The sequence below is a fragment of the Nocardia sp. NPDC050630 genome, from assembly GCF_044457245.1.
GTDB lineage: Bacteria > Actinomycetota > Actinomycetes > Mycobacteriales > Mycobacteriaceae > Nocardia.
Window position 1 is genome coordinate 55,567 of record NZ_JBITGN010000006.1, and the last position, 40,734, is coordinate 96,300.

44 protein-coding genes (1 of these 44 only partly in view) are annotated in these 40,734 nt (G+C 65.6%); 19 read left to right on the forward strand and 25 right to left on the reverse strand.

The window, feature by feature from the left end:
• Both ACIBG0_RS17320 and ACIBG0_RS17325 read right to left on the reverse strand, forming a co-directional pair.
• Positions 1–579: the 5' end (the start) of a hypothetical protein gene (locus tag ACIBG0_RS17320; protein ID WP_397033515.1), read on the reverse strand. It extends 1,146 nt beyond the left edge of the window; the window shows 579 of its 1,725 coding nt (coding positions 1–579); it begins with the start codon at positions 577–579; its stop codon lies off the left edge, out of view.
• Positions 576–1,607, reverse strand: a complete 1,032-nt coding sequence (locus tag ACIBG0_RS17325; RefSeq protein WP_397033517.1) for a hypothetical protein — start codon at positions 1,605–1,607, stop codon at positions 576–578. The genes ACIBG0_RS17320 and ACIBG0_RS17325 overlap by 4 nt, the downstream gene beginning before the upstream one ends.
• 65 nt (positions 1,608–1,672) lie before the next feature.
• Between ACIBG0_RS17325 and ACIBG0_RS17330 the strand changes: the two genes are divergently transcribed.
• Together ACIBG0_RS17330 and ACIBG0_RS17335 are read left to right on the forward strand one after the other, a co-directional pair.
• Complete coding sequence (locus ACIBG0_RS17330; RefSeq protein ID WP_397033519.1) at positions 1,673–2,554, forward strand: hypothetical protein; 882 nt, start codon at positions 1,673–1,675, stop codon at positions 2,552–2,554.
• 91 nt (positions 2,555–2,645) lie between these two features.
• On the forward strand, positions 2,646–2,978 hold the full coding sequence (locus tag ACIBG0_RS17335) for a hypothetical protein (RefSeq protein WP_397033520.1): 333 nt from the start codon (positions 2,646–2,648) through the stop codon (positions 2,976–2,978).
• A gap of 70 nt (positions 2,979–3,048) precedes the next feature.
• Here the strand turns inward: ACIBG0_RS17335 and ACIBG0_RS17340 are convergent, their stop codons facing one another.
• The 3 genes from ACIBG0_RS17340 to ACIBG0_RS17350 all read right to left on the reverse strand — a co-directional run bounded on the left by ACIBG0_RS17340 (position 3,049) and on the right by ACIBG0_RS17350 (position 5,484).
• Entirely contained in the window at positions 3,049–3,738 is a 690-nt protein-coding gene (locus tag ACIBG0_RS17340; RefSeq protein WP_040696229.1) for a response regulator transcription factor, read from the reverse strand.
• Positions 3,735–4,970: a sensor histidine kinase gene (locus ACIBG0_RS17345; RefSeq protein WP_397033523.1), complete on the reverse strand. Its 1,236-nt coding sequence runs from the start codon at positions 4,968–4,970 to the stop codon at positions 3,735–3,737. Before ACIBG0_RS17345 ends, ACIBG0_RS17340 begins: the two co-directional genes overlap by 4 nt.
• Positions 4,971–5,100: 130 nt before the next feature.
• Positions 5,101–5,484: a winged helix-turn-helix transcriptional regulator gene (locus tag ACIBG0_RS17350; protein WP_397033525.1), complete on the reverse strand. Its 384-nt coding sequence runs from the start codon at positions 5,482–5,484 to the stop codon at positions 5,101–5,103.
• 91 nt (positions 5,485–5,575) lie between these two features.
• Between ACIBG0_RS17350 and ACIBG0_RS17355 the strand changes: the two genes are divergently transcribed.
• Positions 5,576–6,235: an NADPH-dependent F420 reductase gene (locus tag ACIBG0_RS17355; RefSeq protein ID WP_397033526.1), complete on the forward strand. Its 660-nt coding sequence runs from the start codon at positions 5,576–5,578 to the stop codon at positions 6,233–6,235.
• Between the two features lie 207 nt (positions 6,236–6,442).
• Here the strand turns inward: ACIBG0_RS17355 and ACIBG0_RS17360 are convergent, their stop codons facing one another.
• From ACIBG0_RS17360 to ACIBG0_RS17385, 6 genes are all read right to left on the reverse strand, one after another.
• On the reverse strand, positions 6,443–8,494 hold the full coding sequence (locus ACIBG0_RS17360; RefSeq protein ID WP_397033528.1) for a CocE/NonD family hydrolase: 2,052 nt from the start codon (positions 8,492–8,494) through the stop codon (positions 6,443–6,445).
• Between the two features lie 309 nt (positions 8,495–8,803).
• Positions 8,804–9,541, reverse strand: coding sequence for a phosphoglyceromutase (locus tag ACIBG0_RS17365; RefSeq protein WP_397033529.1), 738 nt, complete (start codon positions 9,539–9,541; stop codon positions 8,804–8,806).
• A 51-nt stretch (positions 9,542–9,592) separates the two neighbouring features.
• Positions 9,593–10,498 carry an ROK family protein gene (locus tag ACIBG0_RS17370; RefSeq protein WP_397033530.1) on the reverse strand — a complete coding sequence of 302 codons (906 nt, stop codon included), beginning with the start codon at positions 10,496–10,498 and terminating at the stop codon, positions 9,593–9,595.
• Positions 10,499–10,672: 174 nt separating this feature from the next.
• Positions 10,673–11,176 carry a YbjN domain-containing protein gene (locus ACIBG0_RS17375; RefSeq protein WP_397033532.1) on the reverse strand — a complete coding sequence of 168 codons (504 nt, stop codon included), beginning with the start codon at positions 11,174–11,176 and terminating at the stop codon, positions 10,673–10,675.
• Entirely contained in the window at positions 11,173–12,609 is a 1,437-nt protein-coding gene (gene mshA / locus ACIBG0_RS17380; protein ID WP_397034065.1) for a D-inositol-3-phosphate glycosyltransferase, read from the reverse strand. Before mshA ends, ACIBG0_RS17375 begins: the two co-directional genes overlap by 4 nt.
• 155 nt (positions 12,610–12,764) lie before the next feature.
• The gene (locus tag ACIBG0_RS17385; RefSeq protein ID WP_397033534.1) at positions 12,765–13,586 is read right to left on the reverse strand and encodes an alpha/beta fold hydrolase; all 822 of its coding nucleotides are present in this window, start codon (positions 13,584–13,586) and stop codon (positions 12,765–12,767) included.
• Between the two features lie 186 nt (positions 13,587–13,772).
• Here ACIBG0_RS17385 and ACIBG0_RS17390 point away from each other — a divergent pair, with 186 nt between their 5' ends.
• Together ACIBG0_RS17390 and mscL are read left to right on the forward strand one after the other, a co-directional pair.
• Positions 13,773–14,507, forward strand: a complete 735-nt coding sequence (locus tag ACIBG0_RS17390) for an SDR family NAD(P)-dependent oxidoreductase (protein WP_397033536.1) — start codon at positions 13,773–13,775, stop codon at positions 14,505–14,507.
• 184 nt (positions 14,508–14,691) lie between these two features.
• The gene (mscL, locus tag ACIBG0_RS17395; RefSeq protein ID WP_397033538.1) at positions 14,692–15,138 is read left to right on the forward strand and encodes a large conductance mechanosensitive channel protein MscL; all 447 of its coding nucleotides are present in this window, start codon (positions 14,692–14,694) and stop codon (positions 15,136–15,138) included.
• A 50-nt stretch (positions 15,139–15,188) separates the two neighbouring features.
• On the opposite strand, the gene ACIBG0_RS17400 is transcribed toward mscL, so the two are convergent.
• The 5 genes from ACIBG0_RS17400 to ACIBG0_RS17420 all read right to left on the reverse strand — a co-directional run bounded on the left by ACIBG0_RS17400 (position 15,189) and on the right by ACIBG0_RS17420 (position 21,059).
• Positions 15,189–17,564, reverse strand: a complete 2,376-nt coding sequence (locus ACIBG0_RS17400) for an ATP-binding cassette domain-containing protein (RefSeq protein ID WP_397034066.1) — start codon at positions 17,562–17,564, stop codon at positions 15,189–15,191.
• A gap of 190 nt (positions 17,565–17,754) precedes the next feature.
• Positions 17,755–18,165, reverse strand: a complete 411-nt coding sequence (locus ACIBG0_RS17405) for a VOC family protein (RefSeq protein WP_397033540.1) — start codon at positions 18,163–18,165, stop codon at positions 17,755–17,757.
• Between the two features lie 20 nt (positions 18,166–18,185).
• Positions 18,186–18,620 carry a helix-turn-helix transcriptional regulator gene (locus ACIBG0_RS17410; protein ID WP_397033542.1) on the reverse strand — a complete coding sequence of 145 codons (435 nt, stop codon included), beginning with the start codon at positions 18,618–18,620 and terminating at the stop codon, positions 18,186–18,188.
• A 38-nt stretch (positions 18,621–18,658) separates the two neighbouring features.
• Positions 18,659–19,900, reverse strand: coding sequence for an Ig-like domain-containing protein (locus tag ACIBG0_RS17415; protein ID WP_397033544.1), 1,242 nt, complete (start codon positions 19,898–19,900; stop codon positions 18,659–18,661).
• 67 nt (positions 19,901–19,967) lie between these two features.
• Positions 19,968–21,059 (reverse strand): UDP-N-acetylmuramate dehydrogenase, encoded by a 1,092-nt coding sequence (locus ACIBG0_RS17420; RefSeq protein ID WP_397034068.1) that lies wholly within the window; start codon positions 21,057–21,059, stop codon positions 19,968–19,970.
• A 40-nt stretch (positions 21,060–21,099) separates the two neighbouring features.
• Between ACIBG0_RS17420 and ACIBG0_RS17425 the strand changes: the two genes are divergently transcribed.
• The 3 genes from ACIBG0_RS17425 to ACIBG0_RS17435 all read left to right on the forward strand — a co-directional run bounded on the left by ACIBG0_RS17425 (position 21,100) and on the right by ACIBG0_RS17435 (position 23,031).
• Positions 21,100–21,585, forward strand: coding sequence for a DUF2505 domain-containing protein (locus ACIBG0_RS17425; protein WP_397033545.1), 486 nt, complete (start codon positions 21,100–21,102; stop codon positions 21,583–21,585).
• 151 nt (positions 21,586–21,736) lie between these two features.
• Complete coding sequence (locus ACIBG0_RS17430; protein WP_397033547.1) at positions 21,737–22,258, forward strand: DUF2505 domain-containing protein; 522 nt, start codon at positions 21,737–21,739, stop codon at positions 22,256–22,258.
• Positions 22,228–23,031, forward strand: coding sequence for a class I SAM-dependent methyltransferase (locus ACIBG0_RS17435; protein WP_397033548.1), 804 nt, complete (start codon positions 22,228–22,230; stop codon positions 23,029–23,031). Before ACIBG0_RS17430 ends, ACIBG0_RS17435 begins: the two co-directional genes overlap by 31 nt.
• A 166-nt stretch (positions 23,032–23,197) precedes the next feature.
• On the opposite strand, the gene ACIBG0_RS17440 is transcribed toward ACIBG0_RS17435, so the two are convergent.
• On the reverse strand, positions 23,198–24,673 hold the full coding sequence (locus ACIBG0_RS17440) for a hypothetical protein (RefSeq protein ID WP_397033550.1): 1,476 nt from the start codon (positions 24,671–24,673) through the stop codon (positions 23,198–23,200).
• Between the two features lie 94 nt (positions 24,674–24,767).
• Positions 24,768–25,376, reverse strand: coding sequence for a hypothetical protein (locus ACIBG0_RS17445; RefSeq protein ID WP_397033552.1), 609 nt, complete (start codon positions 25,374–25,376; stop codon positions 24,768–24,770).
• 99 nt (positions 25,377–25,475) lie between these two features.
• On the opposite strand from ACIBG0_RS17445, the gene ACIBG0_RS17450 reads away from it, so the two are divergent.
• A complete protein-coding gene (locus ACIBG0_RS17450) occupies positions 25,476–26,213 on the forward strand; it encodes a DUF2993 domain-containing protein (RefSeq protein WP_397033553.1) in 738 nt (245 codons plus the stop codon).
• A 98-nt stretch (positions 26,214–26,311) separates the two neighbouring features.
• Here ACIBG0_RS17450 and deoC read toward each other — a convergent pair whose 3' ends face one another.
• Entirely contained in the window at positions 26,312–26,938 is a 627-nt protein-coding gene (gene deoC, locus ACIBG0_RS17455; RefSeq protein WP_397034070.1) for a deoxyribose-phosphate aldolase, read from the reverse strand.
• A 201-nt stretch (positions 26,939–27,139) separates the two neighbouring features.
• Between deoC and ACIBG0_RS17460 the strand changes: the two genes are divergently transcribed.
• Complete coding sequence (locus ACIBG0_RS17460; protein WP_397033554.1) at positions 27,140–27,688, forward strand: GNAT family N-acetyltransferase; 549 nt, start codon at positions 27,140–27,142, stop codon at positions 27,686–27,688.
• 44 nt (positions 27,689–27,732) lie between these two features.
• Here the strand turns inward: ACIBG0_RS17460 and ACIBG0_RS17465 are convergent, their stop codons facing one another.
• Positions 27,733–28,008: a hypothetical protein gene (locus ACIBG0_RS17465; RefSeq protein WP_397033556.1), complete on the reverse strand. Its 276-nt coding sequence runs from the start codon at positions 28,006–28,008 to the stop codon at positions 27,733–27,735.
• 92 nt (positions 28,009–28,100) lie between these two features.
• Here ACIBG0_RS17465 and purU point away from each other — a divergent pair, with 92 nt between their 5' ends.
• Positions 28,101–28,991 (forward strand): formyltetrahydrofolate deformylase, encoded by an 891-nt coding sequence (purU, locus tag ACIBG0_RS17470; protein WP_397033558.1) that lies wholly within the window; start codon positions 28,101–28,103, stop codon positions 28,989–28,991.
• A gap of 4 nt (positions 28,992–28,995) precedes the next feature.
• On the opposite strand, the gene ACIBG0_RS17475 is transcribed toward purU, so the two are convergent.
• Positions 28,996–30,030, reverse strand: a complete 1,035-nt coding sequence (locus ACIBG0_RS17475) for an alpha/beta fold hydrolase (RefSeq protein WP_397033560.1) — start codon at positions 30,028–30,030, stop codon at positions 28,996–28,998.
• Between the two features lie 476 nt (positions 30,031–30,506).
• Between ACIBG0_RS17475 and ACIBG0_RS17480 the strand changes: the two genes are divergently transcribed.
• Positions 30,507–30,659 (forward strand): hypothetical protein, encoded by a 153-nt coding sequence (locus ACIBG0_RS17480; RefSeq protein WP_397033562.1) that lies wholly within the window; start codon positions 30,507–30,509, stop codon positions 30,657–30,659.
• Here the strand turns inward: ACIBG0_RS17480 and ACIBG0_RS17485 are convergent.
• The 4 genes from ACIBG0_RS17485 to ACIBG0_RS17500 all read right to left on the reverse strand — a co-directional run bounded on the left by ACIBG0_RS17485 (position 30,638) and on the right by ACIBG0_RS17500 (position 33,663).
• Complete coding sequence (locus tag ACIBG0_RS17485; RefSeq protein ID WP_396958282.1) at positions 30,638–30,934, reverse strand: DUF2516 family protein; 297 nt, start codon at positions 30,932–30,934, stop codon at positions 30,638–30,640. The genes ACIBG0_RS17480 and ACIBG0_RS17485 overlap by 22 nt on opposite strands.
• Before the next feature lie 73 nt (positions 30,935–31,007).
• Entirely contained in the window at positions 31,008–31,661 is a 654-nt protein-coding gene (locus ACIBG0_RS17490) for a heparin-binding hemagglutinin (protein WP_397033563.1), read from the reverse strand.
• Positions 31,658–32,158, reverse strand: a complete 501-nt coding sequence (locus tag ACIBG0_RS17495) for a helix-turn-helix domain-containing protein (RefSeq protein WP_397033565.1) — start codon at positions 32,156–32,158, stop codon at positions 31,658–31,660. The genes ACIBG0_RS17490 and ACIBG0_RS17495 overlap by 4 nt, the downstream gene beginning before the upstream one ends.
• 104 nt (positions 32,159–32,262) lie before the next feature.
• Positions 32,263–33,663, reverse strand: coding sequence for a DUF445 domain-containing protein (locus ACIBG0_RS17500; RefSeq protein ID WP_397033566.1), 1,401 nt, complete (start codon positions 33,661–33,663; stop codon positions 32,263–32,265).
• Between the two features lie 234 nt (positions 33,664–33,897).
• Here ACIBG0_RS17500 and ACIBG0_RS17505 point away from each other — a divergent pair, with 234 nt between their 5' ends.
• From ACIBG0_RS17505 to ACIBG0_RS17535, 7 genes are all read left to right on the forward strand, one after another.
• Positions 33,898–34,578 carry a TetR/AcrR family transcriptional regulator gene (locus ACIBG0_RS17505; RefSeq protein ID WP_397034071.1) on the forward strand — a complete coding sequence of 227 codons (681 nt, stop codon included), beginning with the start codon at positions 33,898–33,900 and terminating at the stop codon, positions 34,576–34,578.
• A 258-nt stretch (positions 34,579–34,836) separates the two neighbouring features.
• Positions 34,837–36,276 carry an ABC1 kinase family protein gene (locus ACIBG0_RS17510; protein ID WP_397033568.1) on the forward strand — a complete coding sequence of 480 codons (1,440 nt, stop codon included), beginning with the start codon at positions 34,837–34,839 and terminating at the stop codon, positions 36,274–36,276.
• A 30-nt stretch (positions 36,277–36,306) separates the two neighbouring features.
• Entirely contained in the window at positions 36,307–37,557 is a 1,251-nt protein-coding gene (locus tag ACIBG0_RS17515) for a saccharopine dehydrogenase family protein (protein ID WP_397033570.1), read from the forward strand.
• Positions 37,558–37,739: 182 nt separating this feature from the next.
• Positions 37,740–38,423, forward strand: a complete 684-nt coding sequence (locus ACIBG0_RS17520) for a class I SAM-dependent methyltransferase (RefSeq protein WP_397033572.1) — start codon at positions 37,740–37,742, stop codon at positions 38,421–38,423.
• A gap of 132 nt (positions 38,424–38,555) precedes the next feature.
• Positions 38,556–38,975, forward strand: coding sequence for a hypothetical protein (locus tag ACIBG0_RS17525; protein WP_397033573.1), 420 nt, complete (start codon positions 38,556–38,558; stop codon positions 38,973–38,975).
• A gap of 3 nt (positions 38,976–38,978) precedes the next feature.
• A complete protein-coding gene (locus tag ACIBG0_RS17530; protein ID WP_397033575.1) occupies positions 38,979–39,638 on the forward strand; it encodes a hypothetical protein in 660 nt (219 codons plus the stop codon).
• Positions 39,635–40,330: an ESX secretion-associated protein EspG gene (locus ACIBG0_RS17535; RefSeq protein WP_397033577.1), complete on the forward strand. Its 696-nt coding sequence runs from the start codon at positions 39,635–39,637 to the stop codon at positions 40,328–40,330. Before ACIBG0_RS17530 ends, ACIBG0_RS17535 begins: the two co-directional genes overlap by 4 nt.
• Positions 40,331–40,734 lie beyond the last annotated feature (404 nt).

Below are 40,734 nucleotides of genomic sequence, written 5' to 3' on the forward strand. Positions count from 1 at the left end.
GGGCGCCGGAGCGTACAGATCCGGAATCGGCGCGGACAGCGGAGCCGCGGGCGCGGCATGCCGCGACGAGTCCGCGCCCGGCATTTCCCGCCCCGGCATGATCCGGCTCGAATATCCCGGCGCGGGCAGCGGATCGGCCGGTGCTTCCGGAGCGGCGTAGGCCGAGAGCGGGTCGTATCGGGTGATCGGCCCCGACATCGGCGAGTAGTTGGGTAAGTCGGGTGCGGCATAAGGCGCCGGATCCGGCGCGGCATACGAACTGGGTTCCGGCGCAGGTGTTTCGAGACCGGACGCATACCCCCCCGACTGGAAACCGGAAGGTTGGTAACCCGATGCGTCGTACCCGTTGGCTTCGTATGCGGGTGGTTCGTACGCCGGTTCGTCGTCCTCGGGTGCGGCGTGCGCCGAATGGCCACCGCCGCCGCCGGCCGGAATGGCGGGCAGATCACCGGTCAGCTCGGCCACCGAGATGCCGCGACCGCCGCGCCGCCGCCGTCCGCCGCCACCGGCGGATGCGCCCTGCTGGCCATTGCGTGCCAGCAGCTCGGCAACCGATAGCTGCTTGGAATCCTCACTCATGACGACACCGTTTCGATCGGGCCCGATAGACCGCTGCCGGGCACCGGCTTACCGCTCGTTTCCACCACGACACCCGGCAATGCCGTAGCCCTCGGTCCACCGTTCATATCGGTATCCAGTTTGCGCAGGATGAGCCCCTCGCGCAGTGCCCACGGACAAATCTCGAGGGTATCCAGCGATAGTGCCCGCATACTCGCCTCCGCGACCAATGCGCCAGCCACCAATTGCTGTGACCGATCGGAACTTACGCCTTCCAATTCTGCACGGTCCGCTGCCGTCATTCTCGAGATGAAGGCAATCAGTTGGCGCAGACCTGAGCTGGTGAGTGTACGGCGCACCCGCAGCCCGGCCGAAGAGGGTGCCGCTCCGGTCAACCGGGCAAGCGATCGAAATGTCTTCGAGGTACCGACCGCCAGATCCGGTTTACCGACGTCCAGCAGCTGTTTCGCGGGTGCGACGAGTTCCGCGTCGAGCCAATCGCGCAGCACCGCGATGCGGCGTTTGCCCGGTGGATCCTCGCGCAGCCACTCTCTGGTCAACCGTCCGGCGCCGAGTTGCAGCGAGACGGCGAGATCGGGTTCCTCGTCGCCGCCGATGGTCATTTCCAGTGAGCCGCCGCCGATATCGAGATTGAGGATCCGGCCCGCGCTCCAGCCGTACCACCGGCGCACGGCGAGGAAGGTCAGCCGGGCCTCGTCGACACCGGAGAGCACCTGCAGTTCGACACCGGTTTCGGCGCGGACCCTGGCGAGTACCTCGTCGGAGTTGGCGGCCTCACGCAGCGCGGAGGTCGCGAATGGCATCAACTCGACGCAGCGGGAAGTCTCGGCGATGCTGGCGAATTCGGCGACCGTCGCGATCAGCCGCTCGGCCCCCTGAACGGTGATGCAACCATCGGAATCCATATTCTCCGATAGCCGGAGAGTGGCCTTCGTCGAGCTCATCGGCATCGGGTGACCACCGCGATGGGCGTCCACCACAAGCAGGTGGACGGTATTGCTTCCGACATCGAGTACCCCAAGCCGCACATGAATACGGTACTGGGTGCACCGGCCCTTTAGGCTAGGCGACTGAACTGTTAGCGTCCTGAAGTGTGACGGTAGGCGCAACGGACAGCGGCTCCACGAGGCCCCGACCAGCGGGGAAGATCGATCCGGCACCGGAGGTCGATCTCGACTTTCCGCGTGAATGGATCGAGTTCGTGGATCCAGCAAACGACGAGCATGTGATCGTCGCGGATTTGACCTGGCTGCTGTCGCGCTGGACGTGCGTTTTCGGCACGCCGGCCTGTCAGGGAATTCTGAGCGACCGCCCCGATGACGGCTGCTGCTCGCACGGCGCGTTCCTCTCCGACAAGGACGACCGCAAACGTCTGACCAATGCTGTGAAAATGCTCACACCGAGCGACTGGCAGCTGATGGACGAAGCGACCGACGCCGACGGCAAGATCACCAAGAAGGGCTATCTCGAGCTCGACGAGTTGGAGGACGAGCCCGCGCTGCGCACCCGTCGCTTCGACGGCGCCTGCATTTTCCTGAACCGTCCCGGCTTCGCGGGCGGCGTCGGCTGCGCGCTGCACACCATGGCGCTGCGCAAGGGCATCGAGCCGCTCGAGGTGAAGCCGGATGTGTGCTGGCAGCTGCCGATCCGGCGGACCCAGGACTGGGTGGAGCGCCCGGACGGCGCGCAGATCCTGAAGACCACCATCACCGAATACGACCGCCGCGGCTGGGGCCCCGGCGGCGAGGATCTGGATTGGTACTGCTCGGGCTCCCCCGACGCCCATGTCGGCGCTCGTCCGGTGTGGCAGTCCTACGCTCCCGAACTGCGGGAATTGCTCGGCGCGCCCGCCTACGAAGAACTGGCCAGACACTGCAAGCGTCGCGAAGGACTCGGCCTCATCGCGATCCATCCGGCGACCGTGCATGCGAATCGAATGAGATCCGACGACCACGTCGCAGACCAGTCGGCGTGACCTATCGGCGGACGAGCGGTGAGGTTTGCATAGCGGGTGATTCACCTGCTCGCCATGCGGGCTTTACTCGGATGCGGTTGGATGTGCGGTCATGTTGAAGAAAGCCCTGACTCTGACCGCCATCGCGCTCGGCGCCACCGCCGCGCTGACCGGCGCCGCGCACGCCGAGCCCAATGGTGACCCGGCAAAATACGCCGATTTCACTGCCGACTTCCTGCCCGCCAACACCCCCGAGGCAATCAACGCCCAGGCCAACGGCAAGAACCTGATCATGAGCCCGTACGGCGTCTCGCGCACCATCGCCTGCCGCGGCACCAGCGCGGCCGATGTCTACGAATGCATGCAGGAAGACGATCTCGGCTGGATCACCCTGCACAAGCAGGACGTCCCCGGCCTCGGCCCCACCTGGGTCTACCTGCCCTGATCCGGACGCACGCAGCAGACGCCGAGGTTGTCGGGGCCTCGGCGGCTGCGAATCCTATTCGGGCAGACGGTCAAGCCTCGAGCTTGTAGCCGAGGCCGCGGACGGTGACGAGGTGCTCCGGCTTGGCCGGATCGCCCTCGATCTTCGAGCGCAACCGCTTGACGTGCACGTCGAGGGTCTTGGTGTCGCCGACGTAGTCGGCGCCCCAGACCCGGTCGATCAGCTGGCCGCGGGTGAGCACTCGTCCGGAATTGCGCAGCAGATATTCGAGCAGATCGAATTCTTTCAGCGGCAGGGTGACCTGCCTGCCATTGACGTGCACGGTGTGGCGGTCGACATCCATCCGGACCGGTCCGGCCTCGAGCACACCGCTCTCATTGCCGCCGTCCAGTTCATCGCCGGCGCCGCGGCGCAGTACGGCCCGGATGCGGGCGATCAGTTCACGCGCCGAGTACGGCTTGGTGACGTAGTCGTCGGCGCCGAGCTCCAGGCCCACCACCTTGTCGATCTCGCTGTCGCGCGCGGTGACCATGATCACCGGGACGCCGCTGCGGGTGCGCAGCTGTTTGCACACATCGGTGCCGCTCATACCGGGCAGCATCAGATCGAGGAGCACGATATCGGCGCCGGAGCGGTCGAATTCGGCGAGCGCGGATGGTCCGTCACCGACGACGGTGACCTCGAAGCCCTCCTTGCGCAGCAGGAACGCGAGCGGATCGGCCAGCGACTCCTCATCTTCGACGATCAGAACACTCGTCATCTGCGTGCCTCCACACCGTTGGGTCTACCCGGCCCCGAGGGGCGCGGGTGTGTTTCTCTCATACTCACTGCGGAACCGTCGACCTCTTCCTCGCCGCCGGATTCGTGATGGGCAGGTATTCGCAGGGTGAACGTCGATCCGGTGCCGAGCTTGCTCCACAGCGTGATCTCACCGTTGTGGTTGGCCGCCACATGCTTGACGATAGCCAGGCCGAGTCCGGTACCTCCGGTGGCGCGCGAGCGCGCCTTATCGGATCGGAAGAATCGTTCGAAGACGCGCTCCTGGTCTTCTTTGGCGATGCCGATGCCGCGATCGGTCACGGCCATCGCGACGTGATCGCCGCGCAGTGAGCGGCTCACCGAAACGTGGGAACCGGCGGGTGAGTACGCGATGGCGTTCTCCACCAGGTTGGACAGTGCGGTGACGAGCAGGGTTTCATCGCCGAGCACCTCGAGTCCGCTCGGGCGGTCGGTACTGACGGTGATGCCCGCGGCCTCGGCAGCGGTGCGCGAGCGATCGACCGCCTGCATGACCACGGTGTCGACGTCGACCACCTCGAGCTCGGGTAGCTTTTCCGCGCCCTGTAGTCGCGACAGGGCGATCAACTCGGTGACCATCTTGCCCAGGCGCCGGGATTCACCGAGTACGCGCTGACCGAAGTGCCGAACGGCCTCGGGGTCCTCGGCGGATTCCAGCATGGCCTCGGCCAGCAAGCTCATCGCGCCTACGGGGGTCTTGAGTTCATGGCTGACGTTGGCCACGAAATCGCGGCGCGTGGCCTCCATACGGGCCTGCTCGGAGTCGTCGTCGGCGAATAGCACGGTGAAACTGGTCTCTTCGCGCGATAGCTGTCTGGCCACCCCGCGCACCGCTATCCGGCTGCGGCCGGGCATCGGGTTTTTCGCGGTGAGATCGAATTCGGTGGATTCGCCGGTGGCGAGCACCTTTTCCACCGCGGCCCAGGCGCGTTCATCGAGCAGCCGGTTGCGGACCAGGCCTAGTTCTTCGGCGCGCGGATTGACCAGCACCACATCGCGGTATTCGTCGACGACCGCGATTCCGCTCTCGGAGGCGAGCACGATCAGGTCGAGCACCTGCGACATGGTGAGACCGGAATCTGCCTGTCTGCGGGCGGCCTGCCTGGCGTTCATGAACGGGATCAGTAGCCCGCCGACGGCCAGGCCGACGACAGCCGCGAGGACTGCCAGCAGCACGGCCTGGGGAACACTCACACTTGAATCGTACGGTCGCCAACTGACAACCCAACTCGGGGTATGCGAAGTTTCGCGCAGGTCATGGGCACTTCCAGGCCCGTTAGCCACTTGTTTACGCGTTGTTCGCGCGCCAGCGTCTGGATCGCTTTCACTCCTGGGAATCCCACATTGCCGACCGCACCGAGTCGCCGTGGCGGTCGGCCCATTCGCCGAGGGCGTAGATCGGAATGAGCAGATCGCGCCCGGCTTCGGTCAGTTCGTATTCGACGCGGGGCGGGGCCTCGGCGTAGCGGTGGCGCTCGATGAGGGTCATCGTCTGCATCCGGCGCAGCGTTTGCGTGAGCATCTTCTGGCTGACGCCGCCGATTGCGGCGCGCAGGTCGCCGGGGCGCATCGGGCCGTCGCGCAGCATGTAGACGATGACCGCCAGCCAGCGGTTGCCGAACAGGTCGACGCCGAGGCGGGCCGGACAGTCGGCCTCGTAGTCGCCATAGGGCGCGAATTCCACCGGTTCGGCATGTTCGGCCGTCATGCCATTAGCCTGCCATCTTCATTGCGAACCTTCGGGTGCCTATCGAAATCCCTAGCGTCGGTGCCGAATACATCCGAGCTAGGAGTTTGATATGCGAATCGGAATCATCGGGGCGGGCGCGATGGCGAAGGCACTCGGCGGCGGCTGGGCCGCGGCCGGGCACGAGGTTCTTATCGGCGCACGGTCCCGCGCGGATGCGCTGGCGGCGACCATCGGATACGGAGCGCGAACCGGAAGCATCGGCGCGGCTGCCGAATTCGGTGCGGTCGTGCTCTTGGCGCTTCCAGTAAGCGCCCTTGACGAGGTACTGGATGAAATCGGCGGAAGACTCGCCGGGCGGACGGTCATCGACTGCACCAATGCTTTCCTGCCGGACGAGGCCGCGCCGGAAGCAGTTCCGGCATTCGTGCTATCCGAGGAGGCGGTCGCCGCTCGCATCGCGGCGACGGTTCCCGAGGCGCATGTGGTGAAAGCGTTCAATATCTGCGCGGCCGAGGTCTGGGAATCGGAGACTCGTGTCTTCGAGGACCGCAGGCTGGCGGTGCCGATCTGCGGTGACGACGCTGCCGCCGTCGAACAGGTCGCGGCGCTGGCGCAAGATCTGAAACTCCAACCGATTTCGGCGGGCGGCCTGCATCGTGCCAAGTACCTGGAGGCCACCTCGGTATTCACCGTCGGTCTCTGGTTCTCCGGCGCGGACGCCCGCGCGATCTTCCCGCCATTGGACGCGGCGTTCGCCGTGGCCGACTAGCCCGGTGAGAACGGTCCGAGTGTGCACCAATCGCCCATACCCCGCGGGTTCGAGCATGAATGCGCGAGAGGTGCACGCTCGGGCCGGATACGGCTTACCAGCCCGCCTTCGTCCGCACTCGTTATTCGCGAAACTCGGCGCGTTCGGATAAAGCCGAGGCGGCGCCGCTACCCGTGCGGGTAGCCCAACTCTGGTGTCAGGTCAGCTTCACCATCCAGGCCTGCCCCGCACCGGAATGTTGACGAAGCTCGGCCGATCCGGGTCCAACTGGATGTGCTGCGGATTCAGACCCGTATCGATCAGCATCGGCAGCACCGGCAGGCCCTTGGGGAAGTTGCCCGCGAAGACATCCACGCGCAGACGATGGCCCGGCCGCAGCATCGCCTCCGTGGCGGGCAGAGCGATATCCAGGGTCGTCTCCTCCCCGGGCACGGTCGGCTGACGCAGGTCCAGCGAGGTGCAGGCACGTGGGTCGGTGTAATCGCCACCGGCGGAACGGGTGCTGTTCGCCTCGTCGACCTGCCGCAGCGACGCCATCAATTGCCCCGAGGAGAGCACCGTGGACTGGCCGTCCGGCGCGACATCGTTCAGCGTGACCACCCAGTAGCCGTCGGTCGCATCCTGAATGGTATTGAGGTGCGCGGCGATTCGCCCGGAGATGGTGGTCGGCTCCACGACCGGGTCGCTGGTGAAGGTCAGCCCGTTGAGCTCCGCGACCCGTGAGTCCTTGGCACAGCCATCGATGATCGACAGGAAACCCGCGCTACCCTGCGCTGCGTCGTTGGAGCACAGGGTAGTCAGGCCTGGCGCGACCGTGAGCCGCGCCGAGTCCGGGCTCGCCGCGGCGAGCAACGATCCGTCGTACCGGCTGTTCGCGGTGCCACTTCGGTTGGCGGACAGATACATCCGGCGATATTCGGCATCCTGGGATCCGGTCCGCGGATCGGCGAACGAGTCGGTGGTGATCCAGCCGCCGCCCTGCTGACGCAGGGTGATCGGGCCGTACTGATCGATACCGTTGTCGATGCCCTTGAGCCACTTGTCGAACCACGCGCGCTGCAGCACGTCCAGACGCGGCGGCAGACCGGGCTTACCGTATTCGTTGCCGGAGCCGACGTGGTAGGTATTGCCCATCAACAGCTGCTTCTGGCCAGCGGGCAGTGGAATCTCGTTGTAGATCTTGGATTCCGAGTAGGTGAACAGATCGTGCCAGCCCCCGGTGACGAAGGTGGGGACCTGAATCTTGCCCGGATCACCGAGCCAGGCCGCGCGCGACGTCGACGAAGCGGTCAGCAATTCCTTGGCCCGCGGGTCCAAGTCCTCGATCCGGGTGGTGCTGTAGACATTGAGCAGCACATCCATGAAGGTGAACGGATCCTTTGCCCGATCCGCGAGCCACTTCATATCAAACTGTCCGTTGAGTATCGACGCGACATCCGGAACCAGCTTGAGGCCGTTGATGGCGGTCAACCACAGCGGAATGAAGTTGAACCCGAAGCCGCCGCCGGGTGCGAGCACATCATTGACCAGGTCACTACCGGGCACCACCGGGAAGATCGCCTGCAGCGCGGGCGGTCGCATCGCGGCCACCTGGAGTTGGTTGATGCCCGAATACGACAGTCCGTTCATACCGATGCGTCCGTTGGACCACGGCTGATTCGCGACCCAGTCGATCACCTCATAGGTGTCCTGCTGTTCGCGCTGGCGCAGCATGTCCCAGATGCCCTGAGAGAATCCGGTGCCGCGCACGTCGACCACGACCTGGGTGTAACCGCTCTTGATGAGCTGGCGGTCGACCGCGAAATTGCGTAGTTCGCCGCCGCCGAAGGATTTGGTCAGATCGGTGACGCCGGAGAGCGGGGTGCCGCTGAGGTCGATCTGTCGGAATAGTTCGATGAGCGCATCGGAAAAACCAGGAATGGACATCGCGCTGTCGGCGATGTTGGAGACCAGCTTGGTGTATGGGGTCAGGTTGACCACCGTGGGTGTCGGGGCGTCGATCGGGCGCCCCGCCGCATCCGCCGGACGGTACACATTGCCTTTGAGGACGGTGCCGTCGCTCATGGTGATCGGGACATCCCACTGGATGTTCACATTCGGAAACTGCTGGGGACCGTCCTCGGCCGCGACCCATGCGGCACCGGCCGCACCACCGTCGGGTCCGGAAGGCTCCGGCGCGGCGATCGCGCTCTGGGTGACGAATGGAATGAGCACCGCCGTGGCGACTGCCGCCACTGTGGCACGCAACATTGTCTGCATCAGGGGTGATCCGCCTCTCGGACTGGTCGAACGACCAGAGCTTACATACCGACGAGTAGGTTCGAACTCTGGGTTACACCAATTGCGGGTCGAATGTCGGTTCACATAAAGCAACCGGCACCACATAACGCCTGCGCAAGACGGAGAAATCCACGCCCACCTGCAGAATGAACACTAACCCAGGGTCAGGCAGCTAACCGATCGCGACTCGCACCCCAGTTCCGATTCCGGTCGAGGCAAACGGCGGGTCACCGCCGGAAACAGCAACGCGCCGCGACCGAAGCCGGTCGCGGCGCGTCGATCTATTGCTTACTTGCCGCCCTGGCTGGCGACGGCCGCGGCACCCGCGGCGGCGGCCTCGGGGTCCAGGTATTCACGCGGACGAACCGGGCGCAGGTTCTCGTCCAGCTCGTAGCGCAGCGGGATACCGGTGGGAATATTCAGCCCGGCGATATCGTCATCGGAGATCCCGTCCAGGTGCTTGACCAGCGCGCGCAGCGAATTGCCATGTGCCGCAACGAGAACGGTCTTCCCCGAGAGCAAGTCCTTGGAGATGGTCGACTCCCAGTACGGCACCATCCGGTTCACCACATCGAGCAGGCATTCGGTCTTGGGGACGTCGATGCCGTCGTAGCGCGGGTCGCTGTCCTGGCTGTACTCATTGGCCGGGTCGATGGGCGGCGGCGGGGTGTCGTAGCTACGCCGCCACAGCATGAACTGCTCGTCGCCGTACTGGTCGCGGACCTGCGCCTTGTTCTTGCCCTGCAGATCGCCGTAGTGGCGCTCGTTGAGGCGCCAGTCGCGCACGACCGGGATCCAGTGCCGGTCGGCGGCGTCCAGCGCGATATTCGCGGTGCTGATCGCCCGACGCAGCACCGAGGTGTAGACGATATCCGGCAGGATGCCGTGTTCGGCCAGCAGTTCCCCGGCGCGCTTGCCCTCGGCGATGCCCTTATCGGTCAGGTGCACATCCACCCAACCGGTGAAAAGGTTCATGGCATTCCATTCGCTCTCGCCGTGGCGCAGCAACACGAGGGTGTACGTCATGCAGGCCATTCTGGCATGTACCCGAATCGGGCTCGCAGCCGTTCCCACTGCTCAGGAGATGACATCGGCCGTATCGTGGCCCGCTGCGAGCACGCCGGCGCCAACCAGGGTGGCACCATTGGTGATTCGCGACGGGACCACCCGCAGCTCGCGCAGGAAGTCCAAACCAGCGTGCCGGATCACCGCCGCGCGCAGCGGTTCCCAAAGGGGTTCGCCCGATTGCGCGAAGCCGCCGCCGATCACCACTCGATCTATATCGAGCGCCGAGGCCGCGGAGGCGATGGCCGTGCCCAGTGCGGTTCCGGCCCGGTGCAGCGCGGCGAGTGCGATCTCATTGCCGGTGTGCGCGGCCTTCGCCAGTCCCGCGCCGGTCTCGCCACGCCAACCCTGTTCGCGTGCCCAACGCACCGATGACATGCCGCTCGCGATCGCCTCGACACACCCGACGCCGCCGCATTCACACGGCACATCCCAACCCGGCACCACGATGTGGCCGACATGTCCGGCATTGCCGGTGCGCCCGAGCACCACCCGACCGTCGGCGATTATGCCACCGCCGATGCCCGAGGAAACCGTCATGGCCAGGCCGTTCGGAATGCCGCGCAGCGCGCCGACGTGATGTTCGGCCAGTGCGAGGCAGGCTCCGTCGATAGCGAATCGCACTGCGGCGGTAGGGAACAGCCGCTGCACCTCGGCGACGATTGGGAAACCCGGCTTCCATTCCGGAATGTTCAGCGGCCTGGTGACACCGGTTCGCACATCGACCGGTCCGGCCGAACCGATCCCGATCGCCGAAACCATCGCGCCACCGGCCACTTCCAGCAACAGCTCGCGGCATGCGGCCCACACCGATTCCCGAGGCACATCGACGCGTCGCACATCGCGTACCTTTCGGCCCCCGTACACGACCCCGGCGGCGAATTTCGTCGCACCGATGTCCAGAGCAAGAACCATCATCGCCGGGGTCCCTCCTGTACCTTGCGGCCCCATTCCACAGCGCGATTGTCGCCTACGGCGGGCCCGCCGGCGTCGGATCGACCGCAGCTCGGATCCGGTCCAAGGCTTGTACCCCACTGCACCCACAATCACAGGCTCGCGACGGCAGGTGTGCACGCGAGCACGGGGACGAGGTCAAGGTTGGTCGGCGGTTTCCACCAGATGCTCGAAGGCTCGCAGGTTCTGTAGGGATTCCCCGCGCGAGACACGCCACTTCCATTCCCGGCGAATGGATTCGGCGAAGCCGAGTTCCAGCAGCGTATTGAAGTCGGCGTCGACGGCCTCGAGGATCTGGCCGAAGATCCGGTCCAGTTCGTCGGGGGTTACGGCGTGGGTGGCAATGCGGCCGACCAAGTAGATATCGCCCACGCGGTCCAGGGTGTAGGCCACGGCGTAGAGGCGGCGGTTGCGGCGCAGCAGGAATTTGTAGACGCCCTCGAAGTTCTCGTCGGGCTTGCGGCAGACGAACGATTCGATCCGCAGTCCGTGCTTACCGACGGTGAGCATCACGGTGGTCTTGAGTTTGCGCTCACCGGGCAGGATTACCACGAAGGTCTCCTGGCTGGGATGGGTGTACTCGATTTCGCGCTCGCGCAGCGTTTCATCGATCAGCTGTGCGGTCGCGGCTGCCGTGCTCATCGGCGCGCTCCCGTCCGGCGCCGCCACAGCGCCCGCGATCTGGCCTGGCTGATCTCGCCGAGGAGAACAGCACCGCGTTCCCCGGTGAGGCTAGCGCGTTCCCCGGGCAACTCGGCCCGTGCGGCCTCGAAGACCTTGCGCCGGCCCGCACCGAGATCGGCACGCAGCGCACGGAAATCGGCCAGTGCCGCCGAATAACTGGCGAGCAATCCGTCCGCGGTGTGCTCCCAGGAGAAATGTCCGGCGTGCTCGACGGCGCGCACACCCATCCGACGTAGTCGGTCACCGTCGTCGAATAGGTGGCCGAGGGCATCGGCCCAATCCGGAGTCCGATGTCCAGGGACGAGCAGGCCGGTCTCACCGTGCCGCACGGCGGTGCCGAGCCCGCCCACATCGGCCGCGAGCACCGGGGTGCCGCTGGCCTGCGCCTCGATGGCGACCAGACCGAACGATTCGTTGTAGCTGGGCACCGCGACCAGGTCGGCGGCCCGATACACCTGCACCAGGCGGTCCGGCGGCTGCGGCGGCAAAAAGGTGACGTGGTCGGCGATGCCGAGTGCGGCCGCGAGTTCGATCAGTGCGTCGGGGCGCTCCAGTCCGGTGCCGGACGGTCCGCCGACGATGAGCACCCGCAGCTTGCGCGACGGGTCGCGGTAGAGCAGCTCCGCGGCCGCGCGGACCAGCACATCCGGGGCCTTCAGCGGCTGGATACGGCCGATGAACGCGACGATCCGCTCGTCGGTCGCCAGACCCAATTCGGCTCGGGCCACGGCCTTTTCACCGGGACAGTAGCGAGTCAGATCCGCGCCGGGCGGCACCACATCGATACGCTCGGGATCGGCGCCGTACAGCTCGATGAGCTGGCGCGCCTCCTCCGCGGTATTGGCGACCATCCGATCGGCCTCGGCGATCACCTGCTTCTCGCCGATCTCGCGGGTCGCGGGTTCGGGACAGTCGCCCTCGGCCAGCGCCGCGTTCTTCACCGCCGCCAAGGTGTGCGCGGTGTGCACCAGCGGCACCCGCCAGCGGTCGCGCGCCAGCCAGCCGACCTGCCCGGAGAGCCAGTAGTGCGAATGGACCAGGTCGTAGTGACCGGGCAGATGTCTGGCCTCTTGGCGCAGCACCTCGGCGGTGAACGGGCACAGCTGGGTCGGCAGCTCGTGCTTGTCCAGACCCTCGAACGGGCCCGCCACCACATTGCGCACCAGGACTCCCGGGGCCGCCTCCTGGACCGGCGGTACGTTCGAGGAGGTGGCCCGGGTGAAAATCTCGACCTCGGTGCCGCGCCGGGCCAGCTGAATGGCGGTTTGCAGCACATAGACGTTCATGCCGCCCGCATCACCGGTGCCCGGTTGAGCAAGTGGTGAGGTGTGCACCGATAACACGGCGATCCGATTCGGCCGTAGGTCCGGGCGTTGACTCACACCATCCATAGTGCACGTTGAATTGCCCAACTCAGACACTGTAACCGGGCCAAGTGACAGTCGTCACAGCAGTTTCGTGAGGGTTCTCACGCGCGCTGCACTATCCGCCGAGATACGCCAAGTCTGCTCGAGCCGAGCGTACGGCGCCAGCGAATTTCGGACGTCTAATTCAGACCTTCGATGAATGCGCTGACCTCGGCGACGAAGCGGGCGCGATCCTCGATGAACAGCCCATGCTGCGCGTCCTCCCAGAACGAGCCGCGGCCGTCGGGCACCACGTCGAGGATGTAGCGACCGTTCTCGATCGGCACGACCGGGTCCTTGGTTCCGTGCAGGACAAGCACCGGAATGTCCAGGGTCCGCAGCGTTTCGGTGTTGTCGACGGTCCGGTAGAACAGCGCCTTGCGCACGCGAGGCGGCGTGCCGAGGCTCGCGCCGAAGATGCGCTGCGCGTCAACACCCTTATCCGGACCGGGCCCGGTATTGGCATTGCCGAAGGCGCCGAATGCGCGCAGGGCACGCCCCGCACTCTCCTCGAAGACACCGGGAATGGCCTCCTGCATGGCCGAACCGGTCTCCGCGCCGGGTGCGCGACCGATATTGGCCATCGATCCCGAGTAGATCACGCCCGCGACCGATCCCGTGCCATAGGCGGTCAGGTAGTCGCTGATCACGATGCCGCCGTAGGACCAGCCGAGCAGCACCGCACCGGATTCGATGCCCTCGGCGGCGAGCACGGCGGCGATATCCGCGGCCCAATTCTTCGGATCGTCGTAGCCGGTCTCCGGAGCGCCGGAGTAGCCGTGGCCGCGCAGGTCGACGGCGAGCACCCGGAAGCGCTCGGCCAGCTCGTCCGCGGCCGCGCCCCAGCACTGCAGATTGGCCGACCAACCGTGCACCAGCACCAGCGGCCTGCCATCGGCCGGGCCGCTGACCCGATAGACGATGTTCGTTCCGTCCGCACTGACCGTCTCCCGAATAGCCATGTCACCGAGGCTAGTCCGCCTCCCGTGCCGGTCGTAGGTGCCACTGACCTCCCGTCGCGGTCCGGCGGTGAGCGCCCGGCTGGGTTCTGGACGTACCCGGCGAGTTACCCATGTCCGCGTGCGATCAGCGCTTGCATCGCACACGGCCGCGGTCTTCGGCAAATTCTGTGCATTTACGATCGCACTATGAGCATTCGCACTGCCGTCGTCACCGGAGCCAGTTCGGGAATCGGGGAAGCCACCGCACGGGAACTCGCCAAGCAGGGCTATCACGTGGTCGTCGGCGCGCGCAGGCTCGATCGGCTGCGGCGCCTCGCCGACGAAATCGGCGGCACCGCACTCGAACTCGATGTGACCTCGGAAGATTCCGTGCGCGCGTGCACCGATGCGATCGAGAACGTCGATGTGCTCGTCAATAATGCGGGCGGCGCGAAGGGTCTGGCCCCGGTGACCGAGGCGGAGCTGGACGACTGGCGCTGGATGTGGGAAACCAATGTGCTCGGTACGCTGCGGGTAACCAAGGCGTTGCTGCCGAAGCTGATCGCCTCGGGTGATGGGCTCATCGTCACCATCACCTCGGTCGCCGCCTTCGAGGCCTATGACAATGGCTCCGGCTACACCTCGGCCAAGCACGCACAGGCCGTACTGCACCGCACATTGCGCGGCGAACTGCTCGGCCAGCCGGTGCGGCTCACCGAAATCGCGCCCGGCGCAGTGGAAACCGAGTTCTCACTGGTGCGGTTCGCCGGGGACGAGGAGCGCGCGGCCAAGGTGTACGAGGGTATCGATCCGCTGGTCGCGCAGGATATCGCGGAGATCATCGGGTTCGTAGCGTCGCGACCGTCACATGTGAATCTGGACCAGATCATCGTCAAGCCCCGTGATCAGGCCGGTCCGGGTCGCTTCGCTCGCCGTAGCTGACGGGATCGGCATCGGTAGTCTCCGACGAGGCGACAACCGATTTTCCGAGTACATGGGTTACTCACCGGGTACGCCCACAACCTAGCTGACATAAGGCCGCCGACCCGGATATGAACTCGAGTGGCCCCGACTACCGGCAAAGACGCCGGGAGGCGGACAAGCCCAGATTGGAGTAGCTCGGCTCATGCTCAAAGGTTTCAAAGATTTCCTGATGCGCGGGAACGTTATCGATCTCGCTGTCGCGGTGGTCATGGGTACCTCGTTCACCGCGGTGGTGACGGCGGTGACGAAGGGAATCATCAATCCGCTGCTCGCGGTATTGGGAAAGACCAATGAGCTGGGGCTAGGCGTTCAGCTGGTCTCCGGTAAACCGGCCACTTTCATCGCGATCGGGCCGATCATCACCGCACTCATCGACTTCATGCTGGTCGCCGGTGTGCTGTACTTCGTGCTGATGGTGCCGATGAAGACGCTGAAGAATCGTTTCGGCACCGCCAAGGTAGCCGAGCCCTCCGAGATCGAATTGCTCATCGAGATTCGCGATCTGCTCGCCAAGCAGCAGAAGGATTCGGTCCTCGACGCCGAATCGTTCGGTAAGGACGGTTCGCTCGTCAAGGAGAATGCGCGGTAATCGCCCCGAGTTCGCCCCCGCACGTTGGTCCGCGCGGGGGCGATTTTCGTTTATGCGCCGACGTATGCCGCCAGATGTTCGCCGGTCAGGGTGGCGCGCTCGGCGACCAGGTCGGCGGGCGTGCCCTCGAAGACGATCTTGCCGCCGTCGTGGCCCGCGCCGGGGCCGAGGTCGATGATCCAGTCGGCATGTGCCATGACCGCCTGGTGGTGCTCGATGACGATCACCGACTTACCGGAATCGACCAGCCGGTCGAGCAGGCCGAGCAGTTGTTCGACATCGGCGAGGTGCAGCCCGGTCGTCGGCTCGTCGAGGACGTAGACGCCGCCCTTCTCCGCCATATGGGTGGCCAGCTTGAGCCGCTGCCGCTCACCGCCGGACAGCGTGGTGAGCGGCTGGCCCAGGGTGAGGTAGCCGAGCCCGACATCGGCGAGCCGGTCGAGAATCTTCTCCGCGGCCGGTGTGCGCGCCGGGCCGTCGCTGAAGAACTCCTGCGCCTCGGTCACCGACATCGCGAGCACCTCGCTGATATCGCGGCCACCGAGGTGGTACTCGAGCACCGCGGCCTGGAACCGCTTGCCCTCGCACTCCTCACAGGTGGTCGCGACACCGGCCATGACCGCCAGATCGGTGTAGATGACGCCCGCGCCGTTGCAATTGGGGCATGCGCCCTCGGAGTTGGCACTGAAAAGCGCTGGTTTGACGCCGTTTTCCTTTGCGAATGCCTTGCGGATCGGGTCGAGCAGACCGGTGTAGGTCGCGGGGTTGCTCCGCCGCGAACCGCGGATCTGGCCCTGATCGACCGACACCACATCGGCGCCAGCCGGAATGGAACCGTGCACAAGTGAGCTCTTACCCGAGCCAGCGACACCGGTGATGACGGCGAGCACGCCGAGCGGAATGTCTACATCGACATCACGCAGATTGTTCGTCGATGCCCCACGAATCTCCAACGCGCCGTTGGGCTTGCGCACCGTCTCCTTCAGCGCGGCCCGGTCGTCGAAGTGGCGGCCGGTAATGGTGCCGCTGTCGCGCAGCCCATCGACGCTGCCCTCGAAGCAGACGGTGCCACCGCCGGTACCCGCACCGGGACCCAGGTCGACGATGTGGTCGGCGATGACGATCGTCTCCGGTTTGTGCTCGACCACGAGCACCGTATTGCCCTTATCCCGCAGCCGCAGCAGCAGTTCGTTCATCCGCTGGATGTCATGCGGATGCAGACCCGCGGTGGGCTCGTCGAATACGTAGGTGACGTCGGTGAGCGAGGAGCCGAGGTGGCGGATCATCTTGACCCGTTGCGCCTCACCACCGGACAGCGTGCCCGCGGGCCGTTCCAGCGAGAGGTAGCCGAGCCCGATCTCCACGAACGAGTCGAGGGTGTGCCGCAGCGAGGTCAGCAGTGGTGCCACCGACGGTTCCCGCAGCCCGCTGACCCATTCGGCCAGATCGCTGATCTGCATAGCGCAGGCGTCGGCGATGCTGATCCCCTTGATCTTCGACGATCGCGCCAGCTCACTGAGCCGGGTGCCATCGCATTCAGGGCAGGTCTGGAAGGTGACCGCCCGCTCCACGAACGCACGGATATGCGGCTGCAGCGCGTCGACGTCCTTGGACAACATCGACTTGCGGATCCGCGGGATCAGGCCCTCGTAGGTCAGGTTGATGCCATCGACTTTGATCTTGGTCGGCTCCTTGTAGAGCAGATCGTTGAGTTCGCGCTTGTTGTACTTCTCGAGCGGCTTGTCGGGATCGAAGAAGCCGCAGCCGGTGAAGATGCGACCGAACCAGCCGTCCATGCTGTAGCCGGGGATGGTGAGCGCGCCCTCGTTCAGCGATTTGGTGTCGTCGTAGAGCTGGGTCAGGTCGATGTCGTTGACCGAACCACGGCCCTCACAGCGCGGACACATGCCGCCGGTGATGCTGAAGCTGCGACGCTCCTTGACCGTCTTCCCGGCGCGCTCGATCGCGACCGCACCCGCGCCGCTGATCGAGGCGACATTGAACGAGAACGCCTGCGGCGAGCCGATATGCGGCTTGCCGAGTCGGCTGAACAGAATGCGCAGCATGGCATTGGCATCAGTGGCGGTGCCGACGGTGGAGCGCGGGTCGACGCCCATGCGCTGCTGGTCGACGATGATCGCGGTGGTCAGCCCGTCGAGCACGTCGACCTCGGGCCGCGCCAGGGTGGGCATGAAGCCCTGCACGAAGCTACTGTAGGTCTCGTTGATCAGCCGCTGTGACTCGGCGGCGATGGTATCGAATACCAGCGAACTCTTGCCCGAGCCTGATACACCGGTGAACACCGTCAGCCGGCGCTTCGGGATCTCGATGCTGATGTCTTTGAGATTGTTCACGCGTGCGCCGAGCACGCGGATCAGATCGTGGCTGTCGGCAGCGTGGGGTTGCGTGTCCGTCTTCTTGGCCATGCCGATCGGTTTCTCCATCTGGTTGCGCGGGCCGCCTGCGCGGTCTCCGTCGGAGTCCACTGGCTCGATCTAATCAGCTTCGAGCAGTGCGTTTCGGTTCTTCTACGGCGGGAGTCGTGGCAAGTGGCTTGCCGTTGGCTCGACGCCGGTGACCCGCGGTAGTCACCGGTGTCGAGCGCAGCGATCGCTCTCAGCTCAACTGCTGGATACGGACCATATTTCCGGCGGGATCGCGGAAGGCGCAGTCGCGGACCCCGTATGGCTGGTCGGTCGGCTCCTGGACAACCTCGGCATTGGTGGCTTGCACCTTCTCGAAGGTAGCGTCGACATCTTTGGTAGCCAACAGGATGCTGGCATAGGTGCCCTTGGCCATCATCTCGGCGATGGTGCGGCGCTCCTCATCGGTGATGCCCGGATCGGCGGCCGGTGGGTGCAGGACAATGGATGTGCCGGGCTGGTCGACCGGGCCGACGGTGAGCCAGCGCATTCCGTTGAATCCGACGTCTTTGCGCAGCTCGAAGCCGAGGGCGTCGCGGTAGAAGGTCAGGGCGGCCTCCGGGTCGTCCTGTGGAAGGAAACTCGCTTGAATGGTGATGTCCATGGCTTTCACGCTAATTGCTGCTAGGTGACCCGCGCTTCTCGATTCCTGATCGGTCTGGTCACCCGTTTGACGACCAGCGTCGGCAGGTCCACCGTGGCGTGTTCGGCCTGCTCGCGGTAGGCGCTGGGCGGCATCCCGACCAGCTCGGTGAACCGCGTGCTGAAGGTCCCCAGCGACTGGCAGCCGACCGCGAAACAGACCTCGGTCACGCTGAGATCGCCGCGCCGCAACAGCGACATCGCGCGCTCGATGCGCCGCGTCATCAGGTAGGAGTACGGCGACTCGCCGTAGGCGAGCTTGAACTGGCGGCTCAGGTGACCGGCCGATATGTGCTCGTCGCGAGCCAGCCGCTCGACGTCGAGCGGCTGGTCGTATTCCCGGTCGATCCGGTCACGGATGCGACGCAGACGCGCGAGCTCGCGTAGGTGGTCCTCCGTGGCTGGTTTGCTGGTCACCTGACCGATCGTCGCATGTCGCGCTGGGTTTGCCTAGCTCAGCGCCCACCGGCCGGCAGCGGCGGCACGGGTGTCGCCGATACCGGATTCTTGGGCTCGCCCTGCAATGCCGACAGCCCCGTCCAGGTATTCCAATCGATGGTCCAGTCGTAGAGATCGCCGTCGGCGGCCGACAGCGCGATCGATGTGCCGGTTACCTCGACCGGATCGCCGTAGAGGGCGGTCGGGAAGAAGGCCTGCGCATCGGTCGGCGACAGGTTGATGCAGCCGTTGGTGACATTCGAAGAGCCCTGTGCCGAAAGGGATTCCGGGTTGGCGTGAATGAATTCGCCATTATTCGAGATGCGTACGGCCCAGCGTTCGCGAACGTTGGTGTAGAACGGCGGATTCGACATCATGAAGTCTTCGTACTTCTCGGTGACGACGTGCACACCGGAACGGGTGACGTTGCGCGGTTCATTGCCCTGGCCATAGCTGACCGCGAAGTCCAAGACGACCTGTCCGTCGCGAACGACCTGCATACGATGGCTCGGTGCGTTGGCCTTGACGATCTGGCTGCGGCCGATGCGGAAATCCGAAGTCAGATCGGAATATCCGTAGTTTCCGCCGCCGAGATCCAGACCGTAGAGCTTCGCGGCGACGTGCACAGTGGTGCCGGGTGCCCAATACTCCTTCGGCCGCCAATGCACCCGCGAGCCGCCGTTGTCGTCCGGGAACCAGGCCCAAGCGCCCTCGGTCGGCGGATTGGTGGTGACGGTGAGCGCCTTCTCCACCGCGGCCTTGTTCTGCACAGATCCCTTGAACTGCAAGATGATCGGCGCGGCGATGCCGACCTCCTGGTTATCGGCGATATTGAGCGTCGCGGGGAAGGAGTTCTTCGGCGCCAGGGTGGTGAAGGTGCCCTCGATCGGGACCGGCTTGTGGTCGGGGCCGACCGCGGTGCCGGACCAGGTGTATTTGGCGTCGTAGCCGAGCGGTTCGGTGGTCCGGTAGCTGTGCTTGTCCGCGGCGAGTTCACCGGCGACCTGCTTGCCGTTGGCATTGGTCAGCGCGATCTGATCGATGGTGCCGTCGGTGACGGTGACCGAGATCGGTGCGGTCGGATTGACGTTCTTGGCGTCGGCGGCAGGTGCCAGCGTGACCTTCGCGACGGGGGCGTTGTCTTCGGCGGAGTCACTCTTACCGCCTTTGTCGGACGTGCATCCGGCCACCAGCGCGACTACCACTAGCAGCACAGCGGAAACGGCGGCGGCCGGTCTGAGAACTGGACGATGGCTCACTTCATCGAATTTACGCGGGGAAAACCGGTCAACCGCCCAGCGAAGAGTGTGGTGTCCGTTTCACCGTTTAAAGAGCCACTCCGATGGGTACCGGCTCCGGTTCCAGCCGGATGCCGAATCGCTCGGCGACACCGTCGCGGACCGTGCGTGCCAGTGCGACCAGATCGGCGGCGCTCGCGCTACCGCGGTTGGTCAAGGCCAGCGTATGTTTCGTGGACAGCCGGGCCGGGGCGTGCGGGCCCGGAAATCCCTTGGCGAAACCCGCCCGCTCGATGAGCCAGCCCGCCGAGAATTTCACCCCGTCGGGCGCCGGATAGGTCGGGATCGTGACGTCGCCCACATGGGCGATGATCGCAGCCTTCACTTCCTCGACACGATGGTTCGCAACGACCGGATTGGTGAAAAACGAGCCCGCACTCCAGGTGTCGTTATCCGCCGGATCGAGCACCATGCCCTTGCCCGCACGCAACTTCAGCACCGCCGCCCGGACCTGATCGGCGGGACGGGAGTCACCGTTGCCCGCGCCGAGTGCGGTCGCGAGTTCGCCGTAGCGCAGCGGTGCGCTCGAACCGTCGGGATTGAGGTCGAAGTCCACCTCGAGCACCACGGCGGTATCGCGATGCTTGAGTGCGCTGGTGCGGTAGCCGAAGCCGAGTTCGGCCGGCTCGACCCAGCGGATCTCACCGCTCGCGCGATCCAGCAGGCGCACCCGGCGCAGCAGGCTCTCGACCTCCACGCCGTACGCGCCGACGTTCTGTACCGGCGTCGCACCGGCGGATCCGGGGATGCCGGAAAGGCATTCCAGCCCGCCGAGACCGGCCTCGATCGTGGCCGCGACCACCGCGTCCCAGTTCGCACCTGCCTCGGCAGCCACACTGTCCGCGCCGATCTCGACCGTCTCGTTGCGCACCAGGACCACGACACCATCGAAGCCGTCGTCGCCGATGAGCAGGTTCGATCCGCCCGCGAGCAGCAGTAGTGGAATGCCCGCGGCATCCAGCGTCCGCACCGTCGCGACCAGCGCTTCGGTCGTCGCGCACTCCGCGACCGTGGCCGGACCGCCGACCCGCAATGTGGTCAGCTCGGCCAGCCGGACCGATTCGCGCAGCCGCGCACCGCTATCGACCAGCAGTTCGCGCAGCTGGTCCGCCGACACCACCCGTGAAGTTCGCACGCCCCAGACGGTAGCCTGTTCGACCATGGCTACACCCCTGGCGTATACGGCTCGCTACTCGTCTCCGGTTGCCGCCGTACGCGCGGCCTTCGCCGATGAGCAGTATTGGAAGGACCGCGTCGCCGAGGTGGGTGGCGATAATGCCCGGCTGGATTCGGTCACCGTCGACGGCGACCAGGTCAAGGTGGAGATGGTGCAGGTCATCGCCGCTGAGCTGCTGCCGCCCGCGATCACCGCGGTGCGACCAGGCGATCTGCTCATCCCGCGCACCGAGAGTTGGACCGGCGATTCGGCCACCTTCACCGCGCGGGTCGAGGGTGCGCCCGCCGAGGTCCACGGAACCATCGAGCTCACGGCCGATGGCTCCGGTTCGGTGGCACAGACGAAGGGCAGCATCGAGGTAAAGATTCCGCTGTTCGGCGGGAAGATCGAGGCCGCGATAGCCGAACGGTTGACCGAATTGCTGGCGAACGAGGAAGAGTTCACCAACAGCTGGGTCGGCAAGCACTAGGCTGATCGGAACTGTTCATGCCGACCATGCACCGCTGGCCGTCTCGCGACGATGTGCGGATTCCGCGTGGCGTGGGCGTGGAGTTGTGGCGGATCCCCAGACCCACCGCCGAGCGATGCGGCAGCGATCGGTCCCGGTAACGTAACCCCTCATGGCTCGCCGACTGGACTATTCAGCCCGCTTTCCGCTGCACACCACCAAGGAACTGTACGCGGCGTTGTCGACCCGGGAGTACTGGGAAGACCGGTGCGCGGAGATGTCGAAATTAGCGCCCGGTAACGAAGTCGTCAGCCTCGAGGTCAACGACTCCGGTATCGATATCGTGCTCAACCACATCCTGCCGCGCGACATGCTACCGGAGATCGCGCAGACGGTTATGCGCAAGGACATGGTCATCACCCGCAAGGAGAGCTGGGGGCCGTTCGACGAGAACGAGTCCGTCGGCAAGTTCTCGGCCTCCATTCCGGCCGGGCCGGGCAGCCTCGGCGGCACCATTCGGCTGTTCCCCACCGATACCGGCTGCACCATGCGATTCTCCTCCGAGGCCAAGGTGTTCATCCCGATGGTCGGCCCGCGACTCGAACAGCTGATGCTGGTCAACCTGGTCGACCTGTTCCGCGGCGAGGCCGAGCAGACCGTGAAGTGGCTGGAAGAGCAAAACCCGACCCGCTGAGGCCGGTCGGCACCATCACCAGGGGCACCACCGGTGTCAACCGATTGCGACGCAGCGACCGCTGGCTGATCCACGACGAGTTGGTCGCCGGGCGCCTAGGTGACGCGGCCGATCCGCTGGTCGTCGATCTCGGCTATGGGGCGAGTCCGTGGACCACGCTGGAGTTGGCGGCCCGGCTGCGCACCGTCCGCGCGGACGTGCGGGTGGTCGGGCTCGAGATCGATCCGGAACGGGTGGTACCCGGCCGCGACGGCGTCACCTTCGCGCGCGGCGGCTTCGAATTGGCCGGACTGCGGCCGGTGCTGGTGCGGGCGTTCAACGTGCTGCGGCAATATCCCGAGTCGGCCGTGCCCGATGCTTGGGCCACCATTCTGTCCAGGATGGACCCAGCTGGTTTACTCATCGACGGCACATGTGACGAGCTGGGCAGACGTTGCGCGTGGGTGTTGTTGGATCGATCCGGACCGCGCTCACTCACCCTGGCATGGGACCCGTTCACGGTCGACCGTCCATCCGACCTCGCCGAGCGCCTGCCGAAGGTATTGATCCACCGCAACATCCCCGGCGAACCGATCCACGCCCTGCTGACGGCCGCCGATCGCGCATGGTCCCGCGCCGCGCCGCTCGCCCCCTTCGGCCCCCGAGCGCGCTGGCGAGCAGCCGCCGACCACCTCCGCCAAGAGGGTCTCCCAATCCACACCTACCGCCGCCGCATGCGCGACTGCGTGCTCTCGGTCCCCTGGACCACCGTCGCCCCCAACCCAAGGCCTTAGATCAAGATCAGGTGGCACCGGTGGCGGGGCTTTTCGAGCGATGCCGCCATAGTTGCCACCTGATCTTGAAATCGGGTTTATGGCACGCGCCGGCTGTTGGTTTGGGCTGCGGGCGGGACCGACCATCGGGGGCGGTGGCTCGGGGGGCTGTGTCGCGCTCAGGGTGTCAGGGGCGGGCGAGTAGGGCTTGGAGGTGGCCGGTGAGGGCTGCGAGGGGGAGGATCGAGGTTGGTTCGAAGGGGTGACGCCAGAGGCCGCCGTGGGCGGCACCGGCGACGAAGATGCCCTCGGGGTTCGGGTCGGGTTCGGGTGGGGCGAAGAGGTCGGCGATGAGCTTGGCTGCCAAGAGGGTTCGGGCGGTGTCGGGGGCGAAGACTTCGATGCCGAAGTGGCGGGCGCCGCGGTAGGAGGCGGCGAGGGAGCGTTGGGCGCGTAGGGCTTTCGTCGTGGCCGGTGGTGCGACGACGCATGAGACCGTGCGGCCCGCGGTGTGCGCGAGGACCGTACGCCAGCGCAGCAGGCGTTGGGCCAGTGCGTGGTTCGGGCCCTGGGCTGGGAGCAGTGCGTCGGCGACGCTCCAGGTCGCGCCGAGGTGATCGGGATTCGTGGTGCGGTAGTTGGGCCGGTACAGCGCCGATGCGGTGAGCATGCGCAACAGGTGCGGGCCGACGCCGCGCTCACGCAGGCGGGCGTGGGCGTCCGCGATGACGTCCTCTGGGACGGCATAGCAGTCGGTCGGCGAGCCGAGATATGCGACGGCCGCGTCGTCGCGGTGCTCGAGCAGATCCTCGACGAGGACATCCAGCGCGGCGGCAAGCCGAACTCCTTGTGGTCCGGGAGCATTCGCGTACAGGCCGAATACCGGACGGGCGTCGTGGTCGAACTGTGCGCGAATCCAGTGCACCAATGCCGGGAACTGCCTGGTGATATCCGCGCCGTACTCGGCCGTGACGGGATAGCGCAACCGACCCGCTCCCGCCCTCGCGATATCCGAAATCTCTTGCCATCGATGCGGTCCGGGTAGGTCGATCGCGAGAACATCAGCGCCCCAACGCAATAGCGGCCGCAGCGGACCGAGTTCGGCCGCCGCACCGGTCACGATTACCCGAAAACCGGGAAGCGACAACCACTCCGGATGATCGATCACCCGCTCCACCGCTGCGGCGAAAGCGGGCTCGATTATGCCGCGGCGACGCCAGTCCGTCAGCTGCTGCCCCAGCGCCTCCTCGGCCAATAGTTCTCCCCGGAACGGGATTTCGAGTCGAGGTGCCGGTTTCGCAGTACCGTCGATCCGGCCGGTTCGGAGTTCATCGGGTGTGGCGATCGCATCGATGTCGACGCTGTGCAGTGGTGCGGTCGTGTGCCCGGTCACGAAACGCAGCAGCTGGCGTGCGGCCCGCAAACCGTCGGTCGCGATCCCCACCGACACCGCTGGCGAGCTCGCGGCCAGCGCGGTCAGGCCACGGAAGATGCCACGGTAGCCGCAGTGCCAGTCCCGGCAGGTTTCGACCTGTTGCGCGAGGTCGGCGTCATATCTGCGGACCGCGTCGGCGACCACGGCGGTGGCGAACATATCGCCGATGCGCTCGGGCGCTCCGGACGGAAAGACGAGATCCCACGTGCCCTGACCTACCGTCCCCATGGTCAGTCACCCTGCCATGATTGCGCGCTGGGCAAAACTGGAGGTCGAGCGAATTGATAGCCGAATCGGATCATTCGCGACTTCACCGCGCCGATCACGCGGCGGTGAGGGCCCGGCGCACCCGGGCCGCCGCACGCGGGGGTAGTCGCACACTCGCGGAACGGATTTCGTCGCTCTCGCAGCGATGGATGGCCACCGCATCGCCGACCACCTCATCCAATGCGGATTGCCCGATATCGGCCTCGGCCAGATCGAGCACCGTGCGCACCGGCGTGGTCACCAGGAATGCGCCCGCCGATTCCAGATCGGCCGGAATCAGCGGGCGACGCAGCACTACCAGTCGCGGGGTGACCGGCGGCCGTCCCGAACCCACCGACATATGCAGGAATCGCGGCCGCAGTCGACCGAGTCCGTGCAATTCCGCAGCACTCTGATGCGATACCGCGGCCGCCCCGTCGAACCAGGCCGCCCACATGGCGTATTCGTCGAGTGGACCGGTGGGCCAATCGGCCAACCGCAACAGTCCGACCCCGGCTCGTGTCACCGAGCCGTCGCTGAGACCGGCGCGAACCTGGGTCTCACATCCGGCGCGCAGTACCTGTCTGGTGGTGAAGAACCCGGCATGGCGCCCGGCCAATCGCCGCAGTACACGCCACCCGTGCTCGGCGGAATCGAGTGCGCGGCCCGCCGCATCGCCAGCCATGTCGACCAGGCTACGCTCGAACTCTGTGTCAGATGTCACAATCGAACCCCTCACCGCGCCCACAGAGCAAGCACAGAAAGGTCGGGAAGAATCGAGCGCATGAGCCAGCCCAGCGAGATCAACGCAGCTACGAAGCGCCCATCACCCCGGGTCAACCGGCGGGCACTCGTGATCGCCCTCGTCGTGGTCACGATTCTGCTCGCTACCGTGCTGGTCGGTGGGGAGGCATACGCGCGGCACCAGGTTTCCCGGTGCATCAGTTCCCAATTCGAGAAGGATATGGGTTCGAAGATCGATGTGAGCTTCGGAGCCAAGCCGATGCTGATCACCTGGATCGACGGGAAGGTCGATCAGGTGAAGGTGAACAGCGACGATTCCAAATTCGGTCCGGCTGTCGGCATGGTGGTGCACGCCAAGTTCAACGATGTCGAGGTCAGCAATAACAGCGGCAGCACCATCGGCAGTTCCTCGGCCGATGTCACCTGGGGCAACGACGGTATCCGGGAGACGCTCGGCGGCCTGGTCAGCGGCGTGTCGTCCGCATCATCGACCGGGATGCTGACCCTGGATGTGCTCGGCGGACTCGCGCAGTTGCAGGTGAAGCCGGTGATCAAGGACGGCACCGTGCAGATCGAGACGAAGTCGGCGGCGCTGCTCGGCATGGGGATACCGACCGACGTGGTGTCGGGCATCGTCGAAGTGTTCACACAGAGTCTGCAGAGTTATCCGCTCGGTCTGAAGGCCACCGACGTCAAGGTCACCGATAACGGTGTGGTGGTGAAGTTGGCTGGTGGGCGGACCGAACTGCCTGCGCAGAACGGCGACGTCAGCTGCTGAGGCGGCACTGGCGCGACACTCGTTGTATCGGGTGGGCGCGTTATGCCGGAAGCGGAATCGGCCCGCACGCTCGGCATGCTCCGACGACGGGCTCGGCATCAAGCGGGGAATCCCTCCAGCACGGCACGGGATTTCGAGAGTCCGAGACGGGTCGCGCCAGCGGCGATCAGTTCGGCGGCGGCCTCGCAGGTGCGGATGCCACCGCTGGCCTTGACACCGAGGCGTCCGCCGACAGTCTCGGCCATCAGCTGGACCGCGTGCACGCTGGCACCACCGGCGGGGTGAAATCCGGTGGAGGTCTTCACGAAATCGGCGCCGGCACGTTCGGCGGCGCGGCAGACCTCGACGATCGCGGCATCGGACAGCGCCGCCGATTCGATGATCACCTTGAGCACCGCACGATCCTCTATCGCCTCACGCACCGTCACGATATCGGACAGCACCGCGCCGTAATCGCCTGCGCGCGCGGCTCCGACATCGATCACCATGTCGACCTCGGCCGCACCCTGCTCGACCGCGAGCCGCGCCTCGGCGCCCTTGACGAGCGAATGATGCTTCCCAGAAGGGAATCCGGCGACCGTCGCGACCACCACTCCGGATGCCCGAATCGGCAGCATGGACGGCGATACGCAGATCGCGTACACGCCGAGTTCGCGTGCTTCCGCGACCAACGCGTCCACCTGTGCGGCCGTCGCTTCCGGCGCCAGTAGCGTGTGATCGATCATGGCGGCCACTTCGGCCCTGGTCAGCGACGCGGAATTTGCCACAAGGTGAGAGTCTGGCACACCGGTGGCGAATTCCGTTGCGTGCCTCGGACACATCGCGCACACTCGATACTGTCGGTGGAGCTAGACAGCGTTTGCGACTGCACGGCCGAGGTGTTGCGCAGTCGCGGATGGCCCAATCGTTCAGGAGGAGACGACACCGTGCTGATCCGTCGTGAACGCGCCGACGATGCCGCCGCGATCGCGGCCGTCCACCGCAGCGCCTTCGGATCGCAGTACGCGAACGCCGATAGCGACAGGGAGACGGCCCAACTCGCCGATGATCCACCCGAGGTCGACCTCGTCACCCGGTTGCGCAGCGACTCCGGTTGGATCCCAACCCTGTCGATGGTCGCGGTGGAACACGACACCGTCATCGGGCATGTCTGCCTCACTCGGGCGGGTGTCGGCCCGTTCCCGGTGCTCGCCCTCGGTCCGATCGGCGTCCTGGCCGAACATCAAGGCAATGGCGTCGGTGCGGCCATGATGCACGCCGCCCTCGGCGCCGCCGACGCTCTCGATGAGCCCCTGATAGGCCTGCTCGGCCACCTCGACTACTACCCCCAGTTCGGCTTCCTCCCCGCCGCCCGCCTCGGCATAACGCCGGATGAACCGGCCTGGGTCTCCCACTTCCAGGTTCGCAGGTTGTCGGCGTATGACTCGCAGATCACTGGTGAATTCCGTTATGCGGAGCCGTTTTACGAGTTGTAGGCCTCGCTCCCGGGGGGCTTCAGCGAGGTCGGGGTTGCGGCGGGTCAGGAGTGGTGGAGCATGGTGTAGACGTAGGAGCGTTCGTGTTTGCGGGAGACCCAGGCGCCTTCTGGAGGCAGGTTGCCTTGGCCGGGGTCGTCGAAGGGGCGGCTCACGACTTCGCCGGAGTCGGTGCAGATGGACCAGCCGAAGTCCGGGAGGCGGCGGCACCAGAGATCGTGGTCGATTCGCTTGTACGACGGGTAGCCGTAGGCCCAGCCCTCGCGCACGAATTCGTACGTCAGCCCGTCGAGCTGTCGTATGAACTTCACCCGCGTCACATCCCTATTGTCGGCTTCCGCACAACACTTGCTCAACACCTGGGGCCGCAGGTGGTGCGAATAGCACATAGTCGACCTGGGAGGATGAGCCCATGAGTTCCGCTCCACCTGTCTCGGACGACCGACGCTTCGTGCTCACCCTCGGGTGCCCGGACCGTCCCGGCATCATTGCCAGGATCACCTCCTTCATCGCCGAGTTCGGGGGGTCCATTGTGGAGGCGGGGTACCACTCCGATCCGGATATCGGCTGGTTCTTCACTCGTCAGGCGATCAAGTCCTCGACGGTGCCGTTCGGCATCGCGGAACTGCGCGACCGGTTCGCAGGCGTCGCGGCTGACTTCGGCACGGAGACAGAGTGGCAGCTGCTCGACTCCGGTGAGCGTCGCCGCGCTGTACTACTGGTCAGCAAGGACGGCCACTGCTTGCATGATCTGCTCGGCCGTGCCGCGAGCGGTGAACTGCCCGCCACTATCGAAGCCGTGATCGGCAATCACCCGGACCTCGCGGGCATGACCGAGGCGCACGGCGTGAAGTTCCACCACGTGCCCTTCCCGAAGGATCCGGCCGAACGCGGCCCGGCCTTCGAGGAGGTCCGCGCGCTGGTCGATGCCCACGACCCGCACGCCGTCGTCCTGGCCCGCTTCATGCAGGTACTGCCCGCCGAGCTGTGCGAACACTGGGCAGGCAAGGCGATCAATATCCACCACAGTTTCCTGCCCTCGTTCGTCGGCGCCCGCCCGTACCACCAAGCCTTCGCCCGCGGCGTCAAACTGATCGGTGCGACCTGCCACTACGTCACCGCCGAGCTCGACGCGGGTCCCATCATCGAACAAGACGTGATCCGCATCGACCACGCCGACGAGGTCCGCGATATGGTCCGCCAGGGCCGCGATATCGAACGCGTAGTCCTGGCCCGCGGCCTGCGCTGGCACCTCGAGGGCCGTGTCCTGGTCCACGGCCGCCGAACCGTGGTCTTCTCCTAGGGACTTACCCGACAGCTTTGGCGGGCTGACGCACCGAATCGAGGATCGAAGCCAGTTCCTCGTTGAACCGCTCGTACATCTCGGTGTTTCCCAAATGTCCCTGCGGGAGCACCTCGTACTTGACCAGACTCCCGGTCTCCCTGAGCATTTCGGCGATTCGCTCGGCGTGCACCGGCGGGGTCATATCGTCGAATTCGCCGGCCAGGATTGTGGTCGGTACGACGAGATTGCGGGCCGATTCGCCGAGATCCAGTTCGGCGAGCAGGATTCCGAATTTCCCACGGACGCGAGCAGGGCAGGAGCGCACGACCGCGAGGCTGTAATCGACAACATCGCCGGTGGAGCGCAAGCTCATGATCTGCCGGGTGAAAGCCCACTTCACCGGGGCGATCGGCGGGAAGACGAGCGCGGCGCCCAGACCGAGGCGGCCGAGTGCGTACGGCAGCGCGATTCGCCAATTCAGCAATGGGAGTGGCGCATTGAGTAGCGGAAGGACGGTCGTCTCGGCGATCAGTTGCCCCGCCGCGGTATTGGTCAACAGCACTGCGCACGCCTGCTTCGCGACTCGGTCCGGATAGCGTCCGGCCCATGCCTGCAGGGTCATGCCCCCGAGGCTGTGGCCGACCACAACCGCCCGCTGGCGCGGGCGAAGTGTGGCATCGAGCACAGTGGCCAGATCGTCGGCGAGCAGATCGGCGGTCAACGGGCTGGAGCCGAGTTCGCTCTCGCCGTGACCGCGCACGTCGTAGACGACAACGCGGTACCGATCGGCGAATTCGTTGATCTGCGCATTCCAATATTCGATGGCGCAGGTCCAGCCGTGTACCAGCACAATCGTCTGCGCATCGGCCGGTCCGTAGACGTGTACGCGCAAACGCGCGCCATCCCGAGTGACCACCGGAACGACCTCATACGGCCCGGCCGGCGGATTGAACGCCGCGGTCGCATAGGTACGCGACCGCAGGTTGGCGCGGTGTGTGTGAAGCAACCCCCGGACCCGCCCAGGGAAGCCCACCAGTGCAGGCGGCATTGCACGCATCGGACACTCCTTTGTGTTACTCCCCGATACACTAATCGCAAACCACCGTGCTTGCTAGTGCAAGCACCCCAGAAGTTGTCCGAAATTCTCCCCACTCTCCCTTGTGACCGATCACAATCCGGGACCATCCGCCCGCTCGAGGACGAAGCTGGTCCAGCCCGCGCCCGCGCGTTGCCCGCCCTAAGTAGACCCGCCGCGGCAAGTTAGAAGAGCGCACGCACACTGCGCGCGCTCGATACACACCATCGGATGCCGAACTGGGTGGGGCCGCTTCAGGCGCGCACTATGCGCACACCGGTCGCGCTGACGACTCGAGCGGGCTGACAACACTGAGCGCCCAACTGACGGCCAAGGACACAACTGCGACCAATCCGAAACGCGCTGATCTCAGCCGCTTTCGGCTACGCAGCAATCACCAAACCCCAGGTCGCATCGCGAACCTGATCCACCCCACGAACAATCCGGGGCACAACCCGGTGCGAGTCGATCTCGACCCCAGCACCGGTGAACCGCTGCTGCTCGTGCAACTTCCGACCACCAAAACCGACTCCACCGGCATCGCCGAACAGCGCGTCGCACTGCCCCGCGGTCACCGCCCGCACACCGACTACCAGCGCGGCCCGCGCTGAACCTCGTCCACCTTCGGCCGCACATCGGCCAGGTATACGCCGGTCGCGATAATCGACACCAGCGCAAGCAAACTCGTGACGCTCAGTGAGAGCAAAAGGAACAGCAGCGCCGCACCGAGGATCGCGATCCAGATCGGTTTGGTCAGCTTGTCCACTGCGGTGAAGGCGTCGGGGCGCTGACGGATGGCGTGGATGAGCGCGAAAATCGTCGCGCCGAGCGCCAAGAGCCGCAGCCCGTACAAGATCCAGCTGGCCAATCCGTGCGCTGTGTCCACCAGCCCATCATAGAAGCAACGACCCCGCACACGTCGCGTGTGCGGGGTCGTCAGCGTGGGGAAGGTGCAGGCGTCAGGCCTTCTTGGGGGCTGCCTTCTTCGCCGGAGCCTTCTTGGCGGCGGGCGCCTTCTTGGCCGGAGCCTTCTTGGGGGCGGCGCCGTTGGTGGCGGGCGCGGTCTCGGTCGTCACATCGACGACCTCGGCCTCGACGACCGGCTCGACATCGGCCGCGAGCTCTTCTTCCTTCGCCGGACGACCGATCAGCTCATTGACCTTGGTGAGGGCGTCCTCGGCGCGGCTGGCCGCATCCTTGTACAGCGTCTCGACGCGCTCGATCTGATCCTCGACCAGGTGGTTGGCGCGCAGCCGCTCGACGGTCTCCTCACCGCGCACGGCCAGATCCGCGTACAGGTCGAGCACCTGGGTGTAGTACTTCTCGGCGAGCGCCTTGAGCTCCTCCGCGGTGAACTTCTCGCGCAGTTCGGCGAGGTCCTCCGGCAGCTCCGAAGGCAGTCCGGACAGCCGCTCGCGCAGCGTCTCGAACTGGGCCCGGACATCGGCGGGCACGTTGGCGAACCGCTCGCGGGCCTCGTCGACGCGACCGCTGACATCGGCGCTGGCGGCGCGCTCACGCACCTGACTGACGGCGTCGACAACCGCGGCGTACACGGCGTCACCGGCACCGACGGTTGCGAACAGTGGCTTGATGGTTGCGTTTTCGGTCATTCTTCGTTCTCCTGGCGTGACGGAGTTGGTGGTGTGCTCGGAACGTCGCTGTCCCACTCGTTCCCCCCTGGTTCGCTTCCTCCGTTTTCCCGGCGAAACGATTCATAGATTTCCAGCAGCACCTGCTTCTGCCGCTCGCTGATCGACGTATCGGCAAGCAGGGCATCCCGGACCGGACTGTGCGGCCGTTGCTCGAGATAGCCAGCCCGTACGTACAACACCTCCGAAGAGACCCGCAGTGCCTTGGCGATCTGCGCGAGCACTTCGGCGGACGGATTGCGCAATCCGCGCTCGATCTGGCTGAGGTATGGATTGCTCACTCCCGCCAGGGTGGCGAGCTGACGCAACGAGACTTGCGCGGCTTCTCGCTGTGCCCTGATGAAACCTCCGATGTCGTGTGCCGCGTTGGCCACACGCGCCGCCTTTTCGCCGACGCCGCTGGATCTCTCCTGCGACTCGTCGGTGTACTCGGCGGAACCTTCGGGCTGGTCTGCCATCACTCACCTTCTGGCGGTTGTACGTTTCCGATTCTAAAGCAGGGTGCTAGCTATTGCAAGCACGCTGTAAGCACTCTCCCAGCAAACATTCAGCGGCGTTGCGGTCAGCCACCGAACATCAATTGCGAAATCGTGTAGATCACCAGCCCTGCCAGCGATCCGACGACCGTGCCGTTGATGCGAATGAATTGCAGATCACGCCCAACCTGCAATTCGATCTTCTTGCTAGCTTCCTCGGCATCCCACCTGGCAACCGTATCCGTGACCAGAGTGGTGATCTCCCCCGCATAGTTTTCCACCAGATACCGCGCGCCGCGATCGATCCAATCGTCGACTTTGGCACGCATCTCGGCATCGTCACGCAGCCGCTCCCCGAGCTGCTGCACATTCTCGGCGACCTTGCGCCGCAGCGTGGAGTTCGGATCGTCGGCCGATTCCAGGATCAATCGCTTGGCCGCGCGCCAAGTCGCCTCGGCCATGCCGGTGATCTCTTCGCGGCCCATGATCTGCGCTTTGATCCGCTCCGCCTTTTTGATCATGGCGTCGTCGTGCTGGAGGTCGAATGCGAATTCCTCGAGGAACCGATTCGCCGCGAGCCGCACCTCGTGTTCCGGATTCGAGCGCACCTTCCAGGTGAACTCGACGAGTTCCCGATAGATCCTTTCTGAAAGCAGAATGTTTACGAATTTCGGAGCCCACTGCGGCGCGTCTCGCAAAACGATCCGATCGATCGTTTCCTGCGAACCGAGCGCCCACTGATGCGCGCGCTCGGCAAGCATGTCGAGCAGCGGCAACTGCCGATTGTCGGCAAGCAGTTCGGCAAGCACCCGACCGATCGGCGGACCCCACAGCGGTTCCGCGATCCGCTTGACGATGGTGTTGTCGATCACCTGCTCGACATCCTCGTCCCGCAGCACCCCGACCACCGCGCGCAGAATGGTCGAACTCTCCTGCGCCACCCGGCCCGCATGTCCGGGATCGGCCATCCAGCGCCCAACCCGCCAGGAAACCTGCGCCGAATTCACCTTCGCCGAGACCACATCCGGAGCAAGGAAATTCGAACCGACGAACGCACCGAGACTGGCACCGAGCTGATCCTTCTTCCGCCTGATGATCGCGGTATGCGGGATCGGCAGGCCGAGTGGATGGCGGAAAAGCGCGGTCACGGCGAACCAGTCGGCGAGTGCGCCGACCATGCCCGCCTCGGACGCTGCCCGCAGGTAACCGACCCAATCATCGCCCGCCCCGCGCGATTCCACCCAGCGGCAGAACAGATAGATCACCGTCGCGAACGCCAACAATCCGGTGGCCAGCGCCTTCATCTTGAACAGATCGCGGCGCTTGCCCGCCTCGTCGACGAAGGCCGCGAAACTCGTCGGTGCCGCGGGCACATCCAGCACCGTCGCATCGGATCGGCGGCGTTCGCGGGGCCCTTCGTGGTTACGCTCCGCTACCGCCTCCTGGCCCGTCGCTCGCGCCGCCGTGTTGCCGGGAGCTTTCTCCATGACACCCATTCTGCTGTGTGTTACCGACCGACCCCTCGGGGCGATCTCGAGCGACACGCAACCGACGCCGAATGGCCGATTATGTGCAACCTGTCGCAACCGACACCCAAACGCGCATGTGGGTCGTTGCCTGGACCTAAGCTGGTGGTCCACGAACCCATACAAACGAGGGAGCTCACGCTGTCCACCGATGACCTTGTCGATGTCGGCGAGCTTGCCGAACGACCGGCGGCGGTGCGCACCGGCCGGACGGACGGCCGCAAGCGCCGATGGCGGCAGCACAAGATCGACCGCCGCGAAGAGCTGGTCGATGGCACCCTCGCGGCTATTCGCACGCGCGGCAGCAATGCGGGCATGGACGAGATCGCCGCGGAGATCGGCGTCTCCAAAACCGTGCTCTACCGTTACTTCTCGGATAAGAACGACCTGGTCCACGCGACCATGCAGCGATTCATCGAGACCACCCTGATGCCGCGGGTATACGAGGCGATCAGCCTCGACGCGGACGAGTACCACCTAGTCCGTTCGGCCCTGGCCGCCTACGTCGGCACGGTCGACGAGGACCCGGAGGTCTACCGGTTCATCATGGGCAACGGCTCGACCGATCAGTCCTCGCTTGCCGAATTCGAGAAGCTCTTCGCCGAAGTCGTCACCACGGTCATCATCGATCGCGGCGCCGAGCACGGCTTCGAAACCGAGGGTGCGCTGCTGTGGTCATACGTACTGGTCGGCGGCATCCAGTTGGCGACGCACTGGTGGACCACCGATAAGGCGATGGGGCGCGAGGAAGTCATCGACTATCTGACCATGATGGCATGGAGCGCCATCGAGGGCATGGCCCGCGCGGGCGGCTCCCGGGAGATCTTCAACGCCCAGCCGCACATCCTGCCCACCCCTCCGCAGGCTGGCGCCTGAGCGCTAGCTCGTGAGCGCCGAGGCGATCAATCGCCCGACTTCACGCGCTAACAGGCCGCTAGCTGGGCCGCTAGCTGAAATAGTGACGGCGGTCTCGACATTGCCGCGAGGTTGGCTACTCTGAAGCCCAGCGGTACGCGGGTGTCCCACGTCACCACGCTCCGCCGGATGGCGGTCTGCGCGGGTCACTACGGGGTTACGCAAGCTACCGCCTGCGCGCCCGGCGCGCCGACCGCTGGCACCAATGGAGGTACCTCGATGGCGAAGCAAGTGCCGACTTCTCGGCTTGCTCGTGGCACCAAGCTGGGTGCGGTGGCAGCCAGTTCGGTAATCCGAACCCAGCGCACACGCCTATCGATGCGGGGCAGATCCGAGGCAGTACGGGCGAAGATGGCCGAGGAGTCCATGATCCGCACTACCGAGCAGGTGGTCACGGTCCTCGGGACCATGAAGGGCGTGGCCATGAAGCTCGGCCAGATGATGTCGGTGCTCGATTTGGATCTGGTGCCCGAGAGCCATCGCGAACGCTTCCAGAAACGACTCGCCGTGCTGCGCAATGCCGCGCCGACGGTGTCGTTCGAATCGATGCGACAGGTGATCGAGGAGGACTTCGGGCAGCGCCTGGACGCGGTATTCGCCGAATTCCAGCCGGAGCCCATTGCGGCGGCCTCGATCGGGCAGGTGTACCTGGGGCGGCTGCACGACGGACGTCAGGTCGCGGTGAAGGTGCAGTACCCGGGCATCGATGCGGCGGTCCGCGCCGATCTCAAGAATCTGGCCATGTTCCGGCGTGTACTGCAATCAGCGATGCCGTGGGTGACACCCGCCGTACTCGATGAGTTGCGGCTGAATATGGAGAGCGAACTCGACTATCACGCCGAGGCCGATACTCAACTCCAGATCGCCGAACTCTACGCCGGACATCCGTTCATCATGGTGCCGCGCTCACTGCCCGAACTCAGCACCACGCGGGTGCTGGTCAGTGAATATGTGGCGGGCAAGGGATTCGAGGAGATCCGTCGGCTGCCCGCGGCCGAACGCAATCGGATGGGCGAGATCATCTATCGCTTCTATATCGGTTCGCTGTTCAGCTTCAACGAATTCTGCGGTGACCCACATCCGGGAAATGTGTTGCTGGCCGACGACGGTCGGGTCGGCTTCCTCGATTTCGGCCTGTTCAATCGGATGGATGCCGAACATGTGCGGTTCGAGACGATCTGTCTGCGCGCGGCGGCCGAGGATCGGGCAGAAGACCTGCGACAGTTGATGATCGAGCGCGGCGTGATCGATTCGCCGGATGAGATCGGTGCCGAAGAATGCCTGGAGTATGTGCTCTCGGCCTCGGAGTGGTGTCTGATCGACGAGGAACTGACCATTACCCCGGAGCTGGCCAGTGGTGCGTTTCTGCTCGCGGTAGATCCGCGGGCCAGTGAATTCGCCGGGATGAAGCAACAGAATCTGCCGCCGGAGCACCTGTTCTCCCGGCGCGCCGACTTCCTCACCTTCGGCATGCTCGGCCAGCTCGAATGCACCGCGAACTGGCACAAGATCGCCCGCGAATGGCTCTACGACGAGGAGCCGGTCACCGATTTGGGTAAGGCGCATCGGGAGTGGTTGATCGAGCGCAAGCCGACCCCGACCAAGAAACCGCGGGCTCGGGCGAAGAAACCGAGCACGCCTGGCTCCGGCACCAAATAGTCCATCACCGCAGCTATCGAACGGAAGACCATGGCAGACAATCGAGAATTCGACCTAGTGCTGTTCGGCGCAACGGGTTTCGTCGGCAAGCTCACGGCGGAATACCTGCTCGGCGCGGCGCCGACCGAGGCGCGCATCGCATTGGCGGGTCGCTCGCTCGACAAATTGACCACGGTCCGTGCCGAACTCGGCCCGGCCGCCGCGAATTGGGGTCTGGTGGTCGCCGACTCGACCGACCAGGCCGCGCTCGACGAACTGGCCGCACGCACCACTGTCGTGGTGACCACGGTCGGCCCGTACCTGCGCTACGGCCTGCCGCTGGTCGCCGCGTGCGCCAAGGCCGGGACCCACTACGCCGACCTCACCGGTGAACCGCTGTTCATCCGGGACGCGATCGACCAGTATCACGAGCAGGCTGTGCAGACCGGCGCGAAGATCGTGAATTCCTGTGGCTACGACTCGATTCCGTCGGATCTGAGCGTGTACCAGCTCTACCAGCGCACGGTCGCGGACAATACCGGCGAGCTCGAGGACACCACGCTGATCGCATCGCTGAAGGGCGGAGTGAGCGGCGGGACCATCGACTCGGGGCGGGCCATGATGGAGGCCATCGCGGCCGATCCGGCCAAGGGTTCGGTGATGAGCCACCCGTACTCACTCAGCCCGGATAAGTCGATGGAACCCGATGTCGGCCGTCAGACCGATCAGGCGCTGCAGCGGGCCAGCAGCATCGACCCCAGCCTGGACGGGTGGGTCGGCACCTTCGTGATGGCCGCGCACAACACCAAGATCGTGCGTCGCACCAATGGCCTACTCGGCTGGGTCTACGGCAAGAATTTCCACTACCGCGAGGTGATGAACGCGGGTAAGTCGGCAACGGCACCGCTGGTGGCCGCCGGTATGGCGGGCGGCATCGTGGCGACGATGGCCGCTGGTGCGCTGCTGTCGCGAGTCTCTGTGGGGCGCAAGCTGCTCGACCGGATCGTGCCCAAGCCCGGCACCGGACCGAGCGAACAGGCACGCACCAGTGGCTGGTTCACCATGAAGACCTACGCGCGCACGTCTTCGGGCGCGAAATACGTGGCGACCTTCTCCGGCACCGGCGATCCCGGCTACCAGGCCACCGCCGTCATGCTCGGACAGGCCGGACTGTGCCTGGCATTCGACGGTGCGAAGCAGCCCGAATTGGCGGGCATCCTCACCCCCGCGTCCGCGATGGGCGATGCGCTCACCGACCGGTTGCGCGCCGCCGGCATGACCATCGAGGTCGAGCGCACATAGCGACCACACGGCGGCGTCCATCCGGCCGTCGCCCCACCTACCTTCCGCACGCACGCCGCAGACCTTCTGCAGTCCTCGCACATCGACTCTCCGCGCGACACACCGCATCAGGAACACGAAGCTCTGCGAGACCTAGTGCTCGACGTGGTCGGAACTCCGCAATGATGAGGAGCGCGAATGAGTTGGCCAGTTGGAAGAGTCGGGCGGGGTCACGTGGTAGCGAGGGCGGTGTGGTGAACCTCGCTCGACGCACGATGAACGCCCCCGCGCTCGCTGCGATCTACGAAAAGGCCTGGCGGCCCGCATTGTTCTATCTGGCCAGTGGTCGCACCACTTCCGCCGACCGCCGCGACGCCGTCACCACATTGCGACTCGGCGGATCCAAGAAGGTGCTCGATATCGCTTGCGGCCCGGGCAACTTCACTCGCTATTTGAGTAATGCCCTCGACGGCGACGGCTATGCCATCGGTCTCGACTACTCCGAACCGATGCTGGCCCGAGCCGTCAGCGATAACGCGGGCCCGCGCGTCGGCTATCTTCGCGGCGACGCGCGCACCCTGCCCTTCGCCGTGGGCACCTTCGACGCCGTCTGCTGCTTCGGTGCGCTCTACCTGATTCCGGACCCGATCGCGGCGACCCGCGAAATGATCCGCGTCCTCGCCCCTGGTGGCCGCATCGCCATCACCACGAGTCACCGTGCCGACAATCCGTTCGGCCACGCGAGCAGGGTCGTCGGCGGGTGGAGCGGTCTGCGCGTATTCGACGACGAAACCTTCCCGAAGCTGTTCGCCGAAGCGGGTCTGGTAGATATAGATCAACAGGTCCATCGCCTCCTGCAATACGTCAGCGCCACCCGTCCGCTCTAGGTCCCACACTGTCGTGCGCCACATCACATCGGCGCGGCGTGGTGGACGAGCACAAGCGGCTTACACCGGTGGGAGCCGAACGGTAAAGTTCCCGCAAGCGGTGGGTGGACCGAACGTGAGGGGGCGACCCAGATGGCGGTACCGGATACCGGTCAGCGGATGGCCAGACAGTTGTATGCGGCCGCCACCGGAACCGGCGGCGGCGAACCCTTCGAATTGGCCGAGGATGTCGCCGAAAACCTGGCCGCCGCCTGCGACAAGCTCGTCGATGATCTGCAAAAGGCCACGGCCACCGAACATCTCGTCACCGAGGTTACCGGATTCCCCAACCTGCCGACGGGCCACAGCCTGGCAAAAGGCTTCGGCGACAAGGGCACTCAATTCCTCGACACCGTCACCGCATTCCAGGAAACCGCCCTGCTGTACAAGGCCGCCTATCTGGCCGCGGGTAAACGTTTCGAGGATGCCGAGGCCGCCAACCGCGCCGCGCTACAGTTGATCACCAACTACCTGGAGTCGCCGCGCGACGAACAGGCCGACGGAAACCGCTGAGCCATGGCCGATTCCGTGACCAGGGCAGCCGCGGATGCCATCCGGGTCCAGCAGCGTGCCGTCGCCGCCTCCGCCGGATCGGCAAGCGGCGGAACCGATCCCCCGTACGCACCTGAGCGCGAATTGTTCGGCGCCTACACGCACCAGGAGATCTGGGATCTGGTGCACGAGGTCATCGATCCAGCCGCCCTCGGCCGGGTCGCCGATGCCTGGCGCGCCAATGCCATCGCGGTCGCCGAGGCATTCCAGGCCTTTTCCGATGCCACCAATCGCGAATTCGCGCACTGGTCAGGTCGTTCCGCCGATGCCGCACTGCGCGCCACCCGCGAATTCGTCCGTGCTGGTACCGAGGCGCAGGATATCTGTCGCGCGGTACAGCGCCTGATGGAGCTCAATTCCGATGCGGCACAGGCCATCCGAGCGGCAATTCCGCCGCCGCCGCAGTATCGTGCTCTGGAAGATCCGGCCGCCGAGGCGATCCACGGCGGACAACGCAGGATGGACCACGATATGGCCGCTGCTACGGCGCAGGCCGATGTCCAGGACACGATGACCTATGTCTACGCCCCGATCATGCCCGCATCCGGCGACCGTGTCCCCCGATTCACCCCACCGCCCGATGGACCACAGATCGCGCGGGCCGATGCCGGGGGCGCACGGTGAAATGGGTATTCACCCCGGACGAATTCACGCATGTCTGGGAGAACGAAACGAGTCTGGACCGCCGCCCGTACCCGGTCAATCTGGCGCCCGCCGCCACCGTCCGCACCGAATCCGATTACGCGGCACTGCGACTACCCCAGCGCTTCGCCCGCCAGGCCGATGCCGATCTGGCCGCGGCGCTCATGCTGTGCGCACGCACCGACGCCACTACCATCACCGTCTCCGGTGAGTCGGGGGCCAAGCGGATCCTTGTTTTCGCCGCGGTGGTGCACAACCACGCGGGCATTCTGATCGCCGACATCGACAAGGTGACGGTGCGCATGTCCCATGCCCGCAACCTCGGCAACATTCTGGTCGACATCATCGGCTCGACCCAGCCGGGCAAACTGGCGCCCATGCGGGAGCCGCAGGACGCGGTGCTGAATTCCGACGAAGGCGACAGCGCGACCAACGGCCATCGCCGTGCGGCTCGATTCCGCCAGACCCTACGAAAACCGGTGGACGGTCGCGGCTTCATCACCGTAACCGTGGAACCGGAAAACCCGATGTCGCCGCCCACCCGCCACCGCAGCTGGCTCGATTTCACCGGCGACGGACGCTATTTGCTCACCACCTCGCACGAACTGACCCTGACCCCGGTCACCGACGAGGAATTCGCCGACCAGCTGCTCCGCCTAGCCCAGATCCGCTGACCCGCCGCCAGGCAGTGGCAGTCGCAGCATCCGCGCCCCCAACAGAGCGAGCCCTACGAGCGAGGAATTCGCGGCCCCGTCTCGCGTTCGAGCCGTCGAAGCGCATGCGGGCGCGAGTCTCGCCCTTCCCGCATGCGTGCATCAGGTGCTGCCGAACGCCCCGCCATCACCGACCACCACAGAGCGAGTCTTACGAGCGAGGAGTTCACGGCCCGTCTCGCGTCCGAGCCGTCGAAACGCATACGCCCGAAGGCGCGGCACTTGACCTTCCGGGACGCGCGCACCAGGTGCCGAACGCCCCACCATCCCCAACCACCACGGAGCGAGTCTTACGAGCGACCGTTCGCGGCCCGTCTCGCGTCCGAGCCGTCGAAGCGCATGCGCCGCAGGCGCGAGTCTCGACG

Excerpts from the sequence above, each read along its gene's own strand:
- ACIBG0_RS17360 (WP_397033528.1), bottom strand. The coding sequence starts at position 8,494 with ATGCAGACAATGTTGCGTGCCACAGTGGCGGCAGTCGCCACGGCGGTG.
- mscL (WP_397033538.1), top strand. The coding sequence starts at position 14,692 with ATGCTCAAAGGTTTCAAAGATTTCCTGATGCGCGGGAACGTTATCGAT.
- ACIBG0_RS17370 (WP_397033530.1), bottom strand. The coding sequence starts at position 10,498 with ATGATGGTTCTTGCTCTGGACATCGGTGCGACGAAATTCGCCGCCGGG.
- ACIBG0_RS17500 (WP_397033566.1), bottom strand. The coding sequence starts at position 33,663 with ATGGAGAAAGCTCCCGGCAACACGGCGGCGCGAGCGACGGGCCAGGAG.
- ACIBG0_RS17400 (WP_397034066.1), bottom strand. The coding sequence starts at position 17,564 with ATGGCCAAGAAGACGGACACGCAACCCCACGCTGCCGACAGCCACGAT.
- ACIBG0_RS17425 (WP_397033545.1), top strand. The coding sequence starts at position 21,100 with ATGGCTACACCCCTGGCGTATACGGCTCGCTACTCGTCTCCGGTTGCC.
- ACIBG0_RS17475 (WP_397033560.1), bottom strand. The coding sequence starts at position 30,030 with ATGCGTGCAATGCCGCCTGCACTGGTGGGCTTCCCTGGGCGGGTCCGG.
- ACIBG0_RS17355 (WP_397033526.1), top strand. The coding sequence starts at position 5,576 with ATGCGAATCGGAATCATCGGGGCGGGCGCGATGGCGAAGGCACTCGGC.
- ACIBG0_RS17445 (WP_397033552.1), bottom strand. The coding sequence starts at position 25,376 with ATGGCTGGCGATGCGGCGGGCCGCGCACTCGATTCCGCCGAGCACGGG.
- ACIBG0_RS17430 (WP_397033547.1), top strand. The coding sequence starts at position 21,737 with ATGGCTCGCCGACTGGACTATTCAGCCCGCTTTCCGCTGCACACCACC.
- ACIBG0_RS17510 (WP_397033568.1), top strand. The coding sequence starts at position 34,837 with ATGGCGAAGCAAGTGCCGACTTCTCGGCTTGCTCGTGGCACCAAGCTG.
- ACIBG0_RS17525 (WP_397033573.1), top strand. The coding sequence starts at position 38,556 with ATGGCGGTACCGGATACCGGTCAGCGGATGGCCAGACAGTTGTATGCG.
- ACIBG0_RS17495 (WP_397033565.1), bottom strand. The coding sequence starts at position 32,158 with ATGGCAGACCAGCCCGAAGGTTCCGCCGAGTACACCGACGAGTCGCAG.
- ACIBG0_RS17405 (WP_397033540.1), bottom strand. The coding sequence starts at position 18,165 with ATGGACATCACCATTCAAGCGAGTTTCCTTCCACAGGACGACCCGGAG.
- ACIBG0_RS17490 (WP_397033563.1), bottom strand. The coding sequence starts at position 31,661 with ATGACCGAAAACGCAACCATCAAGCCACTGTTCGCAACCGTCGGTGCC.
- ACIBG0_RS17375 (WP_397033532.1), bottom strand. The coding sequence starts at position 11,176 with ATGAGCACGGCAGCCGCGACCGCACAGCTGATCGATGAAACGCTGCGC.
- ACIBG0_RS17515 (WP_397033570.1), top strand. The coding sequence starts at position 36,307 with ATGGCAGACAATCGAGAATTCGACCTAGTGCTGTTCGGCGCAACGGGT.
- ACIBG0_RS17450 (WP_397033553.1), top strand. The coding sequence starts at position 25,476 with ATGAGCCAGCCCAGCGAGATCAACGCAGCTACGAAGCGCCCATCACCC.
- ACIBG0_RS17350 (WP_397033525.1), bottom strand. The coding sequence starts at position 5,484 with ATGACGGCCGAACATGCCGAACCGGTGGAATTCGCGCCCTATGGCGAC.
- purU (WP_397033558.1), top strand. The coding sequence starts at position 28,101 with ATGAGTTCCGCTCCACCTGTCTCGGACGACCGACGCTTCGTGCTCACC.
- ACIBG0_RS17365 (WP_397033529.1), bottom strand. The coding sequence starts at position 9,541 with ATGACGTACACCCTCGTGTTGCTGCGCCACGGCGAGAGCGAATGGAAT.
- ACIBG0_RS17340 (WP_040696229.1), bottom strand. The coding sequence starts at position 3,738 with ATGACGAGTGTTCTGATCGTCGAAGATGAGGAGTCGCTGGCCGATCCG.
- ACIBG0_RS17530 (WP_397033575.1), top strand. The coding sequence starts at position 38,979 with ATGGCCGATTCCGTGACCAGGGCAGCCGCGGATGCCATCCGGGTCCAG.
- deoC (WP_397034070.1), bottom strand. The coding sequence starts at position 26,938 with ATGATCGATCACACGCTACTGGCGCCGGAAGCGACGGCCGCACAGGTG.
- ACIBG0_RS17440 (WP_397033550.1), bottom strand. The coding sequence starts at position 24,673 with ATGGGGACGGTAGGTCAGGGCACGTGGGATCTCGTCTTTCCGTCCGGA.
- ACIBG0_RS17385 (WP_397033534.1), bottom strand. The coding sequence starts at position 13,586 with ATGGCTATTCGGGAGACGGTCAGTGCGGACGGAACGAACATCGTCTAT.
- ACIBG0_RS17335 (WP_397033520.1), top strand. The coding sequence starts at position 2,646 with ATGTTGAAGAAAGCCCTGACTCTGACCGCCATCGCGCTCGGCGCCACC.
- mshA (WP_397034065.1), bottom strand. The coding sequence starts at position 12,609 with ATGGATGGTGTGAGTCAACGCCCGGACCTACGGCCGAATCGGATCGCC.
- ACIBG0_RS17390 (WP_397033536.1), top strand. The coding sequence starts at position 13,773 with ATGAGCATTCGCACTGCCGTCGTCACCGGAGCCAGTTCGGGAATCGGG.